The sequence below is a fragment of the Streptomyces sp. NPDC034670 genome, assembly GCF_055574875.1.
In genome coordinates, this window is record NZ_JBVITR010000031.1 from 1 (window position 1) to 56,892 (window position 56,892).

At 72.6% G+C, this 56,892-nt stretch carries 41 protein-coding genes and 2 tRNA genes; 6 read left to right on the forward strand and 37 right to left on the reverse strand.

Annotation, left to right across the window (positions count from 1 at the left end; genetic code table 11):
• The 8 genes from ACZ56B_RS20440 to ACZ56B_RS20475 all read right to left on the reverse strand — a co-directional run bounded on the left by ACZ56B_RS20440 (position 1) and on the right by ACZ56B_RS20475 (position 5,059).
• Positions 1-73: transfer RNA gene (locus tag ACZ56B_RS20440), tRNA-Ala, on the reverse strand.
• A 150-nt stretch (positions 74-223) separates the two neighbouring features.
• On the reverse strand, positions 224-457 hold the full coding sequence (locus ACZ56B_RS20445) for a hypothetical protein (RefSeq protein WP_006136074.1): 234 nt from the start codon (positions 455-457) through the stop codon (positions 224-226).
• Positions 458-833: 376 nt separating this feature from the next.
• A tRNA-Ala gene (locus ACZ56B_RS20450) sits at positions 834-906 on the reverse strand.
• Between the two features lie 131 nt (positions 907-1,037).
• Positions 1,038-1,712 carry a histidine phosphatase family protein gene (locus tag ACZ56B_RS20455; RefSeq protein ID WP_468792122.1) on the reverse strand — a complete coding sequence of 225 codons (675 nt, stop codon included), beginning with the start codon at positions 1,710-1,712 and terminating at the stop codon, positions 1,038-1,040.
• Positions 1,703-2,152: a ribosome silencing factor gene (gene rsfS / locus ACZ56B_RS20460; protein WP_468792125.1), complete on the reverse strand. Its 450-nt coding sequence runs from the start codon at positions 2,150-2,152 to the stop codon at positions 1,703-1,705. Before rsfS ends, ACZ56B_RS20455 begins: the two co-directional genes overlap by 10 nt.
• Positions 2,153-2,279: 127 nt before the next feature.
• Positions 2,280-4,085 carry a LytR C-terminal domain-containing protein gene (locus ACZ56B_RS20465; protein ID WP_468792128.1) on the reverse strand — a complete coding sequence of 602 codons (1,806 nt, stop codon included), beginning with the start codon at positions 4,083-4,085 and terminating at the stop codon, positions 2,280-2,282.
• A gap of 16 nt (positions 4,086-4,101) precedes the next feature.
• On the reverse strand, positions 4,102-4,815 hold the full coding sequence (gene nadD / locus ACZ56B_RS20470; protein ID WP_468792131.1) for a nicotinate-nucleotide adenylyltransferase: 714 nt from the start codon (positions 4,813-4,815) through the stop codon (positions 4,102-4,104).
• A gap of 79 nt (positions 4,816-4,894) precedes the next feature.
• Entirely contained in the window at positions 4,895-5,059 is a 165-nt protein-coding gene (locus tag ACZ56B_RS20475; RefSeq protein WP_468792134.1) for a hypothetical protein, read from the reverse strand.
• Between the two features lie 382 nt (positions 5,060-5,441).
• Here ACZ56B_RS20475 and ACZ56B_RS20480 point away from each other — a divergent pair, with 382 nt between their 5' ends.
• A complete protein-coding gene (locus ACZ56B_RS20480) occupies positions 5,442-6,566 on the forward strand; it encodes a M48 family metallopeptidase (RefSeq protein ID WP_468792137.1) in 1,125 nt (374 codons plus the stop codon).
• Positions 6,567-6,656: 90 nt separating this feature from the next.
• Here ACZ56B_RS20480 and ACZ56B_RS20485 read toward each other — a convergent pair whose 3' ends face one another.
• The 5 genes from ACZ56B_RS20485 to proB form a co-directional block, all read right to left on the reverse strand.
• Positions 6,657-7,727: an SCO2583 family membrane protein gene (locus ACZ56B_RS20485; RefSeq protein ID WP_468792140.1), complete on the reverse strand. Its 1,071-nt coding sequence runs from the start codon at positions 7,725-7,727 to the stop codon at positions 6,657-6,659.
• A gap of 88 nt (positions 7,728-7,815) precedes the next feature.
• Positions 7,816-8,361, reverse strand: coding sequence for an SCO2584 family spore wall biosynthesis protein (locus ACZ56B_RS20490; protein WP_468792143.1), 546 nt, complete (start codon positions 8,359-8,361; stop codon positions 7,816-7,818).
• Between the two features lie 111 nt (positions 8,362-8,472).
• Positions 8,473-9,759 carry a glutamate-5-semialdehyde dehydrogenase gene (locus ACZ56B_RS20495; RefSeq protein ID WP_468792146.1) on the reverse strand — a complete coding sequence of 429 codons (1,287 nt, stop codon included), beginning with the start codon at positions 9,757-9,759 and terminating at the stop codon, positions 8,473-8,475.
• 109 nt (positions 9,760-9,868) lie between these two features.
• Positions 9,869-10,327 (reverse strand): hypothetical protein, encoded by a 459-nt coding sequence (locus tag ACZ56B_RS20500; protein WP_468792272.1) that lies wholly within the window; start codon positions 10,325-10,327, stop codon positions 9,869-9,871.
• 144 nt (positions 10,328-10,471) lie between these two features.
• A complete protein-coding gene (gene proB, locus ACZ56B_RS20505; RefSeq protein ID WP_468792275.1) occupies positions 10,472-11,632 on the reverse strand; it encodes a glutamate 5-kinase in 1,161 nt (386 codons plus the stop codon).
• A gap of 516 nt (positions 11,633-12,148) precedes the next feature.
• Here proB and ACZ56B_RS20510 point away from each other — a divergent pair.
• On the forward strand, positions 12,149-14,254 hold the full coding sequence (locus tag ACZ56B_RS20510; protein ID WP_468792278.1) for a hypothetical protein: 2,106 nt from the start codon (positions 12,149-12,151) through the stop codon (positions 14,252-14,254).
• Between the two features lie 287 nt (positions 14,255-14,541).
• Here ACZ56B_RS20510 and galE read toward each other — a convergent pair whose 3' ends face one another.
• Positions 14,542-15,513, reverse strand: coding sequence for a UDP-glucose 4-epimerase GalE (galE, locus tag ACZ56B_RS20515; protein WP_468792282.1), 972 nt, complete (start codon positions 15,511-15,513; stop codon positions 14,542-14,544).
• Between the two features lie 339 nt (positions 15,514-15,852).
• On the opposite strand from galE, the gene ACZ56B_RS20520 reads away from it, so the two are divergent.
• Both ACZ56B_RS20520 and ACZ56B_RS20525 read left to right on the forward strand, forming a co-directional pair.
• Entirely contained in the window at positions 15,853-18,084 is a 2,232-nt protein-coding gene (locus ACZ56B_RS20520) for a bifunctional glycosyltransferase/CDP-glycerol:glycerophosphate glycerophosphotransferase (RefSeq protein ID WP_468792149.1), read from the forward strand.
• Between the two features lie 22 nt (positions 18,085-18,106).
• Entirely contained in the window at positions 18,107-21,703 is a 3,597-nt protein-coding gene (locus ACZ56B_RS20525) for a bifunctional glycosyltransferase/CDP-glycerol:glycerophosphate glycerophosphotransferase (RefSeq protein ID WP_468792152.1), read from the forward strand.
• 84 nt (positions 21,704-21,787) lie between these two features.
• Here ACZ56B_RS20525 and ACZ56B_RS20530 read toward each other — a convergent pair whose 3' ends face one another.
• The 8 genes from ACZ56B_RS20530 to ACZ56B_RS20565 all read right to left on the reverse strand — a co-directional run bounded on the left by ACZ56B_RS20530 (position 21,788) and on the right by ACZ56B_RS20565 (position 33,723).
• Complete coding sequence (locus ACZ56B_RS20530; protein ID WP_468792155.1) at positions 21,788-23,794, reverse strand: glycosyltransferase; 2,007 nt, start codon at positions 23,792-23,794, stop codon at positions 21,788-21,790.
• Positions 23,795-24,709: 915 nt separating this feature from the next.
• Positions 24,710-26,155, reverse strand: coding sequence for a GTPase ObgE (gene obgE, locus ACZ56B_RS20535; RefSeq protein ID WP_468792158.1), 1,446 nt, complete (start codon positions 26,153-26,155; stop codon positions 24,710-24,712).
• A 148-nt stretch (positions 26,156-26,303) separates the two neighbouring features.
• Positions 26,304-26,558: a 50S ribosomal protein L27 gene (rpmA, locus tag ACZ56B_RS20540; protein WP_004988181.1), complete on the reverse strand. Its 255-nt coding sequence runs from the start codon at positions 26,556-26,558 to the stop codon at positions 26,304-26,306.
• 14 nt (positions 26,559-26,572) lie between these two features.
• On the reverse strand, positions 26,573-26,893 hold the full coding sequence (gene rplU, locus ACZ56B_RS20545; RefSeq protein ID WP_004001309.1) for a 50S ribosomal protein L21: 321 nt from the start codon (positions 26,891-26,893) through the stop codon (positions 26,573-26,575).
• 151 nt (positions 26,894-27,044) lie between these two features.
• Entirely contained in the window at positions 27,045-27,311 is a 267-nt protein-coding gene (locus tag ACZ56B_RS20550; protein ID WP_468792161.1) for a hypothetical protein, read from the reverse strand.
• A 323-nt stretch (positions 27,312-27,634) separates the two neighbouring features.
• Positions 27,635-31,918, reverse strand: coding sequence for an Rne/Rng family ribonuclease (locus ACZ56B_RS20555; RefSeq protein WP_468792164.1), 4,284 nt, complete (start codon positions 31,916-31,918; stop codon positions 27,635-27,637).
• A gap of 260 nt (positions 31,919-32,178) precedes the next feature.
• On the reverse strand, positions 32,179-32,955 hold the full coding sequence (locus tag ACZ56B_RS20560; RefSeq protein ID WP_468792167.1) for a TIGR03936 family radical SAM-associated protein: 777 nt from the start codon (positions 32,953-32,955) through the stop codon (positions 32,179-32,181).
• 276 nt (positions 32,956-33,231) lie between these two features.
• Positions 33,232-33,723 carry a hypothetical protein gene (locus ACZ56B_RS20565; RefSeq protein ID WP_468792170.1) on the reverse strand — a complete coding sequence of 164 codons (492 nt, stop codon included), beginning with the start codon at positions 33,721-33,723 and terminating at the stop codon, positions 33,232-33,234.
• Positions 33,724-34,279: 556 nt separating this feature from the next.
• Here ACZ56B_RS20565 and ACZ56B_RS20570 point away from each other — a divergent pair.
• Positions 34,280-35,140 (forward strand): DUF2637 domain-containing protein, encoded by an 861-nt coding sequence (locus ACZ56B_RS20570; RefSeq protein WP_468792173.1) that lies wholly within the window; start codon positions 34,280-34,282, stop codon positions 35,138-35,140.
• A 135-nt stretch (positions 35,141-35,275) separates the two neighbouring features.
• Here the strand turns inward: ACZ56B_RS20570 and ACZ56B_RS20575 are convergent, their stop codons facing one another.
• The 11 genes from ACZ56B_RS20575 to ACZ56B_RS20625 form a co-directional block, all read right to left on the reverse strand.
• Positions 35,276-37,213, reverse strand: a complete 1,938-nt coding sequence (locus ACZ56B_RS20575; protein ID WP_468792176.1) for a TIGR03960 family B12-binding radical SAM protein — start codon at positions 37,211-37,213, stop codon at positions 35,276-35,278.
• Between the two features lie 96 nt (positions 37,214-37,309).
• Complete coding sequence (locus ACZ56B_RS20580; protein ID WP_468792179.1) at positions 37,310-38,899, reverse strand: CYTH and CHAD domain-containing protein; 1,590 nt, start codon at positions 38,897-38,899, stop codon at positions 37,310-37,312.
• A gap of 66 nt (positions 38,900-38,965) precedes the next feature.
• Positions 38,966-40,168, reverse strand: coding sequence for a rod shape-determining protein RodA (rodA, locus tag ACZ56B_RS20585; RefSeq protein ID WP_468792182.1), 1,203 nt, complete (start codon positions 40,166-40,168; stop codon positions 38,966-38,968).
• Positions 40,165-42,528: a penicillin-binding protein 2 gene (mrdA, locus tag ACZ56B_RS20590; RefSeq protein WP_468792185.1), complete on the reverse strand. Its 2,364-nt coding sequence runs from the start codon at positions 42,526-42,528 to the stop codon at positions 40,165-40,167. The genes rodA and mrdA overlap by 4 nt, the downstream gene beginning before the upstream one ends.
• A 151-nt stretch (positions 42,529-42,679) precedes the next feature.
• The gene (gene mreD / locus ACZ56B_RS20595; protein ID WP_468792188.1) at positions 42,680-43,351 is read right to left on the reverse strand and encodes a rod shape-determining protein MreD; all 672 of its coding nucleotides are present in this window, start codon (positions 43,349-43,351) and stop codon (positions 42,680-42,682) included.
• Positions 43,352-43,363: 12 nt separating this feature from the next.
• Positions 43,364-44,299: a rod shape-determining protein MreC gene (gene mreC, locus ACZ56B_RS20600; protein WP_468792191.1), complete on the reverse strand. Its 936-nt coding sequence runs from the start codon at positions 44,297-44,299 to the stop codon at positions 43,364-43,366.
• A gap of 165 nt (positions 44,300-44,464) precedes the next feature.
• On the reverse strand, positions 44,465-45,484 hold the full coding sequence (locus tag ACZ56B_RS20605) for a rod shape-determining protein (RefSeq protein ID WP_468792285.1): 1,020 nt from the start codon (positions 45,482-45,484) through the stop codon (positions 44,465-44,467).
• A 327-nt stretch (positions 45,485-45,811) separates the two neighbouring features.
• Positions 45,812-46,225 (reverse strand): nucleoside-diphosphate kinase, encoded by a 414-nt coding sequence (gene ndk, locus ACZ56B_RS20610; protein WP_468792194.1) that lies wholly within the window; start codon positions 46,223-46,225, stop codon positions 45,812-45,814.
• Positions 46,226-46,289: 64 nt separating this feature from the next.
• Positions 46,290-46,640, reverse strand: a complete 351-nt coding sequence (locus tag ACZ56B_RS20615) for a DUF4233 domain-containing protein (RefSeq protein WP_468792197.1) — start codon at positions 46,638-46,640, stop codon at positions 46,290-46,292.
• 5 nt (positions 46,641-46,645) lie between these two features.
• Entirely contained in the window at positions 46,646-48,175 is a 1,530-nt protein-coding gene (gene folC / locus ACZ56B_RS20620) for a bifunctional tetrahydrofolate synthase/dihydrofolate synthase (protein WP_468792200.1), read from the reverse strand.
• 125 nt (positions 48,176-48,300) lie between these two features.
• Complete coding sequence (locus ACZ56B_RS20625; protein ID WP_468792203.1) at positions 48,301-50,925, reverse strand: valine--tRNA ligase; 2,625 nt, start codon at positions 50,923-50,925, stop codon at positions 48,301-48,303.
• Between the two features lie 137 nt (positions 50,926-51,062).
• On the opposite strand from ACZ56B_RS20625, the gene ACZ56B_RS20630 reads away from it, so the two are divergent.
• Positions 51,063-52,025 (forward strand): hypothetical protein, encoded by a 963-nt coding sequence (locus ACZ56B_RS20630; protein ID WP_468792206.1) that lies wholly within the window; start codon positions 51,063-51,065, stop codon positions 52,023-52,025.
• 72 nt (positions 52,026-52,097) lie between these two features.
• On the opposite strand, the gene ACZ56B_RS20635 is transcribed toward ACZ56B_RS20630, so the two are convergent.
• The 4 genes from ACZ56B_RS20635 to ACZ56B_RS20650 form a co-directional block, all read right to left on the reverse strand.
• Positions 52,098-53,333 carry an IS30 family transposase gene (locus ACZ56B_RS20635; RefSeq protein ID WP_468792287.1) on the reverse strand — a complete coding sequence of 412 codons (1,236 nt, stop codon included), beginning with the start codon at positions 53,331-53,333 and terminating at the stop codon, positions 52,098-52,100.
• A 246-nt stretch (positions 53,334-53,579) separates the two neighbouring features.
• Positions 53,580-54,866 carry an ATP-dependent Clp protease ATP-binding subunit ClpX gene (gene clpX, locus ACZ56B_RS20640; protein WP_468792209.1) on the reverse strand — a complete coding sequence of 429 codons (1,287 nt, stop codon included), beginning with the start codon at positions 54,864-54,866 and terminating at the stop codon, positions 53,580-53,582.
• 190 nt (positions 54,867-55,056) lie between these two features.
• On the reverse strand, positions 55,057-55,737 hold the full coding sequence (locus ACZ56B_RS20645) for an ATP-dependent Clp protease proteolytic subunit (RefSeq protein ID WP_468792212.1): 681 nt from the start codon (positions 55,735-55,737) through the stop codon (positions 55,057-55,059).
• A 116-nt stretch (positions 55,738-55,853) separates the two neighbouring features.
• Complete coding sequence (locus ACZ56B_RS20650) at positions 55,854-56,459, reverse strand: ATP-dependent Clp protease proteolytic subunit (protein ID WP_437023232.1); 606 nt, start codon at positions 56,457-56,459, stop codon at positions 55,854-55,856.
• Positions 56,460-56,892: the final 433 nt, after the last annotated feature.

Here is a 56,892-nt window from a genome sequence, read left to right on the forward strand (position 1 = left end):
TGGAGCTAAGGAGAATTGAACTCCTGACCTCCTGCATGCCATGCAGGCGCTCTACCAACTGAGCTATAGCCCCTTGCGCCACGCGGCCAAGCCGCATGTTCTTCGTGTCGCCCGGTTTCCCCGGCGGCGACGCCAACATTACACGGTCCACCCGGCAGAACACCAAATCGTTTCCGGCCCGGCCGGGAATGCCCGGAACGATGGGCGCGCCGCGGGGGCGCGGTCACGCCGTGACGAACGAATAGAAGCGCTTGAGCGTGCAGTGCTCCTCCAGGAGCCGGCCGTAGATCGGCTCGCCCTCGAGTTCCCGGTACGTCTCGATGGGGTCGCCTTTTATGATCAGCGCCCGCGCGCACTCCTCGCACCAGTACTGGTAGTCGGGGTTGATCGGCTCCATGTCGCGGACGATCGGCGTCCCGCTGCCGCACCAGTCGCACTTCCGCCTGTGTGCCCCCATCGCTCAGCTCCGACGGTGGCCGCGGGCCGTGCACGGGCGGGGGGTCCCGCCGTTGCCGCCGGGCATCCGGGCTATGGGCGCGAAGCCGCGGGAAGGGCGGCCGAGCGGGGCCGGGGTCCGTCGTGTCGACACCGCTCCGAGAAGGTGATCGACCTCCTCGAGGATGCTCGCTGGCATCACAACTCCCTCCCGTCGGGCCGCGCCCCCTTCCGGCCGTTTGATTCTGCCACGACCGGGCCGACGCGGTCAGCGGCGCCGGATACCGGTCGGGACACGGCTCGGCGCCTCGTGGAGGTGTACGCCCATGAGGGACGTCCCGTTCAAAGGCCGACAACGAAAGATCCCGCCCCCCTGCGGGGACGGGATCTTCACGCTGTGGAGCTAAGGAGAATTGAACTCCTGACCTCCTGCATGCCATGCAGGCGCTCTACCAACTGAGCTATAGCCCCTTGCGCCACGCGGCCAAGCCGCCTGGTGTTCCGCTCCGCTCGGCGGGGCGAACAAGAAGAACTTTAGCCTGCGACCTGCCGGAAAGTGAAATCCGGGTCCCGGGGCCGGTCCGTGGCCGGTCCCGGGAGCCTCAGTCGTCGTCGCCGAGCACCGGTTCCGGCAGGGTGCCGGCGTTGTGCTCCAGCAGGCGCCAGCCGCGGGCGCCCTCGCCGAGGACGGACCAGCAGCAGTTGGTGAGGCCGCCCAGGCTCTCCCAGTTGCGCGGTTCCAGGCCGATCAGCCGGCCGATGGTGGTGCGGATGGTGCCGCCGTGGCTGACCACGACGAGCGTGCCGTCCTCCGGGAGCTTCTCGACGTGCCGGAGCACCACGGGGGCGGCGCGGTCGGCGACCTCGGTCTCCAGTTCGCCACCGCCCCGGCGCACCGGCTCACCGCGCTTCCACGCGGCGTACTCCTCGCCGTACCGGGCGATGATCTCGTCGTGCGTCAGTCCCTGCCAGACGCCCGCGTAGGTCTCGCGCAGCCCCTCCTCGTGGACGACCTCCAGGCCGGTGAGCGCGGCGAGTTCCGCGGCGGTGCCCGCGGCCCGCCTCAGGTCGGAGGCGACGATCGCGTCCGGCCCGAGGCCCGCGAGCAGCCGGGCCGCCCGGCGGGCCTGCGCGACACCGGTCCCGGTGAGCTCCACGTCCGTGGATCCCTGGAAGCGGCGCTCCACGTTCCAGGAGGTCTGGCCGTGCCGCCACAGGATGATGCGGCGGCCCCGGCGCGCGGACCCGCCCACCTCACCGGTGGCGCTCACCGCCACTCACCGCCCGCCTCGGCCGCCGCCTCGGCCTCCTGCTGCTGCCTGGCGTGCTCCGCGGCCTTGCCGCGGGTGGCCTGGGCGTCGGAGGGCAGCTCCAGCTCGGGGCAGTCCTTCCACAGCCGCTCCAGGGCGTAGAAGACGCGCTCCTCGCTGTGCTGGACGTGGACGACGATGTCGACGTAGTCGAGCAGCACCCAGCGGGCCTCGCGGTCGCCCTCGCGGCGGACCGGCTTGGCGCCGAGCTCCTTGTTCAGCCGCTCCTCGATCTCGTCGACGATCGACTTGACCTGGCGGTCGTTGGGCGCGGAGGCCAGCAGGAAGGCGTCGGTGATGGACAGCACGTCACTGACGTCGTAGGCGACGATGTCGTGCGCGAGCTTGTCGGCGGCCGCCTGGGCGGCGGTGGAGACGAGCTCGAGGGAACGGTCGGTTGCGGTCACTGCGAGGCTTTCGGTCGGCGGTCACTTGCCCTCAAGGGTCTCACGGACCACCGGGCGCGCCCCACGCGACGACGGGGCGCGCCCCCGCCCTCCGCGGGGCGCGTCCCCGCCCCGCGGCCGCCCGCGGCTACGAACCGGGCTCGTAGTCCTGGCCGAGGACGACCGAGACGCGGGCGTTCGCCGGGACCTCCCCCTCGCCGACGGAGCCGGCGGGCAGTCCCAGGGTCTTGGCGACCTCGGTGGCGTTCTCCTTGTCGGCGGCGTTCGCGTAGACGACCTTCGAGGTCGCCTCCGGGGCGGCGGTGCCGGCCTCCAGGAAGGTGAAGCCGCCGTTGAGGAGGACCACGCGGGCCTGCTCGGTGTGGTCCTTCACCCCGGTGGCGTTGCGCACGGAGACGCTGACGGCGGCGTCCTTGTCGGGGCTCTTCGCGGTGCCGCCGAGGACGTCCTTCACCACGCCGTCGCTCGCCTCGGCGGTGAGCGTCCCGTCGTCCTGCACGGGCAGCAGCGCGGTCCTGTGGTCGCCCCCCTTGGCGAGGTCGGAGAGCCGGGCGAGGAAGGTGCCGAGGTCCTTGTCGGTCAGCGGCGGCTCGATGATCTGGCCGAGGGTCTGGACGGTGAGCGTCGCGGCATCCGGCTCGGAGGTCATCTTGCGCAGGACGCCGTGCAGGACCTGTCCGAACCGCTCGAGCTGGGCGTTCTGGGACTCGCCGGGGGCACGGTGGGTGGCGTAGGCGACGGCCATCTTGCCGCTGAGGGTCTGCTTGTCCCCCTTGCGGACCAGGGGCGCCCCGCCCTTCCCGGCGTCCGGGTCGGGCACGTCGGTGTCGGTGTCGACCTCGATGTTGCCGACGAGGTCGACGAGGGTCAGCAGGAACGGGGTGTCCAGCCGCCAGGTGCCCTCGATGCTGGTGCCGAGGACGGTGTCGAGCGCGGTCCGGGTGCCCTCGGAGCCGTCGTCCTCGACGGACTTGGCGAGCGTGGTGGTGGTGCCGTCGTCGGCGGTGAGGGCGAGGGAGTTGGGCAGCAGGACGGTGGTGCCCTGCTTCGTGGTGGTGTTGTCGACGAGCAGCGCGGTCGCGGTGCCGCCCCGCTCGGTGTCGTGCAGGTGGACGACGATCACGTCGCGCTTCTGGGCGCCCGCCGCCGTGGTGGTGCCCGTGCCGGAGCCGGAGCCGGACAGACCGGGCAGCTTCCCGGCGTACCAGAGGTAGCCGACGCCGCCGACGGCGACCAGGGCGAGGACCACGGCCAGGGCGACGATCCGGCTGCGCGCGCGGCGCCGGGCCTCCTCGCGGCGCTCGGTGCGGTTCTCGGTGAACTTCAGCCAGTCGATGACGTCCTCGGAGCCGTCGTCGGGCTCCTCGACGAACGCGAACTGCTCGGTGCGGTACTCCGGCGCGGGCTCGGCGGGGGCCGGCTCGTCGTCGACCGGGCCGGCCTGCTGCGGGATGTGCGCGGTCCGCCCGGTGTCGCGGGGCAGGTCGTGCACGCCGGTACCGGTGTGCACGGTCCGCTCCTGCGCGGCCTGCCCGTAGGGGCCGTGGGGGTCCGGCGCCGGGCCGTCCTGGTGGGTGCCGGTCGCGGTCGCGTGGGGGTCGTACGCGTAGGCGTCGTGGGAGCCGTGGACGTCGTGGGAGCCGTAGGAGTCGTGGGAGCCGTAGGAGGGGGCCGGCGGCTGCTGGGCGGTCCCGTAGGGGTCGTACGCCGGCGCGGGCTGCTGCGGCCCGCCCGCGGCGTACGGGTCGTGGGCGTGACCCTGCTGCCCCTGCTGCCCGTAAGGGTCGTACGCCTGGGGGTCGTACGCCTGGGGGTCGTACGCCTGCTGGTCCGTGGCCTGGCGGTAGACGGGGCGGCCGTACTCGTCGTAGCCGACGAGCTCGTACGGGGCGGCCCCGTCGGTCCCGTACCCCGCGTCGTATCGGTCGTTCACCGGTGCCCCTCTCGGCTCACTCGCCGCGGTACAGCTCACGCTTGGCGATGTAGCGCACGACTCCGTCCGGCACCAGGTACCAGACGGGCTCTCCCTGGGCGACTCTCGCACGGCAGTCCGTCGAGGAGATCGCCAGGGCGGGGACCTCGACGAGGGAGACGCCGCCCTCGGGGAGACCCGCGTCGGACAGGTGGTGGCCGGGCCGGGTGACGCCGATGAAGTGTGCCAGGGAGAACAGTTCCTCGCTGTCCCGCCAGGTGAGGATCTGGGCGAGGGCGTCGGCGCCGGTGATGAAGAACAGGTCCGTGTCGGGGTTGAGCGCGCGCAGGTCGCGCAGGGTGTCCACGGTGTAGGTGGGGCCGCCGCGGTCGATGTCGATGCGGCTCACGGAGAACTGCGGGTTCTCGGCGGTCGCGATGACCGTCATCAGGTACCGGTCCTCGGCCGCGGAGACCGCGCGGTGGCTCTTCTGCCACGGCTGGCCGGTGGGGACGAAGACCACTTCGTCGAGGTGGAACTGCGCGGCGACCTCGCTGGCCGCCACCAGGTGCCCGTGGTGGATCGGGTCGAAGGTGCCGCCCATGACGCCGAGGCGGCGCTTGACCGGCCCCGACGGGCCCCCGCCGGGGCCGCCGGCCGTCCGGCGGGGCTCCGGGCGGCGCCCGGTGCCGCTCGCCGTCTCCTCGGCCGTGTGCTCCGCCGGACCGGTAGGCATGTCCTGCTCTCCCATGCGTGCAGACCCTACCGGCCCGGCCCGCGGGCCCCGGCCGCCGGAGGGGTCCCGGCTCACCGGTCCTCCCGCGGCGGGATCAGCGGTCGCGGTTGAAGCGGGTGGTGATCCACAGCAGGAGCAGCAGCAGGAACAGGGTGGAGCCGCCGACCAGGTAGGGGTTGAGGCTCTGGTGGTTGCCTCCGTGCTCTCCGCCCTCGGCGGCGAGAGTGACCAACTGGACAGCGGCGCTGGGGAAGCTCATCTTCGACAGGACCTATCGCGTGTGGGCGGGATACGGACGTCGGCTCATCGTAAGCGGGCGCGTTCGCGCCGCTCACGCCGACTCCGCCGTTGCGGTCGGCGGGCAACCTTCCCGGTGCCCGCGGTCGTCCTCCTGTCCGGAGCCGCGCCACGGCGGACCGCGCGGTGCCGCGCCCTTCCGCACCGCCCGTCCGCGGTGTCCGCGCCCAGGTCCTGTCGCCGGACCCGCGTCGTCCGCCCGCAGGGCGGGCCGCGCGCCCGGCGCCGCGAGGCGGGCGGGAGCCCGACGCGGGTCCGGCGACAGGGCCTAGGCTGGGCTTCGCCTCGGAGGGACGAACAGCCGTACAAGGGCCGCAAGGGCCACTGACGCACCTGGGGGAAACATGTCCGACGGCCATCAGCACAACGGGCACGAGAGCGTGCCGAGCAGGCAGCGCAGGCGCTTCCCCGGAATCTCCTCGCGTGCGTACGAGCACCCGGCCGACCGCTCCGCGCTGGTGGCGCTGCGCAGGCTGAGCGGCTTCGACACGGTGTTCAGGACCCTGAGCGGGCTGCTGCCCGAGCGGAGCCTCAGGCTGCTGTTCCTGTCCGACTCGGTGCGCGTCTCGGACCGGCAGTTCGCGCACCTCAACGACATGCTGCGGGACGCCTGCCACATCCTGGACCTGGAGAAGGTCCCGCCGATGTACGTCAACCAGGACCCGACGCCGAACGCGATGTGCATCGGCCTGGACGAGCCGATCATCGTGGTCACCACGGGGCTGGTCGAGCTGCTCGACGAGGAGGAGATGCGGGCGGTCGTCGGGCACGAGGTCGGGCACGCCCTGTCCGGGCACTCGGTGTACCGGACGGTGCTGCTGTTCCTGACGTCGCTGGCGGTCCGGGTCGCCTGGATCCCGCTCGGCAACGTCGCGATCATGGCGATCGTGACGGCGCTGCGCGAGTGGTTCCGCAAGTCGGAGCTGTCCGCGGACCGCGCGGGGCTGCTGGTGGGCCAGGACCTCCAGGCCTCGATGCGCGGCCTGATGAAGATCGCGGGCGGCAACCACCTGCACGAGATGAACGTGGACGCGTTCCTGGAGCAGGCCGACGAGTACGAGGCCGGGGGCGACCTGCGCGACTCGGTGCTGAAGATCCTCAACGTGCTGCCCCGCTCCCACCCCTTCACCACCGTGCGGGCGGCCGAGCTGAAGAAGTGGGCGGCCACCCGGGACTACCAGCGGATCATGGACGGCCACTACCCGCGCCGCGAGGAGGACCGGGGCGCCTCGGTGCGGGACTCGTGGCGGGAGTCGGCGAGCAGCTACGCCGACGAGGTGAAGAACTCCAAGGACCCGCTGATGAAGCTGGTCAGCGACATCGCGGGCGGCGCCGGGGACCTGGGCGACCGGGTCCGCCGCGGCTTCGGCGGTTTCACGTCCTCGGCGTCCAGGCCGCCGAAGGACCCGAAGGAGCCGGGCACGTCACCGGGCGCGCGGGACGACGGCCCGCCGCGCGACGGCGCCTGAGGCGCCCGGCCGGGCCTCCTCACCGGCGCCGGGCCTCCTGACCGGCGCCGGTCCTCTCACAGCCCCTTCCTCGCCCCCTCGCGGCCGCGGTCACGGTTTCGGTAGCGCGCCGGCCGCCAGGGAGCCGCACAGCGCCGGCGCGCCGTCCGTGGCGTAGGGGTCGGTGGCGGCGGGCCCCTCCCCCTCGGCCGTCCGGCCGGCGAGGAGGGGGCGCAGCCGGGCCGCGGAGTCCTCGGCGCAGGACAGGGGACCGGCCTGGACGTCGGAGAGGACCAGCCGGGCCTGGTGCAGGCGCAGGTCGTCGCGGTCGAAGCGGAGGAGCAGCTCGCGCCGGACCGTGAACAGGGAGGCCTCGGCGTCCCGGTCCGCGCCGGCCGGCCGCACCGTGTACGCGAACGTGTGGTCCGTGGCGACCTCCAGGGTGGCGGAGTCGGTCTCGGTGACCCGCATCGTGCCCCGGACCCGCACCTCGGGGCCGGCCAGCTCCACGCGGGAGGGGTCGAAGCGGGTCAGCCATCCGGTGGGCGCGTGCCGGCCGTCGGCGGCGGGCCGGGTGAAGCTCCGGTCGAACTGCTCCAGCTGGTCGGGGTCGAGCAGCACCCGCACGGAGCGCGTCTCGCCGCCGGTGAGCACCTCGGGGGCCAGGGAGGACCGCACGAGGTAGTCCTTCGTGATGATCAGCGCGTTCATGACCTGGCTCGCCGAGAAGTGCTCGGTGGGCCGGGACGCCGGGAGCGTCACCCCCTGCGCGCCGATGCGGAACCGGGCCGCCGGGCCGGTGGCGTACAGCCGCTCGGGGTCGTCGGCGCCGGGCACCTCGCCCCGGGGAGCCAGCGGGAGGACGGTCATCCGCAGGGGCTCGGCCGGTTTCCCGGCGGCGGGCGCCTGGGAGGGGTGGCGTACGCCCATGTAGATCGCGGTGCCGAAGGCCAGGACGATCAGGACGAACAGGACCAGCGCCTGCCGGGACAGGCCCCGGCGCAGGGGCGGACGGCGGCGGACGGCGGGCGCGTGGTCGGTGATGCGCTCCCGGGCGGAGTACTCCTGGAGCCGGGCAGCACGGACGAAGGACTCGTCGAAGACGACGGACCCGTACTCGTCCTCGCCACCTCCGGGGGCTCCCTCGGGCGTCCCCTCGGGTGGGTCCGAAGGCCCTCCCATGTTTTCAGGGTAGGTCCCGCGGGGCCCGGCTACACGTCCCACCGCACGCCAAGTTCTGACAGGTCCCTATCAAGACGGTCGCCCGGTCTCAGGGGATGCCCGGGATCACCGGGACGGTCGGCTGGGAGTAGTCGGCGGAGGCGGACGGGGCCGCCCCGCCGCCCTGTTCCAGGCCGGTGGAGGCAGGGGCCGGGACCTGGTCCCGGCGGTTGTCGGAGGAGGCGCCCCGGTAGACGGCCGAGAAGGCGAGCGCGACCATGCCGATGCCCATCACCAGGGCGAGCACCCAGGCGACGGGACGGTGCCAGCGGACCTGCCGGCCGTACGGGCCCGGGGAGCCGTGGTCGTCCTCCGGGGCGTCGGGGTCGTCGTCCGGGTCCCCGAAGCCGGGGCCGCCGTACCCGCCGTCGTACCGCTCGCCGCGCGGACGGGCCCGGCGGGCCTCGGCCTCGGCTCTGGCCTCCGCGGCGGCCAGGAGGCGCTCCACGGCGGTCGGCTCGTGCACCACGGCCGCGCGGACGAAGGCCTCGTCGAAGACCACGGGGGCGAACTCCTCGTCCGACACTCCGCGGTCGTGGTCGTCGTCGGGCTCCCAGCCGTCAGGGAACGGCGTGCCCCCCACGTCCTCCGGCACGGAACCAGAGTAGACCTGGGGGGTCATTTTGGGCAGACGGTATGGAAATTCGTCCGCCCGTCGAAACGGTCCTCCCGCCGCCCGCGGCGCCGGTTCCCGCACGGGCGCGGTTCAGCGCCGTACGTGGCCGTCGCCGGTGACGATGTACTTCGTGCTGGTCAGCTCGGGCAGGCCCATCGGTCCCCGGGCGTGCAGCTTCTGCGTCGAGATGCCGATCTCGGCGCCGAAGCCGAACTGGCCGCCGTCGGTGAAGCGGGTGGAGGCGTTCACCGCGACGGTGGTGGAGTCCACCAACTGGGTGAAGCGGCGGGCGGCCGTCTGCGAGGTGGTGACGATGGCCTCGGTGTGGCCGGAGGTCCACCGCCGGATGTGCTCGACGGCCTCGTCGAGGGAGTCGACGACGGCGGCGGCGATGTCGTACGAGAGGTACTCGGTCTCCCAGTCCTCCGCCGTGGCCTCCACGACGGTGGCGCGGGAGCCCTTCGCGTGGGCCATCACGCGCTCGTCGGCGTGCACGGTGACCCCGGCGTCGGCCAGGGCGTCCAGGGCCCGCGGCAGGAACCCGGCGGCGATGTCCCGGTGGACCAGCAGGGTCTCCGCGGCGTTGCAGACGCCGACCCGCTGGGCCTTGGAGTTGACCAGGATCTCCACGGCGGTGTCGAGGTCGGCCTGCGCGTCGACGTAGACGTGGCAGTTGCCGGTGCCGGTCTCGATGACCGGGACGACCGACTCCTGGACGACCGTGTTGATCAGGGAGGCGCCGCCGCGCGGGATGAGCACGTCGACCAGGCCGCGGGCGCGCATCAGCTCGCGCACGCTGTCCCGGCTCTCGCCGGGCACCAGCTGCACGGCGTCGGCGGGCAGCCCGGCCCCTCCCACGGCGTCGCGCAGCACCCGCACGAGGGCGGTGTTCGACCGGTAGGCGGAGGACGAGCCGCGCAGCAGCACCGCGTTGCCGGACTTCAGGCACAGGGCGGCGGCGTCGACCGTCACGTTCGGCCGGCCCTCGTAGATGATGCCGACGACACCGAGCGGCACCCGGACCTGGCGCAGGTCGATGCCGTTGGGCAGCGTGGAGCCGCGGACGACCTCCCCGACCGGGTCGGGCAGCGCGGCCACGTCCCGCACGTCGGAGGCGATGGCGCGCACCCGCTCCGGGGTGAGCGTGAGCCGGTCGACGATGGCCTCGCCGGCGCCGGCCTCGCGCGCCCTGGCCACGTCCTGGGCGTTGGCCTCGACGATCTCGCCCGCCCGGACCTCCAGCGCGTCCGCGACGGCGAGCAGGGCGTCGTCCTTCGCGGCGCGCGGCAGCGGCGCGAGGTCGGCGGCGGCGGCCTTGGCCCGGTGGGCGGCCTGGTTGACCGGGGACATCGAGTCGTACGGGGAGAGCGTGGTCATAGGGGAAGGGTAGTGCGGGCGGCGGGCGCCGTCGGCGGTCGTCCCGAACCCCGAGACACGCGCCCGGGGCCCCGGGACGCGCGTTCCGTAACGCCGGAACGCCGGAACGTCAGAACGGGTGCACCCCGACGGGCGTCGCCGGGGCGGGCCCGTACCCCGCGGCGATGCGCTGGCGGTAGGTGGCCCGGTCGATGACCTCCAGACCGACGATCTCCCAGGGCGGCAGCCCCGCGGTCCGCCGGTGCTCCCCCCACAGGCGCAGCGCCACGGCGGCCGCGTCGTGCAGGTCGCGGGCCTCCTCCCAGTAGCGGATCTCCGCGTGGTCGTCGGCGTACCGGCTGGTCAGCAGGAAGGGGTGGTCGTGGGCGAGCTGCTCCAGGGCCCGCCGGACCTCGGTGACCGGGGCCGGTTCGCCGGAGACGCTGAGGGTGACGTGCCACAGGCGCGGGAGCTCGCGCGGCTCGCCGGCCGGGAACCGGTCGCCGGCCAGGGCGCCTGCCAGGGTGCGGCCGGCGCCGGCCGCACGGGAGCCCGCACCGCCGCGGGACGCCGCCGTCCCAGGGCGCACTCGTCTCACGACGGCCTCCTTCACGCGCGGACCGGCCGTGGGGGGCCGGGCGGATGTGTCCCTGGGACAAAGTTGAGCAGGCCGCCGTGGTTCGCGGGGCGGTTTCGCGGAACGTCCCCCGGCGAGGGTGGACGATTCGCAGCATTACGGATGCAGGACCACCAGGTCGTCCCTGTGTACGACCTCGCGTTCGTACTCCGGTCCGAGTTCCCGGGCGAGTTCCCGGGTCGAGCGGCCGATCAGGAGGGGGATCTCCTTGGCGTCGAAGTTGACGAGCCCGCGCGCCACCGCCCGCCCCGCGCCGTCCCTCAGCTCGACCGGATCGCCCGCGCTGAACTCGCCCTCGACGCCGGCGATGCCGGCCGGCAGCAGCGACTTGCGGCGCTGCACGACCGCGCGCACCGCCCCGTCGTCCAGGGTGAGCGAGCCCTGGGGGGTGGAGGCGTGCTGGAGCCACAGCAGCCGGTCGGCGAAGCGGCGGCCGGTGGGGTGGAAGTAGGTGCCGGTGTCACTGCCGGTCAGGGCTTCGGCCGCGTGGACCGCGCTGGTCAGCACCACCGGGATGCCGGCGGCGGCGGCGATCCGGGCGGCCTCGACCTTGGTGACCATGCCGCCCGTGCCGACGCCGGCCCGGCCGGCGCTGCCGATCTCGACGTGGGCGAGGTCCTCGGGGCCGCGCACCTCGGCTATCCGCGAGGTGCCGGGGCGGGCCGGGTCGCCGTCGTACACGCCGTCGACGTCGGAGAGCAGCACCAGCAGGTCGGCGTGGACCAGGTGGGCGACGAGGGCGGCGAGGCGGTCGTTGTCACCGAAGCGGATCTCGTCGGTGGCGACGGTGTCGTTCTCGTTGACGATCGGGAGGGCGCCCATCGCCAGCAGCTTGTCGAGGGTGCGGGAGGCGTTGCGGTGGTGGGCGCGGCGGCTCATGTCGTCGGCCGTCAGCAGCACCTGCCCGACCCGGACGCCGTACCGGGCGAAGGAGGCGGTGTAGCGGGCGACCAGCAGGCCCTGGCCGACGCTGGCGGCGGCCTGCTGGCGGGCGAGGTCCCGGGGCCGGCGGCGCAGGCCCAGGGGGGCGAGACCGGCGGCGATGGCACCGGAGGAGACGAGGACGACCTCCCGCTCCCCGCCGCCCGTCCGGCGTCCGCCGCCGTCCTCGGCCGAGGACCCCCGGTCCGCCCCCTCGTCGCGCACCTTGGCGAGCACGTCGACGAGCGCGTCCACGCGGTCGGCGTCCAGGCCCCCCGCCGCGGTGGTCAGCGACGAGGACCCGACCTTGACGACGATCCTGCGGGCCTCGCCCACGGCCTGCCTTGCCCCTGACACCTTGCCGCCCGTCCCCTCGCCTAGGCCGTCCCACTCATCAGGCAATCTACGGGAAAAGGGATGCGCGGCGCGCCACCGGTCCACGCTGCGGACGGCGCCGCCCCCGCCGGCCGGCGCACCGCGGCGGGGGCACCGCGAGCACGACGGCCGGACGGGTCCTCCGCCTCCGCCTCCGCCGGCCTCCCCCGACGTGGCGCACAGGACGCGGTGGTCCCCTGTGCCCGATGCGGTCGTGCGGTCGTCGCACCACGTTCACGAAGCACTCCCCCGGACCCGAAAGGGCCGGAAGGGCCGGAAGGGCCGGAAGGGCCTGGGGCCGGGAGGAGGCGGGCCGGCCCGGGGGCCGTGCGCCCCGCGGCGCGCTCCGGGGACAGCGGGCCCCGGCGAGCCGCGGAGCCCCGGGCCCGCCCGGACACGTGCGTGTCGTCGGGAGGTCACCACGCGTTAACCCGGACGGACGACCCGGTCCGATCCGACGCTCCTGGAGTGACCGCAGTGCCCGTACCCCTCCCCCGCCCGCACAGCCTCCTGCGAGGGCTGACGACCGCCGCCCTCGCCGCCGCCCTCGTCGCGCAGGCGGTGGCGGCGCTCCTTCCGCACGTACCGCTGCTCCTCGCCGCGACCGTCGTGTCGGCGGCCGCCGAGGGCGTGCTGTACCGCTGGCAGCGGGGGGTGCTGACGCTGTTCGCCAAGGCCCACGCGGACGTCACCGTCCGTCACGTACTGCGGGACCTGCTGCTCCTGGCGGGCCTGCTGCGGCTCGGCGAGCAGGACCGGGAGTCCCAGTACGTGCCGCTCGCCGCCGGCCTGCTCGCCTTCTACGCCCTGCACTGCGCGATCCAGGCGGTGTACGTACTGGTCCGCCGCACCCGCACGCTGCCCGTGGTGACCCGGAACATCGACACCTCGGCGCTGCGGCTGTCCCCCGCCCCGCCCGTGCTGCTGTGCCGCCCCGGCCCCCGGCTGCTGGTGTTCGGCCTGCCCGCGACGGCCGGGCTGGCGACGACGGCGGTGACCGGCGACCCCCGGTGCGCGGCGGCCGGTGTCGGGCTGTCACTGGTGCTCGCGCTGGCCGGACTGGCCGCCCTGCTGCCGCGGTTGCTGCCCGGCCGGCGCCCGGCGGACGAACAGGAGGTGCTCGCCTGGTTCGACGCGTGGCTGGCCGACTACCGCCCGACGGTCGGCCTGTACTTCTCCGGCGGCGCATCCTCCGCCTACCAGGCCGACATGTGGCTGGAGCCGCTGGCGAAGCTCGACGCCCGGCCGGTCGTCGTCCTGCGCGAGCGGTTCATGGTGTCGAGGATCGGGGTGACCGACATCCCGATCGTGTGCCTGCCGAAGGTGTCCACGCTGATGCGGCTCGAGCACTCCACGCTCCAGGTCCTCCTCCACCCCTCCAACTCCGGCAAGACCTCCCAGGTGCTGCGCATCCCCACGATCAAGCACGCCTTCGTCAACCACGGCGAGAGCGACAAGCTGTCGTCGTGCAACCCGTACGCGAAGGCGTACGACGAGGTGTGGGTGGCCGGCCCCGCGGCGCGCGAGCGGTACGCGCTGGCCGAGGTCGGGGTCGAGGACGGGGACGTGGTGGAGATCGGCCGCCCGCAGCTGGACGCCGTACGCCCGTGCGCGGGCCCGCCGGCCGGGCCCCGCGGCGAAGCCGCCGGCGGACACCGCGTCACCGTGCTGTACGCCCCGACCTGGGAGGGCTGGGACGGCGACCCGGGCAACACGTCGGTGATCGCGGCCGGTGAGAACCTCGTGCGGGCGTTGCTCGCGGACCCCGGGGTGCGGCTGCTGTACCGACCGCACCCGCTGACCGGCTCGGTGGACCCCCGGGCGGGCGCCGCCGACCGGCGCGTGCGGGAGCTGATCCGGTCGGCCAACCAGGCGCGGTCCGGCCCGCGTCCCGCGCCGTCGGCGGAACTCGCCCGGCTCGCCGCGGAGCTGGACCGGCTCGCCCCGGCCGGGTTCCGGCCGGGCGCCGACCAGGTCGAGCGGATGCTGGCGCAGTCCACCCCCGAGCCCGGCCGGGCCGAGGCGGTGGCGCGCGCGACCGCGGCCTGGGAGGAGGCTTACTGGGCGTCGCTGCCGGAGTGGGAGCACCAGGTCGTCACGGGCACCCGGCCCTCGCTGTACTCCTGCTTCGACGTCGCCGACCTGCTGATCAGCGACGTGTCGAGCGTGATCGGCGACTTCCTGGCGAGCGGGAAGCCGTACGCGGTGACGAACACCGGCGGACTGCCCGAGCCGGCGTTCCGCGCGGCGTTCCCGACGGTGGCGGCGGCGACCGTGCTGACGCCGGACGCGGCCGGGGTGCCGGACCTGCTGGAGACGGTGCGGCATCCGGAGCGGGACGGACTGGCCGGGGCCCGCGCGGAGTTGAGGTTCCACCTGTTCGGAGCGGACGAGCCCTCGGCCCAGGAGCGCCTCGGCGCGGCGGTGCGGGCGCTGGGCGCGGCCGCGCTGGAGTACCGGTCGCGCATGACGCGGCGGTCGGCGACCGGGCTGCCCGGTCAGCGCACCGGTGCTCCGGCGGGGGCCGGTCCCGTCACGCAGCCGGCTCCCGCCTCCCTCTCGGAGCCGTCCCGGCCGGCGTGACGGCTCCGGGAAGCAGGCGGCTCACCCGTCCGCCCGGCCGACTGCCGTCCCGCGGGGGCGTGCCGGGGCCGGGCGGCACGGCCCTTCGGGTGCCGGACCCGGCCGACCCGCGTGCGGCGCGCGCCCGCTCCGGGTCCGCCCCCGCCCCGGGTCCGTCCCGCTCCGGTTCCGCCCCCGCCCGTTCCGTCCCGCTCCGGTTCCGCCTCCGTCCCGCCGGACGCGAACGGGGCGGGGGCCGCCCGGGACGGCCGGGCGGCCCCCGCTCCTCGTCCGGAGCGGGCTCCGTGTCAGCCGCGGCGGTGCCGCCACCCCTGCCAGGCCGACTCGATCATCTCGTCCAGGCCGTGCCGGGCCGACCACCCCAGCACCTCGCGGATGCGGTCCGCCGAGGCCACCACGCGCGCCGGGTCGCCGGCCCGACGGTCCGTCACCTCCGGGGTCACGTCCTCCTTGCCGGCGACCTTGAGGATGCGGTCGACCATCTCGCGCACCGAACTCCCCTCGCCGCGACCGATGTTCAGCGTGAGGGCGGTGCCGTGCGGGGCCTCCTCGAGGTGCCGTGCCGCCGCGAGGTGGGCGGAGGCGATGTCCTGCACGTGGATGTAGTCGCGGACGCAGGTGCCGTCGGGGGTCGCGTAGTCGTCGCCGAAGATCCGCGGCGCCTCCCCGGCCTCCAGCCGTTCGAACACCATGGGGACGAGGTTGAAGACACCGGCGTCGGACAGCTCGGGGGACGCCGCGCCGGCCACGTTGAAGTAGCGCAGGGACGCGCCGCGGACGCCGTACGCGGCGGCCGCCGCCTTGATCAGCCACTCGCCGACCAGCTTGGTCTCCCCGTACGGGCTCATCGGCACGCACGGGGTGTCCTCCGTGACGAGGTCCACGTCGGGCATGCCGTAGACGGCCGCGGAGGAGGAGAACACGATCCTGTCGACGCCGGTCGCGCGCATGGCCTCGAGGAGCGTCTGCACACCGGTGACGTTCTCGCGGTAGTAGTGGAGCGGCTGCTCGACGGACTCGCCGACCTGCTTCTTGGCTGCGACGTGCACCACACCCGTCACAGCATGGTCACGAATCGCCTGCTCCAGCAGGGCGCGGTCCAGGACGCTGCCGACGACGAGGGGCACCCCTTCCGGCACCCGGTCCGCACTGCCGGTGGACAGGTCGTCGTAGACGGCCACGGACTCGCCGCCCCCGCGCAGGGCACGCACCACATGCGCGCCGATGTATCCGGCCCCACCCGTGACCAGCCAGCTCATCCTCATGCCTCCAGGGTCGTAGTCACTGCATGCAGAGTCTTCCGCAGACACCGGAAAACCTAATCCGGCAGATGGCACACAGGCGGGAAAAAGGAGCGAATCGCCCTACGGCGAGGGCGCGCGCCGTCCGCACCACGAGGAAGCGGGAGGGGGAACGAGGGGCTTCCGGAACCGGACGATTCCGCCATCGACCGGCCTCCGGGCGCCCCACCACCTCGCCCACGGAAACTTCACGTGAATCCTTTACGCTAATGCGGCGACGCCCTCCGGCCCACGGCTGCCCGGAGCGCGCTCCGACCCCCGCGCGAACGTGGCCAGTTCTCGGAACAGGTTGTAAGGATGCCCAGACTCTCTCTCGTTGTCCCTGTGTACAAGGTGCAGGGCTACCTGCCCGAGTGCCTTGACTCCATACTCCAGCAGGACTACACGGACTTCGAGGTCATAGCCGTCGACGACTGCTCGCCGGACGGGTCGGGCGCCATTCTCGACCAATACGCGGCGAAGGACGCGCGCGTTCATGTGATTCACCTCACGGAGAACGTGGGCCTGGGGCGCGCGCGCAATGCCGGACTGGAACGGGCCGAAGGCGATTACGTCCTGTTCCTGGACAGTGACGACACCTTGTCCGCGGGAACGCTGACGGCGATATCCGAGCGCCTCGACGCCACCGGCGACCCGGACATCCTGATCTACGACTACGCGCGCACCTACTGGGACGGACAGGTCCGCCCCAACCAGCGAGCGGACCTGCTCAGGAGCGAGGGCCCGGACGTCTTCCGCCTCGCCGACCGCCCGCAGCTGCTCGACCTGCTCCAGATCGTCTGGAACAAGGCCTACCGGCGCGACTTCGTCACCCGCACCGGCCTCACCTTCCCGCCGGGGTACTACGAGGACGCCCCCTGGACGTTCTGCTCGCTGATCAGCGCCGAGCGCATAGCCGTGCTGGACCGCGTCTGCGTGCTCTACCGGCAGCGCCGCGAGGGCGGCAACATCCTGAAGACCGTCAGCCGCAAGCACTTCGACGTCTTCGACCAGTACCGCCGGGTGTTCGACTTCATCGCGGCCCACGAGGAACTCGACCAGTGGCGCAAGCCACTGTTCCGCAAGATGGTCGACCATTACCTGACCGTGCTCGAGCGTCCCGGCCGGCTGCCGCAGAACGCCCGGGCGGAGTTCTTCCACCGTGCCGCGGCCGACTACCGCGCGTACCTGCCCGAGGGCTTCCGGCGCCCGGCCGGCGGCCGCGGCCACAAGTACGCGATGCTGGAGCGCGACGCCTACACGGCCATGGCGGGCGCCACCGCGGCCCTGAAGTTCCGGCGGCGGGTCAGGACCCGCACCCGCACCGCCCTCAACCGGTCCAAGCGCGGCGCGATGGGCGCCTTCTACCAGGCGCAGCTGCGGCTCCCCCTCGACGAGAACCTCGCGCTGTTCTCCGCCTACTGGAGCCGCAGCGTCTCCTGCAACCCCGCGGCCATAGACGCCGAACTCGCCCGCCGCGCCCCTCACATCCGCCGCGTGTGGGCCGTCCGGCCGGACGCGGTGGACCGGGTGCCCGAGGGGGTGGAGTACGTCCGCGTGGGCTCGCGCGAGTACTGGGCGGCCCTGGCACGCGCCAAGTACCTCGTCAACAACGTGAACTTCGCGGACGCGGTGGTGAAGCGGGAGGGCCAGATCCACCTGCAGACGCACCACGGCACTCCGCTGAAGACGATGGGCCTGGACCAGCAGAAGTACCCCGCGTCCACCGACATGGACTTCGCCAAGCTCCTCGAACGGTGCGACCGCTGGGACTTCAGCCTCAGTTCCAACCGCTTCTCGACCACCGTGTGGGAGCGCGTGTACCCCTGCTCGTACACCTCCCTGGAGACCGGCTACCCGCGCAACGACGTCCTGGTGAACGCCACGGCCGAGGACGTCCGCCGGTCCCGCGCGGCGCTGGGGCTCGCCGACGGCACCAAGGCCTTCCTCTACATGCCCACCCACCGCGAGTACCAGCCCGGGTTCACCCCGGCCCTCGACCTCGCGCGGCTCGCCGACGAGCTGGGCCCCGACGTGACGCTGATGATCCGGGGCCACTACTTCTACGGCAGCTCCCCCCACGTCGCCGAACTGCGCCGCAGCGGACGGATCGTCGACGTGTCGGAGCACCCCCGGGTGGAGGAGCTGTACCTGGCCGCGGACGCGCTCGTCACGGACTACTCGTCGGCGATGTTCGACTACGCGGTGCTCGACCGCCCGATCATCGTCTACGCCCCCGACTGGGACATCTACTCCGCGGTCCGCGGCACCTACTTCAACCTGCTGGAGGAGCCGCCCGGCGTGGTGGCCACCACCCAGGCCGAGTTGATCCGGCTGCTCGGCTCGCAGGAGTACGAGGGACCGGAGGCCGCCGAGCGGCGCGCCGCGTTCCGGCTCCGTTTCTGCGAATTCGACGACGGGCGCGCAGCCGAAAGGGTGGTGCGACGCGTCTTCCTCGGCGAGGAGACCCCGCTGCCGTTCGTCCCGTTCACCGAACGCCCCCACGCACCGACCCCCGACCAGGCAATCGAACTGGTCGAGCGGGCCTGACTTATAAGGAGACCACCCGGCCATGGCCCCTCGGCTCAGTGTCATCGTCCCCATCTACAACGTGGAGCAGTACCTCCCCGCCTGTCTGGACTCGTTGGCCGCGCAGACCCTCCGCGACCTCGAGGTGCTGATGGTGGACGACGGTTCGCCGGACGACTCCGCCGCGATCGCCGCGGAGTACGAGGCACGCGACCCCCGCTTCAAGCTCATACGCAAGGAGAACGCCGGCCTCGGCGCCGCGCGCAACACCGGGCTGGCCCACCTGGCGCCGGAGTCCGAGTACGTCGCCTTCGTGGACAGCGACGACATGATCCCGCCGAACGCGTACCGGCTCATGGTGGAGAGCCTGGACGAGAGCGGCTCGGATTTCGTCACGGGCAACGTCCAGCACATCAACAGCACCAAGATCTGGCAGTCGCCGATGCACCGGATCCTCGCGGGCGGTGCGGTCAAGCGCACCCACGTCTCGCGGAACCGGAAGCTGCTGACGGACCGAATAGCCTGCAACAAGGTCTTCCGCCGCTCGTTCTGGGAGAAGCACCGGCTCGCCTTCCCCGAGGGGGTGCTGTACGAGGACGTCCCGGTGATACTGCCGGCGCAGTTCCTCGCCGAGGCCGTCGACATCATCAGCGAGCCCACGTACTACTGGCGGCTGCGCGAGGGCGAGGCCGCCCCCTCGATCACCCAGCGCCGGACCGAGCCGAAGGCCGTGCGGGACCGTGCGGCGGCCGTGGAGTCCGTCAGCCGGTTCTTCGCCTCCCAGCCCGGAGAGCTGGCCGCCGAGCTGAAGCGGGAGTACGACCACACCGCGCTCACCGGTGACCTGCGGATCTTCATGAACGTCCTGCCCGACGGCGACCAGGAGTTCCGTGCCGAATTCCTGCGGGTGATCAACAAGTACCTGGACCAGGTCGACCCCCAGGTCGTCATGGACCTTCCCGCGGCCGCCCGCATCAAGTGGCTGCTCGTCCGCAAGCACGCGGTGGACGAGATCGTCGAGATGATCAGGGCGGAGCGCCGCGGCGACCCGGTGGAGATCGACGGGCTGATCCGCAAGTACATCAGCTACCCCGGCCTGGAGGCGGCCGCCGCCCAGCTGCCGAAGAAGGCCCGCCGCGTCGACCCCGACCTCAAGCTGCACGCCCCGCTGCAGGACATCCGCTGGGACGACGGCAAGCTGCTGCTCTCCGGGCACGCGTGGATCAACCAGATCGACCAGTCGACCAAGCGCAGCGCGGTCAAGATCCTCGTCCTGAAGAAGGACGGTTCGCGCAGGGTCACCGTCCTGCCCCTGCGCAACACCTACGCCCCGGAGAGCACCTCGCTGTCCGGGCAGCGGCACACCAACTACGACTGGTCCGGCTGGGAGCTGGCCCTCGACCCCGCCAAGCTGCGCCGGGGAGGCCGCTGGGAGGAGGGCACCTGGCGGGTGGGCATCGGCATCACCACCTCCGGGCTCGTGCGCAAGCGCGCGGTCCAGGTGAAGGGGCCGACGCGGGCCAACCACCCGCCGTACCGCTGGCTGGACCAGGACTTCCGGCTGCTGCCCACCCCGGAGAAGGGTGCGCTGCGGCTCGTCGTCGAGCGGGTCCGCGCGCTGATCACGGACCACCGCGCCGTCGGCACGGACATCGAGATCGACGGTGAGATCCGGGTACCGCTCGTCGCGGGCGAGACCGTCACGCTGTACGTCACCAACCGCAAGAGCGGCGAGCAGCTGCGCTACCCCGTCAGCCTCGACGCGGCCTCCGGCGCGCACACGCCGTTCACCGTCCGGGTGCCCATGCTGGACATCGCCCTGCTGCGCGAGCACCAGGACGTCGTCAAGGAGGAGAACGCCGCCGGCGGCGCCAACCCCGCGCTCGCCTCGCGCCGCAACTGGAGCACCCAGCTCGTCGCGGTGGCCCCGGACGGAACGGAGCGCCGCTTCTCCACCGTGGTGCGCGAGGGGCTCGCCGACCGCCAGGTGCGGCTGCCCGCCTCCCTCGCCGAGGGCTCCGACCGCAACGAGATCGCGCTGATCGCGGGATACAACGGCTACCTGAAGTTCTCCGGCCGGCCGCTCCAGGCCAGGATCACCGAAGTGCGGTGGTCCGGGGACCGCTACGTCGTCCAGGGCAGCACGCCCGCCGACATCGACGGCTCGGTCCTCGTGGTCAAGGCCCGCGACCGCTTCGACGAGAAGACGGTGCCGCTGCAGACGTCGGCGGACGGCTCGTTCCGCGCCGAGTTCACTCCCGCGTCCATGTCCGGGCCCGACGGGACGCTGCCGCTGAAGAGCGGACGCTGGAACTTCTTCCTGCGCCCCGCCGACGGCGGTTACGACATCCCGTTCGTCATCGACCGGCTGGCCGTGGAGAACTTCCCGGTGCGCGGCGCCGCCAAGGACCGCGAGTACGAGTTCGAGGCGCGCTGGCACGACTTCCCGCAGCTGCACTGCCCGTCCGACCTGTCCGTCCTGGAGCGCGGCGCCTACCGTCAGGAACGGCTGCGCAGGGACGTCTACGAGGCGGGCCGGCACAAGCCCCTCCGGGACGCCGTCCTGTTCATCAGCTACAACGGGAAGCAGTACTCGGACTCACCGCGCGCCATGCACGAGGAGCTGCTGCGCCGGGGGGCCGACCTGGAGTACCTGTGGCTGGTCCGCGACGGCCAGGTCAACCTGCCCGACACCGCCCGGAAGGTGCGGTTCTGGAGCACGGAGTGGTACGAGGCGCTGGCCCGCTGCCGCTACATCGTGACCAACGCCCACCTGCCCCACTGGATGGAGCGGCGCCCCGGCCAGGTGATCGTGCAGACCTGGCACGGCACCATGCTGAAGAAGATCGGCCTGGACATCGAGGCGCCGAAGTTCGACCCGCAGTACCACGAGCGGCTGATCCAGGAGGCCCGCAACTGGACCATGCTGGTCTCCTCCAACCGGTTCAGCACGCCGATCCTCAAGCGCGCCATGGGGTACGACGGGGAGATCGTCGAGACGGGCTACCCGCGCAACGACTACCTCTACGCCCCCGATCTCGAGCAGCGGGCCAAGGAGATCAAGGAGCGCATCGGCCTGCCCCCCGGCAAGCGCGTCGTGCTGTACGCGCCGACGTGGCGGGACGACCTGTCGCACCGGCGGGGCCAGTTCAAGTTCGACCTCCGGCTCGACGTCGAGGACGCCCGCGAGCGGCTCGGTGACGACCACGTCCTGCTGGTCCGCCGGCACTCCAACGTGGTGGACAGCATCCCCGGCGCGGGCAACGGCTTCGTCCACGACGTGTCGGAGTACCCCGACATCGCGGACCTGTACCTGATCGCGGACGTGATGGTCACGGACTACTCCTCGGTGATGTTCGACTACGCGCACCTGAAGCGGCCCATGCTCTTCTTCACGTACGACCTGGAGCACTACCGGGACAAGCTGCGCGGCTTCTACTTCGACTTCGAGAAGGACGCGCCGGGCCCGCTGATCCGGACGTCGGAGGAACTCGTCAGCGCCCTGTGCGACATCGACAAGGTGTCCGCCGAGTACGCGGAGCGCTACCAGCGCTTCCACGAACTGTTCTGCGACCTCGACGACGGCAACGCCGCGGCCCGGGTCGTGGACCGGATGCTGGAGCAGGCCCGCGAGGTCTGACGCCCACCGGCGGGAGCGGGAAGAGGGCGGGGCCCGGAGGAGGTGTCCTCCGGGCCCCGCCCCTTCGGTACCGGGGGCCGGGAATCAGAGCGTCACCGTCTTGAAGGCCAACTGCCCGGCCGTCGTGTAGTACGGCCGGATCTCCACCCTGGTGGACGCGGCGGGGCTCTGCACACGGCGGCCGCTCCACGGGAGCCGCCGGCCGGTGTGGGGCGCGCCCGCCTCGGCGGGCCGGTCGCGCTCCCGCACGGGACGCGGGTAGCGGAAGACCCTGTGCGGCTCCAGAACGTCGGTGACGAGCTTGCCGACCCGGGCGGGGCCGCCTTGCGAGGGCCGCACCCAGACGTCCCAGACCTCCTCGTCACCGTGTTCGGCGACGAGGACGTCGAGCGGGACCTCACAGCGAAAGCGCGTCCCCTGCGCCCATACGACGGGGAAGGACAGCACCCGTCGCCCGTCGCCCCGGTGGACCGCCGTGACGAGGTCGTCCGTGGTGACGGCCCCGCCTCCCCACAATTCGCCCTCCACCAGGACGTCGTGCGCGCGTGTCTCGATCCGGCGGACCTCGGCGTGCTCCGCCCGCACCCGGCTGCGCACCCGGAGCCTGCCGTCCTTCTCCCGGTACGGCAGCAGCACCTCCAGGCCCTCCGCGTCCGCCTCCCAGTCCGGGGCGACGAGGCCCCCCGAGTCGCAGTGCCCGGCGCGCAGCGGCTTCTCGCGGCCTTCCGCCGAGGCCGCCACGAGTTCCCAGACCCCTTCGGCGAGCGTGCCGCGGCGCGGGACGACCGCCGTGCCCCCCGCGAAGGGGATCGTGACGGTCTCCTCCTTGCCGCGCACGTCACGGCAGAGCAGCGACAGCCCGTCCGCGCCCCCCTGCGAGCGGAGGTCCACCCGGACGTCGCCGTCGGCGAGGACGGTGACGTCGGCCGTGCCGGGCAGTTCCCGGACGGCGGCGGCCTCGGACAGGATCTCCCCGAACCGCTCGGCGCTCGGCTCCGGACCGAACCTCTCCGAGGTCAGCCTGGCCTGCCGGGCCATCTCGACGCGCCGGCCGTCGTCCTCGATCAGGGCCGTGATCGAAGCAGCCAGGGCCTCGGTGTCCCCCAGGGGCACGAGGAGGCCGTCCGTTCCGTGGGTGAGGATGTTGCGCGGCCCGTGGTCGCAGTCCATGCTGACCACCGGCAGCCCCCGGGTCATCGCCTCCACCGTCACGTTCCCGAACGGCTCGCGCAGCGACGGCAGTACGAAGATGGACCCCTTGGCGAACTCGGCGGTCACCGGAAACGCCGGGCCCATCAGGTGGACGTGGTTGTAGAGCCCCTTCTCCTGGATCCTGCGGTGCATGGCCGCCTCCTCGGGACCGCTGCCGTAGATCCGCAGCCGCCAGTCGGGGTGGCGTGCCACCACGGTCGCGAAGGCGTCGATCAGGCCGTGGAAGTTCTTGTGCTCCTTGAAGACGCCGGCGGTCACGACCACCTTGTTCCTGCCGTCGGACTGCCGGCCCCCTGGGTCCGGGATGCAGTTCGGCATGACGTGGATCCGGGCACGGACGTCCGGGACCAGACCGCCGAGCCGCTCCCGCTCCTCGGGCGAGAGCACGGTGATCGCGTCGAGCCTCGGGTAGGACTCCTCGAACAGGACCCGGCGCAGGGGGGCCTCGTAGATCCCGGGCATCGAATGCTCCTGGGCGACCTTCAGGTACCGGCCCGGCGCCTTGGCCAGCAGCGTGGTGATGCGCGGATTGGAACTGATCACCACGTCGGCGTCCGTGCCGGCGAGGTAGGAGAAGAGCCGCTTCTCCGCGAGCCGGCTGACCACGGGCTTCTTCTCGCTCTGCGGGTACGGGTAGCGCACCGGGAACTCGTGCGCCAGCGGATCGTCGCCGTCGTACACGGGCGAATGCACCCGCAGATCGGTGAGGGCGCGGACGGTCACCCGGGGGTCGAGCGCGAAGTGCGACTCGTCGCGGACCTTGCGCAGGGCCACGATCTCCACGTCATGCCGGTCGGCGAGTGCCCCCGCGAGGTTCTGGGTGGCACTGACCACGCCCCCCATGTGGCACAGGTCACGAACCAGGAATGCGATGTTCACCGGCGAGGGCCTTCCTTCGGCATGGTGTCTTCCGGGTACCGCTCCGTCACCGGCGGTACACCTGCTTTGATCCACGTCGGAACGGAAAAGTTGCCTGGTGCACCCGTCACGTTTGAGACACGCTCGAAAGCCCTTCACCAAGGCGTCATCGCCCGTTGTCCCGCCCGGAAGAACCCGAGCACCTCGACGCGATGTCAGATGATCGTGTTCGGGACAGGACCCCCGGCGGGCCCGGTGGACGGGGAGCGCGCTCGCCGATCGCTCTGGCGGTCGGGTTCGCCGTGGTCGTCAGCAGCCTCCTGGCCGCTCCGACCGCCTCCGCGGCGACGCCGTTGGCGGAGCTGGACGCGTCCGTCCACCGGGACTTCCGGCTGAAGACACGGACGCCGTGACGGTCTGCCTCAGCTCGCTCAGCCTCGACCGCTCGGGGACGGACGCCCCGGTGTCGGGCGAGTACCGCGGGGAGAAGGCGGGCGGGCGCGTCGTCCGGTGGCCGTTGGACCGCACCGTGGCACTTCCCAGGGCGATGGGCGGGAGCCGGATCGGCACCGTCCGGGCCGAGGCCGCCCACACCACTCCCGTGGGGTCGGTGCAGGGGGTCGCCACGGACGGCGAGCGCTCCTGCCTGGGCGGACAGTGCCCGGAAGGCTGGAACGACGTCCCGGCCAACGGCAACCTGGCCTGCGGCTGCACCCACCACGCCGAGCCCGGCCGGGCGCCCCACGCCCTCACCACGGCCCCCCGCATGACGCAGGACCTGTCCTGGGCGCCCCGGCGGGGCCGTCCGTGGGGGCTGAACGAGAGGATCGACACCAGGCAGGGAGACCGCGTGGTCTTCTCCGTGGACGTCTGCCCCAGGGAGCTCAAGGACGACGGGCGGTCCGGGCACGCTCGCCCGGACCGCCCGCTCGTTCCTCAGAACGGCTCGAAACCGTCGAACTCCTGCTGCGCCTCGTCCCGTTCGGCCTGCCGGTCGCGGCGGCGCTGGGCGGCCGGACGGGGCGCCTCGAACCGGTGGTCCTCACCGCGCCGGCCGAGCATCTCCGCACCGGCCGTGACGGAGGGCTCCCAGTCGAAGACGACCGCGTTCTCCTCGGGCCCGATGGCGACGCCGTCGCCGGACCGGGCACCGGCCTTCATCAGCTCCCCCTCGACACCGAGGCGGCCCAGCCGGTCGGCGAGGTAGCCGACGGCCTCGTCGTTGTTGAAGTCCGTCTGACGGACCCAGCGTTCGGGCTTGTCGCCGCGCACGCGGAACAGCGGTTCCCCGCCGACCTCCTCGCGGGTGACGGTGAAGCCCGCGTCGTCCACGGCCTTGGGCCGGATGACGATGCGCGTCGCCTCCTCCTTCGGCTTGGCGGCCCGCGCCCGCGCCACCAGCTCGGCCAGGGCGAAGGACAGCTCCCCCAGCCCGATGTGGGCGACGGCCGACACCTCGAAGACGCGGTAGCCGCGCGCCTGGAGGTCCGGACGCACCAGCTCGGCCAGGTCCTTGCCGTCGGGGACGTCGATCTTGTTCAGGACGACGATCCGCGGCCGGTCGTCCAGGCCGCCGTACTGGCGCAGCTCCTCCTCGATGGCGTCGAGGTCGGAGAGGGGGTCGCGGTCGGACTCCAGCGTGGCGGTGTCCAGCACGTGCACCAGCACGCTGCACCGCTCGACGTGCCGCAGGAACTCCAGGCCCAGCCCCTTGCCCCGGCTGGCGCCCGGGATCAGCCCCGGCACGTCGGCGACGGTGTAGACGGTCGAACCGGCGGTGACCACGCCGAGGTTCGGCACGAGCGTGGTGAAGGGGTAGTCGGCGATCTTCGGCCTGGCGGCGCTGAGCACGGAGATGAGGGAGGACTTGCCGGCGCTCGGGTACCCCACCAGCGCCACGTCCGCGACGGTCTTGAGCTCCAGGACGATGTCCCGCAGGTCCCCCGGCTCACCGAGCAGCGCGAACCCGGGCGCCTTGCGCCGCGCCGAGGCGAGGGCGGCGTTCCCGAGCCCGCCGCGCCCGCCCTGGGCCGCGACGTACGAGGTCCCGTGCCCGACGAGGTCGGCGAGCACGTTGCCCGCCTTGTCGAGCACGACGGTCCCGTCCGGCACGGGCAGGACCAGGTCCTGCCCGTCCTTGCCGGCGCGGTGGCCGCCCTCGCCGGGCTTGCCGTTGGTGGCCTTGCGGTGCGGCGAGTGGTGGTAGTCGAGCAGGGTCGTCACGGACTGGTCGACGGTGAGGATCACGTCCCCGCCGCGCCCGCCGTTCCCGCCGTCGGGCCCGCCGAGCGGCTTGAACTTCTCACGGTGGACGGAGGCGCAGCCGTGGCCTCCGTTACCCGCGGCGACGTGCAGCTCGACGCGGTCCACGAAGGTGGTCATGGGGATTGCCTCCAAAGGCGGTGGGACGTACGCGCGTACGCGCTTCTTGTACTTCTGGTGCTTCTTGGGTCAACACGCGAAAGGCGGACCCGCCTTCCCGACCGGGAAGTGGGGTCCGCCTCGCGAAACGTACGGTCGAAAGCCCGGATCAGGCGACCGGGACGATGTTCACGACCTTGCGGCCGCGGCTGGTGCCGAACTCCACCGCACCGGCCTGCAGCGCGAACAGCGTGTCGTCGCCGCCGCGGCCGACGCCCGCGCCCGGGTGGAAGTGGGTGCCGCGCTGGCGGACCAGGATCTCACCCGCGCTCACGACCTGACCGCCGAAGCGCTTCACGCCGAGCCGCTGGGCGTTCGAGTCGCGACCGTTCCGGGTGGACGATGCGCCCTTCTTGTGTGCCATCTCTCCTCAGTCCCTTACTTCGCAGCCGTGGGGATCTCAGTGACCTTGATCGCCGTGTACTGCTGGCGGTGGCCCTGACGACGGCGGTAGCCGGTCTTGTTCTTGTAGCGCAGAATGTCGATCTTCTGGCCCTTGTGGTGGTCCACGACCTCGGCCTGGACCTTGATGCCGGCCAGCACCCACGGGTCGCTGGTCACGGAGTCGCCGTCGACGACGAGCAGGGTCGAGAGCTCGACCGTGTCGCCGACCTTGGCGGTGGAAATCTTGTCAACCTCGACGATGTCGCCGACAGCAACCTTGTGCTGGCGACCACCGCTGCGCACGATGGCGTACACGCGGATCTCACTCTCTCGCTCGAAGAACGGCACCCCCGCAGGCCAGCCGCCCTGCACACACGCGGACGACCTCTCCCGGTCGCGGCCCGCGTCCGGGAGGAAGAGGTTTACGGGGATGTGGCGGTCCAGATGGACACGCCGACGGTCAAGACTACGGGGCCGGGCCCAGAAGGGTCAAACCGGCCCCTGGTCGGCCGGCGACCGGCGCGGCGTGGTCCGCGTAGGCGCCCCTGATCCGCGCCGGCGACGGGTCCGGGTGCTCCAGGACCGTGGAGCGGCCCGGCCGGGTCCCCGGGGCGAACTCCGCCGCCCGGACGAACTCCTCGGCGTCGGACCCGCTCTCCTCCACCGGCACCGGGAGCCCGTGCCGGCGGGGCGCCCCGGCCATCAGCCGGGAGCCGTCGTGGTCGCCCCGCACCTGCGTGGCGACCGCCGCGCCGCCGGCCGGGACCCCGTCGCGCCGGAAGCCCCGGCCGGCTCCCGGCGGCCGGTCTCGCGGGGCGGTTGCGGATCCCGCTCCGGGGTGCGGGGACGCGGACGCCGTCCGGCGCCGGCCGTGGGCGCGAGGCCGGTCACCACTGGTCCCTCCCCGACGTCCCCCGGGGCCGGCCGAGCCCGGACGCGCCGTCCCGGCGGCGGCCCTCCCCCGACGAGCGCGGCCACGCACGGTGGACCGGGCCTTCGGAAAAAAGGGTGTGGTCCTGTCCCCGCGGGGACAGGACCACACCCTCGGACGGCTGCTCAGTCCTCCTCGGTCACCGCCGTGACCGAGGACGGCGGCTGCTGGTCCGCCGCCGCGGTCTTCTTGGCCGCGGTCTTCTTCGTGGCGGCCTTCTTCGCCGTGGCCTTCTCCGCCGTGGCCTTCTTGGCCGGAGCCTTCTTGGCCGTGGTCCTGGCCGCGGTCTTCTTCGCGGTCGTCTCGGCGGCGGCCGTCTCGGCGGCGGCCGTCTCGGCGGTCTTCGCCGTCTTCTTGGCCGCCGTCTTCTTGGCGGCGGTCTTCTTGGCCGCCGTCTTCTTCGTGGCGGCCTTCTTCGCCGTGGCCTTCTTGGCCGCCGCGCGGGCGGTCTTCTTGGCCGGAGCCGCCTCGGCGGCCGCTTCCTCACCGTCCTGCGCGGACTCCTGGGCGTCCTGGGCGGGCTCCCCCGCGGGCGCCGTCCCGTCCGCCGGGACCGTCTCCTCCGCCGGAGCGGACGGGACGACCACGACGGCCGCCTCCTCGGACGCGGTGGCCGTGGTGGGCTTGCGCACCGCGCGGCGGCGCGGGCGGGCCGGGGCCGCGGCCTCGGCGGGGGCCTCGGCCGGGACGGCCGGGGTCTCCTCCTCCGCCCGCGGCTCGGGCGTCCCGGCGGCCGGGACCTCGGTCTCCCGGGTCTCGGTCACCGTCACCACCGCGGCCTGCGCCCCCTGCGGCGAACCGGTCGGCGCGGACACCCTGCGGGTCGCGCGACGCCGCGTACGGCCCTGCGGGGCGGCCTCCTCGGGGGCCGGGGCCCCGGTCTCCCGGCCCCCGGTCCCCGGCTCGGGAACCACCGCGTCCTCGACGGCCGCGGGCTCGGCCAGCGCCTCGGCGGCCGACTCCGGCTGCACCGGACGCGCGGCCTCCTGCTCCGCCGTCACGTCCTGGGCGGTCGGCACCTCGGCCGGGGCCTCCTCGGTCCCGGACCGCCGCGCCCCGGCCGCCTCACGCTTCGGCGCACCGGCCGGGGCCGACGCCCGCCGGCTCGACCGGCGGCGCGTCCGTCCGCGGGTGGCCGCGGCCTCCGCCTCGGCGACGCTGCTGTACAGCTCCTCGTCCGGCGTGATCTCCGGTGCCGGCAGGGCGACCGGTTCGGCGGCCTCGGCGGCGATCTCGGCCTCCGACTCCGCCTCCTGCTCGGCCGTCTCGGCGCTCGCGACGGCCTCGTGCTCGTGCGGCTGGTCCGCCGCGCCGGCACGCGCCCGCTTGCGGCGCTTGCCACCGCCACCGGCGGCGGCGGGCTGGTCCAGGTGGACGATGACACCGCGCCCGTTGCAGTGGACGCAGGTCTCCGAGAACGACTCCAGCAGGCCCTGGCCGACCCGCTTGCGGGTCATCTGGACCAGGCCCAGCGACGTCACCTCGGCGACCTGGTGCTTCGTGCGGTCGCGGCCCAGGCACTCCAGCAGGCGCCGCAGCACCAGGTCCCGGTTGGACTCCAGGACCATGTCGATGAAGTCGATGACGATGATGCCGCCGAGGTCGCGCAGCCGCAGCTGGCGCACGATCTCCTCGGCCGCCTCCAGGTTGTTCCTGGTGACCGTCTCCTCGAGGTTGCCGCCCTGACCGGTGAACTTGCCGGTGTTGACGTCGATGACGACCATCGCCTCGGTCCGGTCGATGACCAGCGAACCGCCGCTGGGCAGCCAGACCTTGCGGTCCAGCGCCTTGGCGAGCTGCTCGTCGATCCGGTACGTGGCGAAGACGTCGACCTCGCTGGTCCACTTCTGCAGCCGGTCGGCGAGGTCCGGCGCGACGTGGGAGACGTAGCCGTGGATGGTCTGCCAGGCGTCCTGGCCGCTGACGACGACCTTGGAGAAGTCCTCGTTGAAGATGTCCCGCACGACCCGGACGGTCATGTCCGGCTCGCCGTACAGCAGCGTCGGCGCGTTGCCGTTCTTGGACTTCTTCTGGATGTCCTCCCACTGCGCCTGCAGCCGCTCGACGTCCCGGCGCAGCTCCTCCTCGCTGGCCCCCTCGGCGGCGGTGCGCACGATGACGCCCGCGTCCTCGGGGACGATCCTCTTGAGGATGGTCTTCAGCCGGGCCCGCTCGGTGTCGGGCAGCTTGCGGCTGATGCCGGTCATCGAGCCCTCGGGGACGTACACGAGGTAGCGGCCCGGGAGGGAGACCTGGCTGGTGAGGCGGGCGCCCTTGTGCCCGATCGGGTCCTTGGTGACCTGGACCAGGACCGACTGGCCCGACTTCAGCGCGGACTCGATGCGGCGCGGGCCGTTCGCCATGCCCAGCGCCTCGAAGTTGACCTCGCCCGCGTAGAGCACGGCGTTGCGGCCCTTGCCGATGTCGATGAAGGCGGCCTCCATCGACGGCAGCACGTTCTGCACCTTGCCGAGGTAGACGTTGCCGACGTACGAGGTCGCCTGCTCCTTGTTGACGTAGTGCTCGACGAGCACCCCGTCCTCCAGGACGCCGATCTGCGTGCGGTCGCCGTGCTGGCGGACCACCATCACGCGCTCGACGGCCTCGCGGCGGGCCAGGAACTCGGCCTCGGTGATGATCGGCACCCGGCGGCGACCCTGCTCGCGGCCCTCGCGGCGGCGCTGCTTCTTCGCCTCCAGACGCGTGGAGCCCTTGATGGACTGCACCTCGTCGGACGGCTCGGCCGCCTTGCGCGGCTCGCGGACCTTGACGACGGTGCGCTCGGGGTCGTCGGAGGCGGGCTCGGCCTCGGCGGCGCCGTCACCGGCCCGGCGGCGACGGCGGCGGCGGCGACGGCTGCTGCTGGAGCCCGTCCCGGTGTCCGGGCCCTCCTGGCCCCGGGACTGCTCGGCGTCCTCCGCGTCCTCCGCGGCCTCGGCTTCCTCCGCGTCCTCGGCGGTCTGCTCCGCGGTGTCCTCGGCGTCCTGGGCGGCCTGCTCGGCGAAGACCGGGTCGCCCTCGGCGTCGTCGTCCGCGGACTCGCCGTCCTCGGCGTCGCTCTCGGCGGACTCGCCGCGCCTGCGGCGGCGGCCACCGCGGCGACGGCGCCGGCGCGAACCGGAGCCCTCGCCCTCGTCCTGGTCCTGGTCCTCGCCCTCGCCCTGGTCCTCGGCCGGCTCGTCGGCCTCCTCCGCCCCGTCCTCGGGGCGGGCGGCGGGTGCGGCCCCGGCGGCCGGCGCGGCCTCCGTCTCGTCGCCCGCGCTCCGGCGCCGCCGGCGGCGCGAGGCGGCGGGCCGCTCCTCGGCCCACTCCTCGCTCTCCTCGGGCTCCACCGGCCCGGCCGCCTCGGCGGCCGCCTCGGCGGCGGCCCGCTCCGGGGTCTGGAACCGGGGCTCGGTGAACACGGGCGGCTGGAACACGGCGACGGCCGGACGCACCGGACGCCGCGGAGCGGTCTCGTCCGCGGCCTCGGCGGCCCCGGCGCTGCGCGCCGGCTCCGCGAACCCGGCGGCGGCCTTGCGGGCCACCCGGCGGCGACGCCGCGGAGCGGCGGCCTCCGGGGCGTCCACGGCCTCCTCGGGCGCGGTCCGCGCGGGCCCGGCCGCCACGGCGGCGGGTGCCCCGGTGCTCTTGGCGGGGGCGGCTGCGGGCTCGGCCGCCGGGGCCTCGTCGGCGGAGGCGGCGGAGGCGGCAGTCCGTGCGGACTCGCCCGCGTCGCCCTCCGCCCCGGCGGGCGCGGCGGCACGGCGTGAGACGCGGCGCCGGGTCCGGCGCGGCGCGGTGTCCTCGGCGGCCCCGGTGTCCTCGGCGGCCGCGGGTGCCTCGGAGGTTTCGGCGGTGGTCTCCTCGGCCCCGGACGTCTGCGCGGACGGCTCCGGCTCCGGCGTCCCGGCGCTCTGCGCGCCGTCGTCGGCGGTCGCCGTCGGCGAGGTCGTCCCGCGCGTCGCGCGGCGGCGGGTGCGCCGGGGAGCGGCGTCCTCGGAGGTGCCGGAGGAGGCGGTCGCCTGCCCGGTGGCCTCGGCGGTCTCGGCGGTCTCGGGTTGGGCCGGGGCCGCGGTCGCCGGCACGACGGTCTCGGCGGTCTCCGCCGACGCCGGTGCCCCGGCGGGCGCGGAGGCGCGGCGGACGACACGGCGGCGCCGCGGTGCGGCGGTCGCGGACGTCTCGGGGGCCTCTTCCCGGGCCCTCTCCCCGGCTCCGGCGCTCTCCTGCGCCACGGGCCCGGCCGCCCCGGAGGATGCCGGGGACTCGGCGGACCCCGCGGCCGGTATGGCCGGCGTGACGGTCTCGGCCGCCGCGGCGGGCGGACCGGCCGGGCGGGACGCGGCACGGCGCCGCCGGCGCGGCGGCAGGGTGTCGCTGGGGGTGTTCGGTTCGGAGCCCTCGGTGGGCTCGATCGGTTCGAGCATGCGGGCGTATCTCCCGTCAGGCTCCCGGGCGCCGCACCCGGTCCGGCGATGCCGGTGACGTCCGCGGCCCGCGCGATGCGCGGTGGCCGCCGTCCGGGGCGCGGGCGCCGCACGGGAGCTCTCTGTGTCCTGTCTCGCCGGTTCCGTACACCGAATGCGCACGGCCTGGCGAAAGTCTTCTGGTCGGTGCGCTGCCCGACCCAGGTGGCTCCCGAGTCCGAGGGCGGCGCTACGACGTCCGTCCCTACGCGGGACCTTCCTTACGCCGGCGCCGTCGCGGCGGCAGTGGCGGCGGCCGGATGCGGCTCGGTCGCTGCTGCCTCGCGGTCGGGCGCGAGCGGGTCGGTCACCGTGCCGGTCTCTTCATCGAACAGCCCCTGCGCCAGCCTGGTCACCGCTGCGGGGACCGGCGGCGCCAGGTCGGCCACGGCGGTGAGACCGGACAGGACGTCGTCGGGTCGTACGGCAGGCGTCACGTGCCGAACAACCAGCCGCAGTATCGCACAGGGCCGGTCGCTCGGCCTATCAGCCGGCGAGGAGTGCGTTTCCACCGCGTCCAGGCCGGCCACCGCGGAGCGGGCGTCGAAGGTGCGGACGCCGTTCTTGGTCAGGCGCTGGACCTCGACGGACCCGGCCGCGTTGAAGGCGTCCACCGCGCGGCGGGCGTCCTCGGGGGCGACCCCGTCCAGCCGCAGCTCCCACACGGAGGCCGTGAGCCGGTCGGCGAGCCCCGGCGTACGGGCCTCGACCGCCTCGACGATGTCGAGCCCGGCGGGCAGCGACGCGTCGAGGAGGGCCCGGAGCCGCTCGGGGTCCCGCGGCTCGGTGAGCGCGATCTCCAGGTACTCGGCCTCGCTGCCCGTGCCGGTGGGTGCGGCATTGGCGTACGACACCTTCGGGTGCGGTGTGAACCCCGCCGAGTACGCCATCGGCACCTCGGCGCGGCGCAGGGCACGCTCGAAGGCGCGCTGGAAGTCGCGGTGGCTGGTGAACCGGAGGCGGCCGCGCTTGGTGTAGCGCAGTCGGATGCGCTGCACCGCGGGTGCGGGCGGCGGGCCTTCGGGCTGTCGCTTGCCCAGTGGATCTTCTCCTCGTTGCAGGGGGGCGCGGGTGCGCCTCCCCATCCAGCGTACGACCGTGCGACGGCGTCCCGGCGGTCCGGTCCCGGTCGGGCACCGCGCCGGAACGGTCGTCGTACCACCCAGGGTACGTGCAAGGCGGGCCGCCGGTTCCCGCGCGGAGGCGGACGGCCGCGGCCGGCGCACCGGCGCGGTGCCTGCCCCGACGCCGAGTCCCGTGCCGACGCCCGCCGTTCACCGCTTCGTGAGCAGGTCCGTCCCCTCCCGCGCGCACCCCGGCCGAGCGCGGCGCACACGGCGCCCACCGCCCCGAGCGCCCGCACGGCCGCGTGCCCGACGGGCGTCAAGGCGCGCGTACACCCACACCAGGGCGTGGCCGACGGGGGTCGGCACACGGCGGTGCAGCCCCGCGGCGGGAAGGACGAACGACACCGTCCCGAGCCGGGCCGACAGCGTGCCGGGCGGCACGAGGACGTACCGCCACGGGCCCGTGGACGGCCGCACGAGCACCGCCCGCCCGATCCGCAGCGACGCCCGCCCGAGCGGCCGGAGCGCGGTGCCGTTCAGGAACCGCCCGGCGACGGCGAGCGCGTCCCACGCCATCCGCACCGGTACGACCAGGACGAGCACCACGATCCGCACGGGCACGCGGACCGCCACGACCAGGCACCCCTCGCCCCGGGGCGCGTCCCCCCGCGCCGCGGGGGCCTGCTTCTGCAGGTCCATGACCGCGCGGACGCCGCAGCGGTCCGTCCGGATCCCGCGTCCGGGGAATCACGCGCCTCGTACGCCGAACGCCGGCCGGCGCGACGCATTCCGCGGACGCGCACCGGGAATTCCCCACCGCCCCCGCCCGGCCTGGGAGGAATCCTTTTTCCGGGAGCCGGGGCCCCTGCTCGACCGGGCTTGCATAAAATAATTTTCCCTGACGGCTGTTCACTCATTCGCCGCGCATCCAAGTGAAAAGCCCCGCCGTTATTCGCTACATGACGAAGGCAAGCACGTCCGGGCCACTCGCGCCCGAGGGGGGGCCGAGCGGCCCGACTTCTGCCCGCGGGCCGTCCGTGGGCTCCCACCTCCGCACCTCGGCCCCGGCGCACCCCCCGCCCGGGGCCGAGGGCGCGCTCGGCGCGAAGGGCGTCCCTGCCGCACCGCACGCCAGCGGGCCGATCCCGACGGGCCGCCCGCCCTGTTCCAGCAGGTGGAGTCCGACCCGGCCGGCCTGCGGGCCGGACCGGCCGGCGCCCCGTTTCGCACGCCGGCCCGACGGACCCGCCCTGACATGAACGACGAACGCTTCGACCACCTCTGGTACGGCCCCGGCTTCCCGGCCCAGAACGAGGGAGCGGGCACCGGCCGGCACCGGGCCTCGACCGTCTACGAAGAACCCCTGGAAACACCGGTTCCCCCCTGGGACCCCGCCGAGGAACTCGCCTACCTGCTCCAGGAAGCCCGCGGCGAGGCATACGGCGGCGCCGTGCCGCCCCCCGGCGACGAGGCGTCGGTCACCGCTCCCCCCGCCGGCAGTCCTCTGGGCAACCTGCAGGAGATCACCGCCGAACTGCCGCCCCTGCGCACCACCCCGCGCGGCCACCGCAGGCTCACCCGGCGCAGACGCCGGGACGCCGTGCGGCTCGCCGGCTACGTCATCGCCGCCCTGGTCGCGGCCACCGTGTCGATGGTGAGCGTCTTCAGCGGCGTGGTCACCTACGAACCGCTGCTCCTCGTCACCACGGCGCACAGCAGTGGCAGTTCGGCGGCCTGGTGGCCGGTGCTCGTGTACGGCCCCTGGCTGGCGGGGTCCCTGTCCGTCCTCCGCGCGGCACTGCACCGACGACGCGCCCTGCACTCCTGGTTCGTCGTCCTGCTGTTCTCGTCCGTCGCGGTCCTGCTCTGCGTCGCCCAGGCGCCGCGCACGATCACCGACACCGCCGCCGCCGCGCTGCCGGGAGTCGCCGCACTCACGTGCTTCCAGCAGCTCGTCCGCCAGATCACCCTGACCCGACCGCCCCGCCGGGCCGCCCCGCGCCACCGGCAGCAGCCCTCCGCCCCCCGCCCCGCCTCCGGTGGCCGGGAGGAGCGGTTCGGGACCCCGGCCCCCTCCTACCGCCGCGACGTGCCGTCCGGGCGGCGCACCCCGTAGGCCCCGCCTCCGCCGCCGACGGGCCGTCGGCGGCGGGACCTCTCCCAGCGGCCCCCGCCGACGGCGGGGGCCGCTTCCTCGACGGCCGGGGCGGCGGCTCCCGCCGGTCGGGAGCCGCCCGCGGGGCGCGAGCGGCTACTTGTTCACCACGGTGAGGGGCAGCAGCTTCTTCCCGGTCGGACCCACCTGGATGTTCGTGTCCATGGCGGGGCACACCCCGCAGTCGAAGCACGGCGTCCAGCGGCAGTCCTCGACCTCCGTCTCGTCGAGGGCGTCCTGCCAGTCCTCCCAGAGCCAGTCCTTGTCCAGGCCGGAGTCGAGGTGGTCCCAGGGCAGGACCTCCTCGTAGGTGCGCTCGCGGGTGGTGTACCAGTCGACGTCGACGCCGAAGGGGGCCAGCGCCTTGTCCGCGCAGTTCATCCAGCGGTCGTAGGAGAAGTGCTCGCGCCAGCCGTCGAAGCGGCCGCCGTCCTCGTAGACCGCGCGGATGACCGCGCCGATGCGGCGGTCGCCGCGGGAGAGCAGGCCCTCGACGATGCCGGGCTTGCCGTCGTGGTAGCGGAAGCCGATGGAGCGGCCGTACTTCTTGTCGCCGCGGATCTTGTCCCGGAGCTTGGCCAGGCGCTCGTCCGTCTCCTCGGCGGAGAGCTGCGGGGCCCACTGGAAGGGGGTGTGCGGCTTGGGGACGAAGCCGCCGATGGAGACCGTGCAGCGGATGTCGTGGGAGCCGGAGACCTCGCGGCCCTTGGCGATCACGCGGGTGGCCATGTCGGCGATCTGGAGGACGTCGTCGTCGGTCTCGGTGGGCAGGCCGCACATGAAGTACAGCTTCACCTGGCGCCAGCCGTTGCCGTAGGCCGTGGCGACGGTCCGGATGAGGTCGTCCTCGGAGACCATCTTGTTGATGACCTTGCGGATGCGCTCCGAGCCGCCCTCCGGCGCGAAGGTCAGGCCCGAGCGGCGGCCGTTGCGGGTCAGCTCGTTCGCCAGGTCGATGTTGAAGGCGTCGACGCGGGTCGAGGGGAGCGAGAGGCCGATCTTGTCGTCCTCGTAGCGGTCGGCGAGGCCCTTGGCGATGTCGCCGATCTCCGAGTGGTCGGCGCTCGACAGGGACAGCAGGCCGACCTCCTCGAAGCCGGTGGCCTTCAGGCCCTTGTCGACCATCTCGCCGATGCCGGTGATCGAGCGCTCGCGGACGGGGCGGGTGATCATTCCGGCCTGGCAGAAGCGGCAGCCCCGGGTGCAGCCGCGGAAGATCTCCACCGACATGCGCTCGTGGACCGTCTCGGCGAGCGGGACGAGGGGCTGCTTGGGGTAGGGCCACTCGTCGAGGTCCATCACCGTGTGCTTGGAGACGCGCCACGGGACGCCCGACCGGTTCGGTACGACGCGGGCGATGCGGCCGTCGGGGAGGTACTCGACGTCGTAGAAGCCGGGGACGTACACCCCGCCGGTCTTCGCCAGGCGCAGGAGGAGCTCCTCGCGGCCGCCGGGGCGGCCCTCCTGCTTCCAGGCGCGGATGATCCGGGTGACCTCGAGGACGGCCTGCTCGCCGTCGCCGATGACCGCGCAGTCGATGAAGTCGGCGATCGGCTCGGGGTTGAACGCGGCGTGGCCGCCGGCCATGACGATCGGGTCGTCCAGCGTCCGGTCCCTGGCCTCCAGGGGGATGCCGGCCAGGTCCAGGGCGGTGAGCATGTTGGTGTAGCCGAGCTCGGTGGAGAAGCTCAGGCCGAACACGTCGAAGGCCTTCACCGGGCGGTGGCTGTCGACCGTGAACTGCGGGACGCGGTGCTCCCGCATCAGCGCCTCGAGGTCCGGCCAGACGCTGTAGGTGCGCTCGGCGAGGACGCCGTCCTGTTCGTTGAGGACCTCGTAGAGGATCATGACGCCCTGGTTGGGCAGTCCGACCTCGTAGGCGTCGGGGTACATGAGCGCCCAGCGGACGTCGCAGCTGTCCCACGGCTTGACCGTGGAGTTGAGCTCTCCGCCGACGTACTGGATCGGCTTCTGCACATGCGGGAGCAGAGCTTCGAGCTGCGGGAACACAGACTCGGCGGCTTCGGCAGGCATCTCGCGAACCTTCGTGTGCTGACTGGGGGTCCCCCGGCCGGAGGAGGCCGCGGGGGCGGGTGACCATTCAGCGTAACGCGGCCGGGCGGGTCCCTCCTACGTCGTCCAGGACCGGAGGTCCTTGCCGAGCGCCTTCCAGGTGTCCGGGAGCGCCGCCTCGGTGGTCCGTGCGCGGTGCTCCTCGCGGCCGTACAGGACGCCGTAGGCGAAGGTGTTCTCCCCCGCCGCGTGGGCGACGGCGGCCAGCTCGCGCAGGGTCCTGCGGGCCATGACGCTGTCCTGGTGGTCGCCGAGCAGGCCCTGGAGCGCCTTCATGGACGCGACGAGGGTGTCCGCGGGGGCGCCGAGCGCCGGGGCGGCGGCCTCGGCCGCGTACCGGGTGCGCTTGGTCTTCTTGCGGGCCTCGTGCAGGGCGACGTCGCGGTCGTCGCCGGGCGGGAGGTCGAGGGCCCGGGCGACGAGGCCGGACAGCTTGCCGAGGTCCTTGCGCACGGCCTTGGCGAGCACCTTCTCCGGCTCGGCGGCGGCCTTCCGGCGCAGCGGCGGGTCGGCCAGCAGGGCGTCCAGGGCGTCGAGGAGCGCGAGGTGGCGGCGGGAGTCGAGGACGGCGGTGAGGCGGCCGTGGGCCCCGCGGTGGCGGGTCTCGGACCAGGCGGTGAGGCGGTCGCCGACGGGTCCGGAGACGAGGGCGCCGGGCAGCTCGTCCAGGGCCTTCCTCAGGCGCGCGGCGAGCACCTCCTGGTCGCGGTCCAGGCCCAGCTCGCCGGCCAGCCACTTGAGGTCGGTGGCGACGGGGTCGGTCGTCCCGCGGTCGAGGACGGCGCGGTAGGAGCGGAAGGCGCTGCGCAGGCGGCGGGTGGCGACCCTCATGCGGTGGACGGAGTCGGGGACGTCCTGGCGCACGGCGGGGTCGAGCTCGACGAGCGCGTCGCGCTGGGCGCGGACGTAGGCGAGGACGTGGTCGCCCGCGGTGACGGGTTCGCCCACCGCCCGGACCTTGCGCTTCTGCCGGGGTGCGGCCGTCGGTGCGGTGGCCGGGGCGGGCGCCGCCCCGGGCCGGTCGACCGTGGTGGTCGGGGCGGTCTCCGCCAGGGCCCGGGCGAGCTTCGAGGCGGACTTCGAGGGGCGTATGCCCGCCGTGCGGAGCTTCTTCTCGACCCGGTCGAGGAGGGCGGGGTCGGCGCCGTCGGCGAGTTCGACCTCGATCTCGGTCCACCGGGCCGTGCCGCCGTCGCCGTCGTCGGTGAGGCGTTCGGCGTGCACGGTGTCGACGCCGACCTCGGCGAGGAGCCGGCCGGTGCGGTCGAGGAGGTGGCGCAGGTCGCGGTCGGAGCGCAGGCGGACGACGGGGCGCAGGGCGCGCTCGCGGACGCGGGAGCGGACGAGGCGGGCGAGGTCCTCCGGGAGGTCGTCGGAGAGCGGGGCGCGGATCTCGTCCCGCACTCCGGGGGCGACGGGGAACTTCAGGTGCCAGCCGGCGTCGGAGCCGCCGGTGCGGCGGCGCAGGGTGAGGGAGGCGGCGGCCAGGCGCGCGTCGGCGGTGTCGTAGTAGGTGGCGTCGAGGTGGGTGACGCCCTTGTCCCGGACGGACGCGACGCCGGGGATGCCGGTCAGGTCGGGCAGTGCGGTGTTCTCGGGGTCCTCGGACTCGTACTTCCGCTCGATCTCGCGCTGGGTGTCCGCCATGCACCGAATCTAGCCGGTTCGGGTGCGGAGCGGCAGAGGGCCGCCCCGCACCGGTGAGGCGGGCGGTTACGCGGACATCGGCCGTTGCACCTTGATCGACTGGAGCAGGCCGACCGCCAGCCACACGGCGAACATCGACGAGCCCCCGTAGGACACGAACGGCAGGGGGAGGCCGGTGACGGGCATGATGCCGAGGGTCATGCCGATGTTCTCGAAGGACTGGAAGGCGAACCAGGCGACGATGCCGGCGGCGACGATGGTGCCGTAGAGGTCGGTGGTGTCGCGGGCGATGCGGCAGGCGCGCCAGAGGATGACGCCGAGCAGGCCGATGATCAGTGCGCCGCCGACGAAGCCGAGTTCCTCGCCGGCGACGGTGAAGACGAAGTCGGTCTGCTGTTCGGGGACGAACTGGCCGGTGGTCTGGGACCCCTGGAAGAGGCCGGAGCCGGTGAGGCCGCCGGAGCCGATGGCGATGCGGGCCTGGTTGGTGTTGTAGCCGACGCCGGCGGGGTCGAGTTCGGGGTTGGCGAAGGCGGCGAAGCGGTTGATCTGGTACTCGTCGAGCACGCCGAGCTGCCAGACGGTGATCGCGCCGACCGCTCCGGCGCCGAGGAGGCCGAAGACCCACCGGTTGGAGGCGCCGGAGGCGAGGAGCACGCCGAGCACGATGATGACCATGACCATGACCGAGCCGAGGTCGGGCATGAGCATCACGATCAGCATGGGGACGACGGCCAGCCCGAGTGCCTGGAGGACCGTGCGGTGGTCGGGGTAGGGCTTGTCGCCCGCGTCGACCCGGGCGGCGAGCAGCATCGCCATGCCCAGGATGATCGTGACCTTCACGAACTCCGAGGGCTGGAGCGAGAAGCCGCCGCCGAGCTTGATCCAGGAGTGGGCGCCGTTGATGGTGGAGCCCAGGGGGGTGAGCACCAGCAGGACCAGGAAGACCGAGGCGCCGTACAGCAGGGGGACGGCCGTGCGCAGGGTGCGGTGGCCGAGCCAGATCGTGCCGATCATCAGGGCCAGCCCGATGCCGGTGTTCAGCCAGTGCCGGACCAGGAAGTAGTACGGGTCGCCCTGGTTGAGCTCGGTGCGGTTGCGGGTGGCCGAGTAGACCAGGAGCGAGCCGAGCAGGGACAGCACGGTCGCTGACAGCAGTATCGGCCAGTCGAGGCGCCGGGCGAGGGAGTCGCGGGCGAAGATCCGGGTCCAGCCGGCCCGCTCGGGTCCGTACCCGGAGACGTGGAAGCTGTTCACACCGCCGGTCATGCCGCTGTCCTCCGGCTTCCGGTGGCCCGCCGCCGGCAAAGGGCCGGGCGTTCGCCGCCCCGGCGTGGTCCGTCGGCCCGGCGCCCGGCGTCCGGGCACCGGCCGCCGCCCCGGCGCCGGTCGCGGCGGCGGGTGTCGCGGTTGCCGGTCTCCGGGGAGGGGACCGTGCCGGCCTGCTGCTGGCCGGCGGGGTCGTCCGGGCCGTCCTGGGGGGTGGTGGCCCGGGCGTCCGGTGAGGCGGTCGACCGGTCCTCGGCCGGATCCTCGGAGATCTTCGGGGACTTGATGGTGCCGTCCGTCGTGACCTTCGGGAGGGTCTTCTGGGGCTCGGGCAGCAGCGCCTTCTTCTTGTCGATGGTGCCGTCCTCGGCGACGCCGTACAGCGCGTTGTAGATGTTGCGCACGGCGGGGCCCGAGGCGCCGGAGCCGGTACCGCCCTGGGCGATCGTCATGACGATCGCGTAGTCCTCGGTGTAGGTGGCGAACCAGGAGGTGGTCTGCTTGCCGTGGACCTCGGCGGTACCGGTCTTGGCGTGCATGGGGATCTCGTCCTGCGGCCAGCCGCCGAACCGCCAGGCGGCCGTGCCCCGGGTGGCCACGCCCTCGAGGGCCTCGTCCATCTCGGCGAGGGTCTTCTTGGTGACCGGCAGCTTGCCGTACGGCTTGGGCTCGATGTCCGTGACCGTCTTGCCGTCGGGGCTGATGACGGCCTTGCCGACGGTGGGGGTGAGGAGCGTCCCGCCGTTGGAGAGGGCCGCGTAGACGGTGGCCATCTGAATGGGGGTGACGAGGGTGTCGCCCTGGCCGATGGAGTAGTTGACGGAGTCACCGGCGCGCAGCCGGTTGCCCTCGAGGCAGTTCTCGTAGGCGATCTTCTCGGCGTAGCTGCCGTCCTTCTTGCCGTACTTGCACCAGGCGTCCTTGTTGGCCTTCCAGTAGTCCAGCTTCCACTGGCGGTCGGGGACGCGGCCGGTGACCTCGTTGGGCAGGTCGATCCCGGTCTCCTTGCCGAGGCCGAACTGGTGGGCCGTCTTGTAGAACCAGTCGTCGGGGTTCTTCTTCGGCTTGTTGCCGCCGTCGCGCTTCCACTCCTCGTGGGAGAGCCGGTAGAAGACGGTGTCGCAGGAGACCTCCAGGGCGCGGCCGAGGCTGATCGCGCCGTGGTCCTGGGACTCGAAGTTCTTGAAGACCTGGCCGCCGATGGAGTACGAGCTGGTGCAGTCGTAGGGGCCCTTGAAGGAGTAGCCGGCGTTGACCGCGGCCGCCGTCGGGACGACCTTGAAGATGGAGCCGGGTGCCGACTGGCCCTGGATGGCGCGGTTGAGCAGCGGGTAGTTGGAGTTCTTGCCGGTGAGCCGGGCGTAGTCCTTGGAGGAGATGCCGCCGACCCAGGCGTTGGGGTCGTAGGTCGGGTTGGAGGCCATGGCGACGACGCGGCCGGTCTTGGCCTCCATGACGACGACGGCTCCGGAGTCGGCCTCGTAGGTGCGGTTGGTGTTGCGGTCGTGTTCCTTGCGGGCGGCCTTCATGGCCTCGTTCAGCTCGTACTCGGCGATCCGCTGGACGCGGGCGTCGATGCTGGTGACGAGGTTGGCGCCGGGCTCGGCGGGGTCGGACTCGGCCTGGCCGATGACGCGGCCGAGCTTGTCGACCTCGTAGCGGGTGACGCCGGCCTTGCCCCGCAGCTGCTTGTCGTACTGGCGTTCCAGGCCGGAGCGGCCGACCTGGTCGGAGCGCAGGTAGGGCGAGCTGGTGTCCTGCGCCTTCTGGATCTCCTCGTCGGTGACGGGCGAGAGGTAGCCGAGGACCTGGGCGGTGTTGGCCTTGCCGGGGCTCGGGTAGCGGCGCACGGCCTGCGGTTCGGCGGTGATGCCGGGGAAGTCCTCGGCGCGTTCGCGGATCTGCAGGGCCTGCTTGGGGGTGGCCTCGTCGGTGATGGGGATGGGCTGGTACGGCGAGCCGTTCCAGCAAGGCTGGGGGGTCTCGGCGTCGCAGAGCCGGACCTTCTCCTTGACTTCCTTGGGGGTCATGCCGAGGACGCCGGCGAGTTTGGTGAGGACCGCCTCGCCGTCGTCGTCCATCTTCATGAGGTCGGTGCGGGAGGCGGAGACGACCAGGCGGGTCTCGTTGTCGGCGAGGGGGACCCCGCGCGCGTCCAGGATGGAGCCGCGGACCGCGGGCTGGACGACCTGCTGGACGTGGTTGCCGGAGGCCTCCTTGGCGTACTGGTCGCCCTCGCGGATCTGGAGGTACCACAGGCGCCCGCCGAGGGTGCCGAGGAGGGAGAGGACGAGGACCTGGATGACGACGAGCCGGATCTGGACCCGTGGACTGCGACCGGTCTCGGGGATGTTGGTCACGCGGCTCGCTCCCCCTCTCCGTGCGGGTGCGTGTGTGCGGGTACGACGAATACGGCGCGTACGGCGCGTACGGCGCGTACGCGTGGTGAACGGCCGCCCCGCGCGGCGGAGTTCCGGCGTCGCTCGTCCGTTCGGGTGAAGTCCGGCGGGGTCACAGGCGCTTGACCCCCTTGATGCGCCCGGCGCGGGCCACACGCGCCCGGGCCGCCTTCACCCGCAGGCCGCCCCGCTGTCCGCCGATGCGCAGTCCGGTGCCGCCGGTGACCCAGCCGGAGGAGACGTCGCCGGTCTTGGCGGCGGAACTCGTCTCGGCGAGCGGATCGTTCTCGGCGCGCCGGGCCAGGGCCATGACGCCGGGGACGACGAACGGGGCGAGCAGCAGGTCGTACAGCGCGGCGGTGAACAGCAGCCCGCCGAGGCCGACGTGGCGGGCGGCGGTGTCGCCGACGAGGGCGCCGACGCCGGCGTAGAGCAGGGTGGAGCCGAGCGCGGCGGCGACCACCACGACCATGGGGCCGGTGGCCGACCGCACCTGGCCGCTCTCGGGTTTGACGAGCCCGGCGAGGTAGCCGATGACGCACAGCACGAGGGCGTAGCGCCCGGCGGCGTGGTCGGCGGGCGGGGCGAGGTCGGCGAGGAGGCCGGCGGCGAAGCCGACGAGGGCGCCGCCGACGTGACCGTAGACCAGGGCCAGGCCGAGGACAGTGAGCAGCAGCAGGTCGGGGACGGCACCGGGCAGGTGGAGACGGGCGAGGACGCTCACCTGGATCACCAGGGCGACGACGATCAGCGAGCTGGAGAGCAGGATCCGGTTGACGCGCATGGGTGACAGCTCCTACTGCTCTTGCCGGCCGTCGGCGGGGGCGGAGGGCGTGACGGTGACCGTCACGGTCGGCGTGGGGGTCGGCGCGGGCTTCTCGGGCAGCACCGTGTCGCGCGGGTCCTTCTCGGGGGCCTGGACGACGACGCCGACGACGTCGAGCTTGCTGAAGCCGACGAACGGGGTGACGTGGACGGTGCGGGTGAGGTCGCCGCCGGAGGGGTCGACGCGGGAGACGACGCCGACGGGGACGCCGGGCACGAACGGCTTGTCGGCCTGCGAGCCGAAGGTGACCAGGCGGTCGCCCTTCTTGATCTCGGCCCTGCCGTTGAGGAGTTCGACGCGCAGCGGGCGGTCGCCCTGGCCGGAGGCGAAGCCGAGTTCGTCGGTGCCCTCCATGCGGGTGCCGACGGTGAAGTCGGGGTCGCTGGCGAGCAGCACGGTGGCCGTGTCCGGGCCCACGGTGGTGACGCGGCCGACGAGTCCGTCGCCGTTGAGGACGGTCATGTCGCGCTCGATGCCGTCGTTCGCGCCGACGTCGATGGTGATGGTCCAGGAGAAGCCCTGGGCGGCTCCTATGGCGACGACCTGGGCGCCCTTGATGCCGTACTGGCCCTGTCCGGCGATCTTCAGCATCTTGTCGAGCTGCTTCAGCCGGCTGCGGTCGCGGTCGTCGCTGCCGAGTTCGGCCTTGAGCGCGATGTTCTCCCGCTCGAGCGCGGCGAGCCGGTCGTGGCGGTCGCCGGAGTCCCGGACCGCGGAGATCGCGTTGCCGATCGGGTCGACCGCGCCCGACACCCCGTTCTCGATGGGGCCGAAGACCGTCGCCGCGGCCTGCCGGGCACCGTCGACCGGTGAGTCCTCCCCGCCGCGGATGTCCACCGTGATCAGTGCGAACGCGATGGCGATCAGCAGCACCAGGAGCAGCCGGCTCTCTCGTGTGTCCCTCACGTGCGGCGGCCGTGCCTTCCTCGTCGAGAACGGGTATGGGGGGTGTCGGTGTGTTCAGATGTGCTGGTTCGGATGTGCGGAGGCGTCAGGCGACCGGTGCCTCCATATCAATGATTCCGCCGTACGGAAAAAGGTTGTCCCGTACGGCGGAATCGTTGGATCCGGTCATCTGCGCGGCTGGGCGTCCAGCACCTGCTGGAGCGCCTCGAACTCCTCGACGCACTTGCCGGAGCCGAGCGCCACGCTGTCCAGCGGGTCCTCGGCGATGTGGATCGGCATCCCCGTCTCCCGGCGCAGCCGCTCGTCCAGGCCGCGCAGCAGCGCTCCGCCGCCGGTCAGCACGATGCCCCGGTCCATGATGTCGCCGGACAGCTCCGGCGGGCACTTGTCGAGGGTGGTCTTGACGGCGTCGACGATGGAGTTGACGGGTTCCTCGATCGCCTTGCGGACCTCCCCGGCGGAGATGACCACGGTCTTGGGCAGCCCGGAGACGAGGTCCCGGCCGCGGATTTCGGTGTGCTCGTCGGTGTCCAGGTCGTACGCCGAACCGATCGTGATCTTGATCTGTTCGGCCGTCCGCTCACCCAGCAGGAGGGAGTACTCCTTCTTGACGTGCTGGATGATCGCGTTGTCCAGTTCGTCACCCGCCACGCGGATGGACTGGGCGGTGACGATGCCGCCGAGGGAGATGACCGCGACCTCCGTGGTGCCGCCGCCGATGTCCACCACCATGTTGCCCGTGGCCTCGTGGACCGGCAGGCCCGAACCGATGGCCGCGGCCATGGGCTCCTCGATGATGTGCACCTGACGGGCGCCGGCCTGGGACGATGCTTCGATGACGGCACGGCGCTCGACGCCGGTGATGCCCGAGGGCACACAGACGACGACTCGCGGCCGAGCCAGATACCGCCGCTTGTGGATCTTCAGGATGAAGTAGCGGAGCATCCGCTCGGTGATCTCGAAGTCGGCGATGACGCCGTCCTTCAGCGGGCGCACGGCAACGATGTTGCCGGGCGTGCGCCCGATCATCTTCTTCGCTTCGGCGCCGACCGCGAGGATCCCACCGGTGTTGGTGTTGATCGCGACGACGGACGGCTCGTTGAGTACGATCCCGCGACCCCTGACGTACACCAGCGTGTTGGCGGTCCCGAGGTCGACAGCCATGTCACGGCCGATGAACGACATTGAGTTCCCCATCAGGATTCGTCTGGCCTCCCCACGAGCTTTGAGGGCTTTTCAGGTCGGCGAGGTGGGTGCTGTGACGTGAAGGCTTCCATGGTAGACGGGCCTTCGCGAACACTGCGCGAGGGTCTTCGCCATTGTCATCCGATGACGCGTCCCCCTGCTTGTGGGGACGGTCCATCGGGGGCATCCGTTCCCCCGAACGATGCGCATATGCCGGAAAAGGGGCCGGGGGCAAAGCCCCCGGCCCCCCTGAGAGGCGGGCGAACGCTCCCCCGGGCACCCCGGGGGAACCGCGCACGGCCGCGACGTGATCGTTATGCGCCCCCGCTACACCCGGCCGGGGAAGAAGATCTTCACCTCGCGCTCGGCGGACTCCTCGGAGTCGGAGGCGTGGATCAGGTTCTCCCGGACGATCACGCCGAAGTCCCCGCGGATCGATCCCGGCGCCGCGGCGATCGGGTCGGTGGGACCGGCCAGTTGACGCACTCCCTCGATGACCCGCTCGCCCTCGACGATCATCGCCACGACCGGCCCGGAGGCCATGAACTCCATCAGCGGCTCGTAGAACGGCTTGCCCTGGTGCTCGCCGTAGTGCTGCTCCAGCGTGTCCTGGTCCAGGGTGCGCAGCTCCAGCGCGGTGATCCGCCAGCCGGCCTTGCGCTCGATACGGCTGATGATCTCGCCGGTCAGGCCGCGACGGACGGCGTCCGGCTTGAGGAGGACGAGGGTGCGCTGGGTCACGACGGAACTCCTTGTGCGTCAGATGTGCGGGGTGATGAGGTTACCGGGCGTGTCGGGGCGTCCGTCACGCAGCGTCAGGCTGGTCGGCCCGAGCGGCGAACCGGGCCTTCGCCTCGTCCACCTTCCGCCCGAAATGCACCGAGGCCCACCACAGCGCCGCGAACACCGCGCCCAGGAAGAACATCGTCGGGACGAAGAAGCCGGAGGCGACGAGGGCGAGCTGCAGCACCCAGCCGAGGACCACGCCGCCGGGCCGGGTGATCATCCCGCACAGGGCCACGCACAGGAACATGGCGACGCCGCACACGGTCCACACGGTGGCCGTGGACAGGTCCGGGTCCTTCATCGCGACCAGCCCGGCGAAGCCGATGATGAAGACCTCGCCGATCAGGGTCGAAGCGCAGAGGGTACGCACGTTTCTCAGCCCCTCCCCAGGAGCAGTCGGGCCTCGCCGACAGTGATGACGGAACCGGTGACGAGCACGCCGCCGCCCGCGAACTCGCCCTCCTCCTCGGCGAGCGTGATCGCGGCCTCCAGGGCGTCGGGCAGCCGGGGCTCGACCTGGACGCGGTCCTCGCCGAACACCTCGACGGCGATGGACGCCAGCTCGTCGGCGTCCATCGCGCGGTGGCTGGAGTTCTGCGTGACGACGACCTCGGCGAAGACCGGCTCGAACGCCTCGAGCAGCCCGCGCACGTTCTTGTCGCCGCTCGCGCCGACGACGCCGACCAGCCGGCTGAACTGGAACGCCTCCCCGATCGCCTCGGCCGCCGCCCGCGCGCCCGCCGGGTTGTGGGCGGCGTCCAGGACGACGGTCGGCGACCGGCGCACGACCTCGAGCCGGCCCGGTGAGGCGACGGCGGCGAAGGCCTTGCGCACGGTGTCGAGGTCGAGCGGTTCGGCGCGCTGGGCGCCGACGCCGAAGAACGCCTCCACGGCGGCGAGCGCGACGGCCGCGTTGTGCGCCTGGTGGGCGCCGTGCAGCGGCAGGTACACCTCGGGGTACTCGCCGCCGAGTCCGCGCAGGGTGAGCAGCTGCCCGCCGACGGCGACCTGCCGGTCGACGACGCCGAACTCCAGACCCTCCCGCGCCACGGTCGCGTCCACCTCGACGGCCTTCTTCAGCAGCACCTGCGCCGCGTCCACCGGCTGCTGGGCCATGATCACCGTGGCGTCCCGCTTGATGACGCCGGCCTTCTCCCCGGCGATCTCGGCGGGGGTGGTGCCGAGCCGGTCGGTGTGGTCGAGGGCGATGGGCGTCACCACGGCGACGTCGGCGTCGATCACGTTGGTGGCGTCCCAGCTGCCGCCCATGCCGACCTCGACGACCGCCACGTCCACGGGCGCGTCGGCGAAGGCGGCGTACGCCATGCCGGTGAGCACCTCGAAGAAGGACAGCCGGTACTCCTGCCGCGCGTCGACCATCTCGACGTACGGCCGGACGTCCCGGTAGGTCTCGACGAACCGCTCGGCGGAGATCGGCGCGCCGTCGAGGCTGATCCGCTCGGTGATCGACTGGACGTGCGGCGAGGTGTACCGCCCGGTGCGCAGCTCGAAGGCGCCGAGCAGGGCCTCGATCATGCGGGCGGTGGAGGTCTTGCCGTTGGTGCCGGTGATGTGGATCGAGGGGTAGGAGCGCTGCGGCTCGCCCAGCACGTCCATCAGCGCGGAGATCCGGGCGACCGACGGCTCCAGCTTGGTCTCGCCCCAGCGCGTCGCCAGCTCCGCCTCGACCTCCCTGAGGGCCCGGTCGACCTCGGGGTCCTCCGGCCGCGCGGGCACGTCGGCCTGCGGCGGCCCGCCCTGCGTGCGCAGGGTGCGGCTGCCGGCCTCGATCACCGCGAGGTCGGGGTCGCGGTCGGTCTCGGCGGCGATGATCTCGTCGAAGGAGTCGAGGGGGTCACCGGGGTCGGGCCGGTCGTGGTTGCCGTTCGGGGGGAGCTCGCTCACGGGGCCAGTCTACGGAGGCCCGGACGGGTCCGGGGCCGGGCACCCCGCGGCCACGGCGACGGCCCTGCGGCCACGGCGACGGCCCCGGGACCCGCGACGGGTCCCGGGGCCGCGCGCCGGGGTGCCTACGCCTGCGGCAGCCGCTCCAGCTGCGTCCGGATGCGGGCGATGTCCTCGTCCGCCCTGGCGAGCCGGGTGCGGATCTTCTCCACCACCTGGTCCGGCGCCTTCGCCAGGAACGCCTCGTTGCCGAGCTTGGCCGTGGCCTGGGCCTTCTCCTTCTCCGCGGCCGCGAGGTCCTTGGCGAGCCGCTTGCGCTCGGCGGCCACGTCGATCACGCCGGACAGGTCCAGCGCGACCTCGACCCCGGCGACCGGCAGGGTCGCCGTCGCGGTGAAGGCCTCGCCCTCCGGCTGCAGGCGCAGCAGCTGGCGGATGGCCGCCTCGTGCCGCGCCAGCGCCGTGCCGTCGAGGCTCAGCCGGGCCGGGACCCGCTGGCCGGGCTGGAGGCCCTGGTCGGCGCGGAACCGGCGGACCTCGGTGATGACCGACTGGAGCGTGGCGATCTCCCGCTCGGCGTCGGCGTCCCGGAAGCCGCCGTCCTTCGGCCAGTCGGCGATGACGACCGACTCGCCGCCGGTCAGCGTGGTCCACAGCGTCTCGGTGACGAACGGGACCACCGGGTGCAGCAGCCGCAGCGTGACGTCGAGGACCTCGCCGAGGACCCTCTTGGAGACCTCGGCCGGCTCGCCGCCCGCCTGGAACGTCGTCTTGGACAGCTCGACGTACCAGTCGAAGACCTCGTCCCAGGCGAAGTGGAACAGCGCGTCCGACAGCTTGGCGAACTGGAAGTCGTCGTAGTACGCGTCGACCTCGGCCACGACCGAGTTCAGCCGGGACAGGATCCAGCGGTCGGTCGGCGACATCCTCGACGCGTCCGGCAGCGGGCCCTCGACCGTGGCGCCGTTCATCAGCGCGAAGCGCGTGGCGTTCCAGATCTTGTTGGCGAAGTTGCGCGAGCCCTGGACCCAGTCCTCGCCGATCGGCACGTCGACACCGGGGTTGGCGCCGCGCGCGAGCGTGAAGCGCAGGGCGTCGCTGCCGTACTTGTCCATCCAGTCCAGCGGGTTGACCGCGTTGCCGAAGGACTTCGACATCTTCTTGCCGAACTGGTCGCGGACCATGCCGTGCAGGGCGATGGTGTGGAACGGCGGGGTGCCGTCCATCGCGTACAGGCCGAACATCATCATCCGGGCGACCCAGAAGAAGAGGATGTCGTAGCCGGTGACCAGGACGGAGTTCGGGTAGAACTTCGCGAGCGAATCCGTCCGCTCCGGCCAGCCGAGGGTGGAGAAGGGCCACAGGCCGGAGGAGAACCAGGTGTCGAGGACGTCGGTGTCCTGGTGCCAGCCCTCGCCGCTCGGCGGCTCCTCGTCCGGGCCGACGCAGACGACCTCGCCGTCCGGCCCGTACCAGACCGGGATGCGGTGGCCCCACCACAGCTGACGCGAGATGCACCAGTCGTGGAGGTTGTCGACCCAGTCGAAGTACCGCTTCTCCATCTCCCGCGGGTGGATCGCGACCCGGCCGTCGCGGACGGCGTCGCCGGCCGCCTTCGCCAGCGGGCCGACCTTGACCCACCACTGCATGGACAGGCGCGGCTCGACGGTGGTCTTGCAGCGCGAGCAGTGGCCGACGGAGTGGACGTAGGGCCGCTTCTCGGCGACGATCCGGCCCTCGGCGCGCAGCGCGGCGACGATGGCGGACCGGGCCTCGAGGCGGTCCAGGCCCTGGAAGGGGCCGTGCACGGTGATGACGGCGTGCTCGTCCATCACGGTGAGGGAGGGCAGGCCGTGGCGCCGGCCGATCTCGAAGTCGTTCGGGTCGTGCGCCGGGGTCACCTTGACGGCGCCGGTGCCGAACTCCGGGTCGACGTGCTCGTCGGCGACGACCGGGATGGAGCGGTCGGTCAGCGGCAGCTTGATCAGCTTGCCGACCAGGTGCTTGTACCGCTCGTCCTCGGGGTGGACGGCGACGGCCGTGTCGCCGAGCATCGTCTCGGCACGGGTGGTGGCGACGACGATGGTGTCGTCCCCGTCGCCGTACTTCATGGAGACGAGCTCGCCGTCGTCGTCCTGGTACTCGACCTCGATGTCGGAGATGGCGGTCAGGCACCGGGGGCACCAGTTGATGATGCGCTCGGCGCGGTAGATCAGCTCGTCGTCGTAGAGGCGCTTGAAGATGGTCTGGACGGCCTTCGACAGCCCCTCGTCCATGGTGAAGCGCTCACGCGACCAGGCGACGCCGTCGCCGAGGCGGCGCATCTGGCCGGAGATCTGCCCGCCGGACTCGCCCTTCCACTGCCAGACGCGCTCGACGAAGGCCTCCCGGCCGAGGTCGTGCCGGGACTTGCCCTCCTTCGCCAGCTCCCGCTCGACGACGTTCTGCGTGGCGATGCCGGCGTGGTCCATGCCCGGCTGCCACAGCGTCTCGTACCCCTGCATCCGCTTGCGGCGGGTCAGGGCGTCGATGAGGGTGTGCTCGAAGGCGTGCCCCAGGTGCAGGCTGCCCGTGACGTTCGGCGGCGGGATGACGACGGTGTACGGCGGCTTGTCGCTCCCCGCGTCCGCCTCGAAGTAACCGCGCTCCACCCAGCGCTCGTACAGCGGCCCCTCTACGTCGGCCGGCACGTACTGGGTCGGCAGTTCGGTCGTGGGGGCTGGTCGCGGCTGCTGAGTGTTCTCGGTCACGGGGGTCAGTTTAGAGGTGTCACGACCCAGTCCCGAAACGCGATTGCTTTGTAACGGTGCACCCCCCGGTGGCCTGAACGGGTCGCTCCTGAGTGAGGATGTCAGCGACACGTAAGCATCTGGAGGGGAACCCAGGAATGAGCTACAACCAGCCGGGCCCGTACGGCGGGCAGCCCCAGCAGCCCGGACCGTACGGCCAGCCGGGTCCTTACGGCCAGCAGCCGCAGGCTCCGCAGCCCGGCTACGGCTACCCCCAGCAGGCTCCCCCGCCCGGCCAGCCCGGCTACGGCCACCCGCAGCAGCCCGGCGGCCCGGGCGTCCCGCCCCAGCAGCCCGGACCGTACGGCCAGCAGCCACCCTACGGCCAGGCCCCGTACGGCACGCCGCCCCAGCCCCCGGCGTCGGGCGGCGGCGGCAAGAAGGCCGGGATCGTCGTCGGCGCGGTGGCGGTCGTGGCGGCGATCGCCGTGGGCGCGTACTTCGTGATCGGCGGGGGCGGCGGCTCGGACGTCGCCGACGACGGCCCGCACAAGCTGACGACCCCGGCGACCGTGCTCGGCGGCGAGTACAAGAAGGGCAGCGGCGCGGGCAGCGGCGGCTTCGACGAGAGCGACATGAAGGAAGCCGAGAAGCACGGCGTCAAGAACGCCAAGGACGTCAACGCGGTCTACCAGGCCGGGGACGAGAACAACCCGTTCGCCATGAAGATGGTCCAGTTCATGGGCGTCTACGGCGAGATCGACGACCCGGAGAAGGTCATCGACGCCATGTTCTCGGAGCTGGAGAAGAACGCCTCCGAGGACAAGGACGCCGAGGCCGAGCTCGTCGGCAGCCCGGAGGGCTTCGAGCCGAGCGCCCTGGACGGCGCCGTCCTGAAGTGCCAGGCGATCAAGACCAAGACCGACGGCGCCGCGACGGGCGACGCGCCCGCCGGGCCCTCGGAGGTCAACATGCCGGTGTGCATCTGGGGCGACCACAGCACGCTGGCCGTCGTCATCAGCACCGACCTGGCCGACGCCATGGCCGGCAAGCCCGCCGACCTGGAGAAGGCCGCCGACATCACCGCCAAGTTCCGCAAGGACGTGCGCGTCAAGATCTGACGCCGGCCCCGGAGACGGGAAGGGGCCCCGGTCCGGCTTGGGTTCAAGGGGTCGTCGCAACACCGCTTGGTTTCAGGTGGTGAGTAGATCACGTAGACGCTCGGCTGGGGTATCCCAGCCGAGCGTCTTGCGTGGGCGGCCGTTGAGTTCCTGGGCGACGTGTTCGAGGTCTTCGGGGCTGTGGACGCTCAGGTCGGTGCCCTTGGGGAAGTACTGCCGCAGCAGTCCGTTGGTGTTCTCGTTCGAGCCGCGTTGCCAGGGCGAGGCGGGGTCGCAGAAGTAGACGGGCATGCCGGTGGCCATGCTGAACTGCTTGTGGCGTGCCATCTCGCTGCCCTGGTCCCAGGTGAGGGAGCCGCGCAGGTGGGCGGGCAGGGTCTGGATCGTGGCGACGAGGCCGTCGCGGACGGTCTCGGCGTCGTGGGCTCCGCCGGGCAGGTGGACCAGCATGGTGTAGCGGGTGCTGCGCTCGACCAGGGTGGCGATCGCGGAGCGGCCGCCCTGGCCGATGATCAGGTCGCCTTCCCAGTGACCGGGCACGGCCCGGTCCTCGATGTCGGCGGGGCGGTCGCTGATCATCACCATCGGGTCGGTGAACCGTGGGGTGCGCCGCTGGGGGTCCCGGCGTGGTCTGCGGCGGGTGCGGCCGGAACGGACGGCCGCCTGCACCTCCCGTTTCAGGCCGCCGCGGGCCTGGAAATACAGCGCCTGGTAGACCGTCTCCACGCTCACCCGCATGCTCTCGTCGTCGGGACACTCCTTGCGTAGAGCGTGGCAGATCTGTTCCGGTGACCACCGCCTGCGCAGTCCGTCCTGGACGAAGCGGCGCAGCCGTCCCTCGCGCAGCAGTTTGCGCTCCTTGGGCCGGGGCCTGCGGGCGGCGGCGGCGCGGTGGGCGGCGTAGGGCTGGTAGCCCTCGCTGCCCGAGTTCGCGTCGATCTCCCGCTTGACCGTGCTCGCCGGCCGTCCCAGGGCTCGTCCGATCGCCCGCAGCGAGTGGCCCGCCGCATGGAGATCGCGGATCCGTTCGCGCTCGGCGAGCGTCAGGAACCGCGGGTGGAGCTGCTTTTCCAGGGCGCTCAGGCCCACCGGTGGCGTGGTCACACCGGACATCGTGACGGTCCCGGCCGCGTAGTCGACGCGGCGGCCGTCGGCGTAGGTGCGTGTGGTGCCGCTCTTCTTGACGCCCCAGTCCCAGTCCTTGGCCGTGCGTTCGTTCACGCCGACCTGCCGGGCCGCGACCCGGCGTGCGACACCGGCGGCCCGAAGCCGCTCGTACTCGTCGCGCCCGGGATGCCGGCGCGGCAGACGAACCGAGCTCCGTCCAGCTTTCCGGGCCCAGCTGAAAGCAGTGTTCCGGTTCACCCCCAGCTCACGCGCCACCACGGTCACGTTCCCCACGGCATCCAGCCGCGCAAGGAAACGCTCCCGCAGCCCCGCAAGATCATCGCGCCCAACGACCACGGTCCTCGCAACTCCCACAGATCGCGGGTGTTGCGAGGACCGTTAGAACCCAAGCGGTGACCGGGGCCCCTTCCCGTGCGTTTGCCGTCGTCACGCCGTCTTCTGCTCGCCCGGCCCCCGGCCGCGGGCGTCGCGCGGGATGAGGGTCGGGTTGACGTTGGAGAGGACCACGTCGGCGGTGATGACCACGCGGGCGACGTCCTTGCGGGACGGGACCTCGTACATCACGCCCTGGAGGACCTCCTCCATGATGGCGCGCAGGCCGCGCGCGCCGGTCTGGCGGAGGATGGCCTGGTCGGCGATGGCCTCCAGCGCCTCGCGCTCGAAGTCCAGCTCCACGCCGTCGAGTTCGAAGAGGCGCTGGTACTGCTTGACCAGGGCGTTGCGCGGCTCGACGAGGATCTTGAGCAGGGCCTCGCGGTCGAGGTTGTGGACCGAGGTGATGACCGGGAGGCGGCCGATGAACTCGGGGATCATGCCGAACTTGACCAGGTCCTCCGGCATGACCTCCTCGAACTGGTCCTTGGACTCCAGCTCCCGCTTGGAGCGGATCGTCGCGCCGAAGCCGATGCCCTTGGCGCCGGCCCGGCCCTCGATGATCTTCTCCAGGCCCGCGAAGGCACCGCCCACGATGAACAGCACGTTCGTCGTGTCGATCTGGATGAACTCCTGGTGCGGGTGCTTGCGGCCGCCCTGCGGCGGCACCGAGGCCGTGGTGCCCTCGAGGATCTTCAGCAGGGCCTGCTGGACGCCCTCACCGCTGACGTCCCGCGTGATCGACGGGTTCTCGCTCTTGCGGGCGACCTTGTCGATCTCGTCGATGTAGATGATCCCGGTCTCGGCCTTCTTGACGTCGTAGTCGGCCGCCTGGATCAGCTTCAGCAGGATGTTCTCGACGTCCTCGCCGACGTACCCCGCCTCCGTGAGCGCCGTCGCGTCGGCGATCGCGAAGGGGACGTTCAGCATGCGGGCCAGGGTCTGGGCCAGCAGCGTCTTGCCGGAGCCCGTGGGGCCCAGCAGGAGGATGTTGGACTTCGCCAGCTCGATGGCGTCCTCGCGGCCCTGGGCGCCGCCGTTCTCGCCGGCCTGGACACGCTTGTAGTGGTTGTACACCGCGACCGAGAGGGCCTTCTTCGCCGACTCCTGGCCGACCACGTACCCCTCGAGGAACTCGTAGATCTCGCGGGGCTTGGGCAGCTCCTCCCAGCGGACCTCGCTGGTCTCGGCGAGTTCTTCCTCGATGATCTCGTTGCAGAGATCGATGCACTCGTCGCAGATGTACACACCGGGCCCTGCGATGAGCTTCTTGACCTGCTTCTGGCTCTTCCCGCAGAACGAGCACTTGAGCAGATCGCCGCCGTCACCGATGCGTGCCACGGTGTGCTTCCCCTTCGCCTGGGAACCGCCCGGACGTCGACGTCCGGTGGCTCCTGGTGCTGCCTTATGTCCGACGGTACCTTGCCGGGCCCTCCGTTCGGGCCCCCCTTGGCACGGTTCGCTTTGACGTGAATCGCGTCAAACCGTGTCAAGGGGCGGCAGACGATACAGCCTCCCGAAGCCCGACGCGTCAGCGCAGGCTGGCGTTGTCCATCTTCCGGGTGGTGATGATCTGGTCGATCAGGCCGTACTGCAGCGCGTCCTCGGCCGTGAGGATCTTGTCGCGCTCGATGTCCTCGCGGATCTGGTCGATCGGCCGGGTGGAGTGCTTGGCCAGCATCTCCTCCAGCTGCGTCCGCATCCGCAGGATCTCGTTCGCGGCGATCTCCAGGTCGGAGACCTGGCCGCGGCCGGTCTCGCTGTACGGCTGGTGGATCAGCACGCGCGCGTTCGGCAGCGCCATGCGCTTGCCGGGCGTGCCGGCGGCCAGCAGGACGGCGGCGGCGGAGGCCGCCTGGCCCATGCAGACCGTCTGGATGTCCGGCTTCACGTACTGCATCGTGTCGTAGATCGCGGTGAGCGCCGTGAAGGAACCGCCGGGGCTGTTGATGTAGACCGAGATGTCCCGGTCGGGGTCCATCGACTCCAGGCACAGCAGCTGCGCCATGACGTCGTTGGCGGAGGCGTCGTCGATCTGGACGCCGAGGAAGATCACGCGCTCCTCGAAGAGCTTCGCGTACGGGTCGTACTCGCGGATGCCCTGGGAGGTGCGCTCGACGAAGCGCGGGATGACGTAACGGGACTCGGCCGCGGGGCCGGTGTACTCGGCGCGCGTGCGGTCGTACAGGCCGCTGCCGGGGAAGTCGTTCACGGGTGTCTCCTGGAAGGGGGCTGAGGCGGTCGGCTGGGGCTGCTGGGGCTGTTCTCCGGGCCCGGACGGCCCCCGGGCGGGGTCCGCGGGGCCGCGAGGGGCTCCGTGGGGCCGGCTCAGGCCCCGGTGCCGCCGCCGCCCGGCATGCCGGCGGCCGTGGCGATCACGTCGTCGATGAGGCCGTACTCCTTGGCCTCGAAGGCGTCGAACCAGCGGTCGCGGTCGGAGTCGCGGGTGATCTGCTCGACCGTCTGACCGGTGTGCTGGGCCGTGAGCTCGGCCATGCGCCGCTTGGTGTGCAGCAGCCGCTCGGCGTGGATCTTGATGTCCGAGGCCGAGCCGGCCAGGCCGGCGGACGGCTGGTGGATCAGGATCTCGGCGTTGGGCAGGGCGAAGCGCTTGCCGGGGGTGCCGGCGCTCAGCAGGAACTGGCCCATGGAGGCCGCCAGGCCCATGGCGATCGTCACCACGTCGTTCTTGATGTACTGCATGGTGTCGTAGATCGCCATGCCGGCCGTGATGGAGCCGCCGGGGCTGTTGATGTACAGGTAGATGTCCTTGTCCGGGTCGGAGGCAAGGAGCAGCAGCTGTGCGGTGATCTTGTTCGCGATGTCGTCGTCGACCGGCTGGCCGAGGAAGATGATCCGCTCGTTGAGCAGCCGGTTGTAGACCTGGTCGCCGAGGCCACCACCGATGGAGGGCTCGCCGGCGGCGGAGGGCATCAGATTCGTCACGTATCCACCTGCTCGTCTTACGACGGCGCCGGGCCGTCTCACGTGTTCTGCCGGGGCTGGGGCCGTCCGGCGGTGCTCGGGGACTCCCCTGCCCTCGTATTCATGGACCCTAACGCGCGGGTCCCTTCGGGGAATCCCGCAGCGGGGGGTGTTCGCCGGGGGCGTAGCGCGGTGCGCCCCCGGCGCTGGGCGCCGCCGCCCGCTCGCCGCGGCCGGGCCGGCGGGGGCGGGCGACTTGCCGGGTACCCGCGGCCGCACGCGCCCACGCGCGGAGCCGCGCGGCGGTGCGGCCCGTGCCCGCGCGGCGGGAGACGACGGGGCCCCGGGGGGGGTGTGGCCCAGGGCTCCCCGTCCGCCACCGCCAGGGGGCGCGGGGGCGGGTCCTCTGGTTTTTTCTTTTGTGGGGGGCTTTTGGGCTTTG

What these genes read in the sequence shown, in the direction of transcription:
- rpmA (WP_004988181.1), bottom strand. Translation starts at nt 26,558, where the DNA reads ATGGCACACAAGAAGGGCGCATCGTCCACCCGGAACGGTCGCGACTCG.
- ACZ56B_RS20630 (WP_468792206.1), top strand. Translation starts at nt 51,063, where the DNA reads ATGAGCTACAACCAGCCGGGCCCGTACGGCGGGCAGCCCCAGCAGCCC.
- ACZ56B_RS20475 (WP_468792134.1), bottom strand. Translation starts at nt 5,059, where the DNA reads ATGAGCTTCCCCAGCGCCGCTGTCCAGTTGGTCACTCTCGCCGCCGAG.
- ACZ56B_RS20495 (WP_468792146.1), bottom strand. Translation starts at nt 9,759, where the DNA reads ATGACCACGCTCTCCCCGTACGACTCGATGTCCCCGGTCAACCAGGCC.
- ACZ56B_RS20555 (WP_468792164.1), bottom strand. Translation starts at nt 31,918, where the DNA reads ATGCTCGAACCGATCGAGCCCACCGAGGGCTCCGAACCGAACACCCCC.
- ACZ56B_RS20485 (WP_468792140.1), bottom strand. Translation starts at nt 7,727, where the DNA reads ATGGGAGGGCCTTCGGACCCACCCGAGGGGACGCCCGAGGGAGCCCCC.
- ACZ56B_RS20605 (WP_468792285.1), bottom strand. Translation starts at nt 45,484, where the DNA reads ATGTCGTTCATCGGCCGTGACATGGCTGTCGACCTCGGGACCGCCAAC.
- obgE (WP_468792158.1), bottom strand. Translation starts at nt 26,155, where the DNA reads ATGACCACCTTCGTGGACCGCGTCGAGCTGCACGTCGCCGCGGGTAAC.
- ACZ56B_RS20565 (WP_468792170.1), bottom strand. Translation starts at nt 33,723, where the DNA reads ATGGACCTGCAGAAGCAGGCCCCCGCGGCGCGGGGGGACGCGCCCCGG.
- ACZ56B_RS20575 (WP_468792176.1), bottom strand. Translation starts at nt 37,213, where the DNA reads ATGCCTGCCGAAGCCGCCGAGTCTGTGTTCCCGCAGCTCGAAGCTCTG.
- nadD (WP_468792131.1), bottom strand. Translation starts at nt 4,815, where the DNA reads ATGGGAGAGCAGGACATGCCTACCGGTCCGGCGGAGCACACGGCCGAG.
- ACZ56B_RS20580 (WP_468792179.1), bottom strand. Translation starts at nt 38,899, where the DNA reads ATGGCGGACACCCAGCGCGAGATCGAGCGGAAGTACGAGTCCGAGGAC.
- mreD (WP_468792188.1), bottom strand. Translation starts at nt 43,351, where the DNA reads ATGCGCGTCAACCGGATCCTGCTCTCCAGCTCGCTGATCGTCGTCGCC.
- ACZ56B_RS20445 (WP_006136074.1), bottom strand. Translation starts at nt 457, where the DNA reads ATGGGGGCACACAGGCGGAAGTGCGACTGGTGCGGCAGCGGGACGCCG.
- ACZ56B_RS20570 (WP_468792173.1), top strand. Translation starts at nt 34,280, where the DNA reads ATGAACGACGAACGCTTCGACCACCTCTGGTACGGCCCCGGCTTCCCG.
- ACZ56B_RS20480 (WP_468792137.1), top strand. Translation starts at nt 5,442, where the DNA reads ATGTCCGACGGCCATCAGCACAACGGGCACGAGAGCGTGCCGAGCAGG.
- rodA (WP_468792182.1), bottom strand. Translation starts at nt 40,168, where the DNA reads ATGACCGGCGGTGTGAACAGCTTCCACGTCTCCGGGTACGGACCCGAG.
- ACZ56B_RS20525 (WP_468792152.1), top strand. Translation starts at nt 18,107, where the DNA reads ATGGCCCCTCGGCTCAGTGTCATCGTCCCCATCTACAACGTGGAGCAG.
- ACZ56B_RS20650 (WP_437023232.1), bottom strand. Translation starts at nt 56,459, where the DNA reads ATGCCCTCCGCCGCCGGCGAGCCCTCCATCGGTGGTGGCCTCGGCGAC.
- ACZ56B_RS20520 (WP_468792149.1), top strand. Translation starts at nt 15,853, where the DNA reads ATGCCCAGACTCTCTCTCGTTGTCCCTGTGTACAAGGTGCAGGGCTAC.
- galE (WP_468792282.1), bottom strand. Translation starts at nt 15,513, where the DNA reads ATGAGCTGGCTGGTCACGGGTGGGGCCGGATACATCGGCGCGCATGTG.